Consider the following 57472-nt stretch of genomic DNA (forward strand, 5'->3'; position numbering starts at 1 on the left):
CCGGCGTGGACAAACTCAGCGCCGACGATTCACTGACGGAAGCCGACAAGGCCCGTTTGCTGGAACACCTGCGCCGCGCCCACGGCGCGGGCGACGGCGACAAAAAGAAGATTACTCTGACGCGTCGCCAGACTTCGGAAATCAAGCAAGCCGACGCAACCGGCAAGGCACGCACGATTCAGGTGGAAGTGCGCAAGAAGCGCACTTTCGTCAAGCGTGACGACGTGGCCGAAGGCGTGGACAGCGCAGCCGCCGCGGCGGAAGACGAAGCGCTGCGTCAGCGCGAGGAAGACGCACGCCGTGAGGCGGAGCGCCTGGCGGCCGAGGCTGCCGAGCTCAAGCGTCGCCAGGAGCAACTGGAGCGCGAGGAAGCCGAGCGCCGCGAGCGCGAAGAGAAGGAAGCTGCCGAGCGCCGTGCGCGCGAGGAAGCGGACCGCGCAGCCGCAGCCAAGGCGGCCGAAGAGCAAAAGGCGAAGGCGGCGGAGGCCAAGGCCGATGCCGAAGCCGAGAAGGCGGCCACTGTCGATGCCGAAAAGGCGGCCAAGGCCGAAGCGGAAAAGGCCGATGCCGACAAGGCCGCTGCCGCCAAGGCCGAGGCCGAGCGCGAGCAGGCACGAAAGGCCAGCGAGGAAGCGCGCGCGGCCGCCGAGAAGGCCAGTGCGGCTGCCGACAAGGCGCGTGCCGAAGAAGAGGCCATTCGCAAGCGTCGTGCCGCGGCGGAAGCCGAAGCGCGTGCGATTCGCGAAATGATGAATGCTCCGCGCCGTGTGCTCAAGGCACCGGAGCCGGCACCGGCGGCTGCCGCGGCGGCCAAGCCGGAGGCGAAGGGTACGCTGCACAAGCCGGCCAAGCCGGAGGGTGCCGCCGCCAAGCCGGCGGACAAGAAGCCGGCCGCTGCTGCCCCGGCAACGACGACGGCCGGTGCGGCCGACAAGAAGGACAAGAAGGGCGGTGCCTGGCAGAAGGACGCCGATAACCGCAACAAGCGCGGCGGCATGAAGACGCGTGGCGACACCAGCGGTGGTTCGGACGGCTGGCGCGGCGGTGGTCGTGGCGGGCGTCGTGGCGACCGTCATGCGCAGGACGACCGTCAGGCATTCCAGGCGCCGACCGAGCCGGTGGTGCGCGATGTGCACGTGCCGGAGACGATCAGCGTTGCCGATCTCGCGCACAAGATGTCCGTCAAGGCTGCGGAAGTCATCAAGCTCATGATGAAGATGGGCCAGATGGTGACCATCAACCAGGTGCTGGACCAGGAAACGGCCATGATCGTGGTCGAGGAACTGGGCCACCGCGCCATTGCCGCGAAGCTCGACGATCCGGAAACGTTGCTGGATCTCGGCAACGAGGCGACCGAAGCGGAGGCGCTGCCGCGTCCGCCGGTGGTGACCGTGATGGGTCACGTCGACCACGGCAAGACCTCGCTGCTGGACTACATCCGGCGCGCCAAGGTGGCGGCAGGCGAAGCCGGCGGGATCACGCAGCACATCGGTGCGTATCACGTCGATACGCCGCGTGGCACGGTGACGTTCCTCGACACCCCGGGTCACGAGGCCTTTACGGCCATGCGTGCGCGCGGTGCCCAGGCAACGGACATCGTGATTCTGGTGGTGGCGGCCGACGACGGTGTGATGCCGCAGACGAAGGAAGCGATTGCCCACGCGAAGTCGGCCGGTGTGCCGATCGTGGTGGCGATCAACAAGATCGACAAGCCGGAAGCCAACCCGGACCGCGTGAAGCAGGAACTTGTGGCCGAAGGTGTGGTGCCGGAAGAGTACGGTGGCGATTCGCCGTTCGTGCCGGTGTCGGCCAAGACGGGTACGGGTATCGACGATCTGCTCGAGAACGTGTTGCTGCAAGCCGAAGTGCTGGAGTTGAAGGCACCGGTGGACGCGCCGGCCAAGGGCATCGTGATCGAAGCGAAGCTCGACAAGGGCAAGGGTCCGGTCGCCACGATTCTGGTGCAGTCGGGCACGCTCAACCGCGGTGACATGGTACTGGCGGGTCAGGCCTACGGCCGCGTGCGCGCCATGCTCGACGAGACTGGCAAGAACGCGAAGGAAGCGGGCCCGTCGATCCCGGTGGAAATCCAGGGTCTGTCGGAAGTGCCGGGCGCGGGTGAAGAAGTGCTGGTGGTGCAGGACGAGCGCAAGGCGCGCGAAATCGCGCTGTTCCGTCAGGGCAAGTTCCGCGACGTGAAGCTGGCCAAGCAACAGGCCGCCAAGCTCGAGAACATGTTCGAGCAGATGGCCGAGGGCGAAGTCAAGACGCTGCCGCTCATCATCAAGGCAGACGTTCAGGGTTCGCAGGAAGCGCTCGCGCAGTCGCTCAACAAGCTCTCGACGCCGGAAGTGCGCGTGCAGATCGTTCACGCGGCGGTGGGTGGCATCAGCGAAAGCGACGTCAACCTGGCCACGGCTTCGAAGGCCGTCATCATCGGCTTCAATACGCGTGCCGATGCGCTGGCGCGCAAGCTGGCCGAGTCGAACGGCATCGACATTCGCTACTACAACATCATCTACGACGCCGTGGATGAGGTGAAGGCGGCGATGTCGGGCATGCTGGCGCCCGAGAAGAAGGAAGAGATCACGGGTCTCATCGAAGTGCGTCAGACGTTCCGTGTGCCGAAGGTCGGTACGGTGGCCGGCTGTATGGTGCTCGACGGCTTCGTCAAGCGTTCGTCGCACGTGCGTGTGCTGCGCGACAACGTGGTCATCTTCACGGGCGAGCTCGATTCGCTCAAGCGCTTCAAGGATGACGTGAAGGAAGTCAAGTCCGGCTTCGAGTGTGGTCTGTCGGTGAAGAACTTCAACGACATCACGGAAGGCGACCAACTGGAAGCGTTTGAAATCACGGAAGTTGCGCGCTCGCTGTAACGCGGTCGACACAACGGATGTGGAGTGGCCCACCGAGCCGGGAAACCGGCGGCGTGGGCCATTGCATTATTAGCGAGTTTGTTATGGCAAAGAAACGTGGCGTTCCGGGTCGCAATCTTCGTATCAACGACCAGATCCAGCGCGATCTGTCGGAGTTGATTCAGCGCGAAGTGAAAGACCCGCGCATTGGTCTGGTCACGCTGCAAAGCGTGGAAGTCACGCCTGACTATGCGCATGCGAAAGTGTTTTATACGACGCTGACCGGCGATCCCAAGGCCACCGGTGAGGCGCTCAACGAGGCGGCAGGCTACCTGCGCAATCTGCTGTTCAAGCGTTTGCACATTCATACCGTGCCGACGTTGCATTTCCACTTCGACCAGTCGATCGAACGCGCGATCGAGATGTCGCGCCTGATCGATACGGCCAACGCCACGCGCGCGAGGGACGAGGCGGGCGAAGGCAGTGACGAAGGCAGCAAGGACGGCGACGAGAAGTAAGCCGTCGATCGACATGCGCAACCTGCCGGGCTGGCCCATGCCAAGCCCGGTGGCGTTGCGATGCCCGTGCGCCGCGCTGCTGACAGCGTGACGGGGCAGGCATTGACTCCCACCCGAATTTCTCAGGCAATCTCCGCACCATGACGGACCCGCGTTCGCAGGCACCCCGCCAAAAGCTCCCCCGTTTCGCACTCGACGGCGTGTTGTTGCTGGACAAGCCGCTCGGCCTGTCGTCCAACGATGCCCTGATCAAGGCCAAGCGCTTGCTTCAGGCGCTCAAGGCAGGTCACACGGGTACGCTCGACCCATTGGCGACCGGGTTGCTGCCGCTGTGTTTTGGTGAGGCGACGAAGTTCTCGCAGGACTTGCTCGAGGCCGACAAGACCTACGAAGCGCACGTGCGCCTGGGGGAGACGACCACGACGGGCGACGCCGAAGGCGAGGTGCTGCAAATCCGCCCGGTGACGGTGGACGATGCGGCGATTCGCGCCATATTGCCGCGCTTCACTGGTGTGATTTCGCAAGTCCCGCCGATGTACTCGGCGCTCAAGCGCGACGGCAAGCCATTGTACGAATACGCACGCGCGGGACAAACGCTCGAGCGAGAGGCGCGCGAGGTCACCATTCATGCGCTGGAGATGACGCAAAGCGCACTGTCGCAAGCGAACGAATTCACGTTCCGCGTGACGTGCAGCAAAGGCACGTACGTGCGCACGCTAGCGGAAGACATCGGGGAAGCGTTGGGGTGCGGCGCTCACCTGCGCGGTTTGCGTCGCACGGCGGTGGGGCCGCTGACGCTCGATGGTGCCGTCACGCTCGAAGCCTTGAGCGCGCTGGATCACGCGCAACGCGTGGCGAAGCTCGCTCCGGTCGATGCGTTGCTCAAGACGCTGCCCGCGATCATGCTCGACGAAACGCTGGCGCGGCGCTTCAGTCACGGCCAGCGCCTGCGACTCGACGAAACCCGCTGCCCGACGCCGTTGCGTGCTTGCGCAGCCGCGCACGGCGAGATCGAAGTCAAGGTCTACACAGAGGCCACGAGCGAAGCCGCTTCAAGCTTGCTGGGTGTTGCGCGGCTTGATGGCGAAGCGTTGCTCACACCGCAGCGACTGCTCAAGACCCAGTCATCGTGACCGTGCCGGGCGGCGAGCGGACGACGCCAGTCACCCGTCGTCAATGTCGCGTGGCCATGTCGGGCCGTTTGCGGTGCCCCCATGCACCGCGGCCCGCATCAGCGCGCCGCGGGCGCACGCGCCGATGCCGGACGAGGCCCGTGCCGCTCGCCTTCAGCTTGCAACATTCTCCGGCTTGAGCTCGACGATGGCGTCGAGCGCTGCCTTCACGTCCATGGCGTACTTCGCCAATGCCTTCTGTTCTTCGGTCTTCGGCTCGAACGACGGCACGCTTACCGGGTGGTTGCTCTCGTCGACCGCGACGAACACCATCAGGCAGTCCGTCGTCTGGCGCAATTCGCCCCACTTCGGATCGCCGGCGTGAACCGACACGTGGATGTGCATGCTGGTGCGGCCCGTGGCAACGATGCGCGCACGCAGCTCCACCAGATTACCCACCAGAATCGGACGACGAAAACGAATGTTGCCCACGCTTACCGTGACGCAATAACGTCCTGACCACGTTGCGGCGCAGGCGTAGGCCACCTCGTCGATCCATTTCATCAGGGAGCCGCCGTGCACCTTGCCGCCGAAGTTGACGGCGGCCGGTTCGGCCAGGAAACGGAAGGTGATCTCGGAGCGGTCGTTCGGGTTCTGCGGGACGGTCATGGTGCGTGTTGTCGGGGACTGATGGATCGTGTCCGGGCGCGGCAAAATGTCGCGTCGGCGGGGATGCGCAATGATACTGCGATTGGTCGCGTCCTGCCCGTGCCCGTCAGGGCTTGGATCGTCCGTTCGTTCCCGGCGCATGACTGCCGATCGCATGGCGGCCCTTTGCGACATGCCTCGGACCGGCGGGCGCGCTATCTGCAAGCGCGCCGGCGTCGATGTGGCGCACAGTGGACGCGACGTCGCGTGGCGGGCGTGGGCCATGCGTCCCGACGGCCCGACGGGACGCATGGCGACGGGAGGTGCTTCATGATCACGTGTGCCGGCAGCGCGTGCCGCGTCGCGCCGGAGACGCCGCCGTTTCCCTTGGCGGATCGAGCGCGGGTCGACGTGTGCCCATCGGATTCTAACGTTCATACCGATACGGCCGTCGATGCCCGAGCGCGCCCCGCAGCGTCCGCGCAAGCGGGGGCGTCCATCGAGCGGCTCGATGAAGACACGCATGCACAGTTGCGCGCATTCCGCCTGCGTGGGCGGGACGCCCGCGAGGCGGCGAGCACTCACGACGAGATGCGCGTGCTTGTCGACGGCGAATCGACGGAAGGGGCAAACGACCGTTCGAGCGGTGACGCGGCCCGTGAGGCCGGGGGCTTACCGCCCACCGCCGCCGTGTCGTGCTTGATGCCGGATGGCGCCATGCCGCGGGCGGTTAATCGGCCCGGTCATGCCTGTCCGGTGCGCTGTGCCGTGTTGCTCACCCACGCCGCCAGCGTTGGCGTCCAATTGGTCAGCGTTGCATCGCCGTACGTGGCGCCCGACATTTTTGCGAGACTTGGGGGCGCGCAGGTGTGCGAGCGAGTGCGTTCGTCCGCGACGCTCGAGGCCCGGGGCGGGCGATGCCAGGTGCTGCGCATCGGCAGCGCGATATTCACCCCGGGCATGATGGTGGCGCCGTACTTTGCGCTGCTTGCGCTGGGCGATCTCGTTTGCTGGGCTGTCGAGTTTCACCGCCCGGGCTCGTTGCCGTTTCAGGGGGACAGCCTTGCCAACCTGGTGCACTGGCTCAACGCGCGGGGCGTGTTCGAGCGTGCGTGCGCCGTCCTCGGGACAAATGACGCCGCAATACCCGCCGCCGTCAAGCGAGTGCGCTTGCTGGAACGTAGTGTTGCGAAACTGCGCGCCGCACTTGACGCGCATGACGATCCTCTCTGGCAAAAGACGCTTGCGACCCGAATTCGTCTCGTGTCTACCGGGGTCTTCGTCTGGCTGATCGCCCGCCTGCCGTTCAGCGACGAGGTGAGCGGTTTGCCGAAAGGCTTGCCCGAGTTTTACCAGTGGCTCGAGAAGGTTGGCGGTGGAACGAAGCTGGCCGCGGCCGCGTGCGAGTCGCTCGTGTCGTCGCACCCGAGCGCGGAGGCTGACGCCACCATGGAGGACGAACTGGTGTGCGTCCGCGTCGACCCGCGCGGCGTTGCGCCGACGGTCGAGGCGGATTCCCCATAAAAAAACCCCGCCAGCTTCAGCGGGGTTCAAGAAGTGCCCGGTCGTACAGAGCAGGTCCGGGCACTCGGGGGGAAGTCGGGGAATCAATGCGCGCCTGCCGCGGCGTCGGCGCCACCGCCACCACGGATCGGGCGCGTGATCCAGACCATCGCGATCATCAGCACGAACAGCGCGGCCGAGATCCAGAAGATGTCATTGGCACCGAGCATGGCCGATTGTTGCGTAACCATCCGGTCAATGAAACCATTGGCCTGCGGCGTCGTCATGCCAAGCTGATTGAGCGTTTGCACCGAGCTGTTGAATGTCGGATCGTACGGCGTGAGATGCTCGGTCAACTGCGCGTGATGCAGGGTGATCCGGTTGTCCCAGACCGTCGTGGCGATCGACGTGCCGACGGCCCCGCACGTAATGCGTACGAAGTTCGACAGACCGGCGGCGGCCGGAATCCGATGCGGCGGCAGGCCGGACAGGATGATGGCCGTGAGCGGGATGAAGAACATCGACATCGGCACGCCCTGCAGGAAGGTCGGAATCATCAGCGTGCGCGTGTCGACCAGCGTGTTGAAGTGTGAGCGCATCAGGAACACGAGCGCGAACAGCAGGAACGAGACGGTCACGACCCAGCGCGCGTCGAGCTTGGGCAGGAACTTGCCGATCACCGGCGACAGGATGATGGCGAACAGACCCACCGGGGCCATCACCAGGCCGGCTTCGGTGGCGGTGTAACCGAGGTAGATCTGCAGCCATTGAGGCAGGATCACCAGATTGCCGAAGAACAGTCCGTAGCCCACCGAGATCGCCACCACGCCGCCCGTGAAGTTGATGCGCTTGAAGAGCGTGAGATCGACCACCGGATGCTGCTCCGTAATCTCCCAGATGACGAAGAAGCAGAACGACACGAGGGCCACCAGCGCGAGGATCACGATGGTTGACGAATTGAACCAGTCGAGTTCCTTGCCCTTGTCGAGCATCACCTGCAGCGAGCCCACCCACAGCACGAGCAGGGCCAGTCCGACGGTGTCGATCGGTTTGCGCTGTGTCGGCGTTTCCCGCTTGGCGTAGATCATCCACGTGACATACGCCGCGGCGATGCCGACCGGGATGTTGATGTAGAAGATCCAGGGCCAGTGGTAATTGTCGGAAATCCAACCGCCGAGAATCGGCCCCATGACCGGAGCGACGAGTGTCGTCATACCCCATAGGGCGAGCGCCATCGAACTCTTCGCCGGCGGATAGCTCGAGAGCAGCAGCGATTGCGAGAGTGGAATCATCGGTCCTGCCACGGCGCCTTGCAGCACGCGCGCCGCAAGCAGGAATTCGAGCGTGGGCGCCATGCCGCACAACCACGACGCCAGCACGAACAACAGGATCGAGGTGATGAACAGCCGCACCGCGCCAAAGCGTTCCGTCAGCCAGCCCGTGAGCGGCACCGAAATGGCGTTGGCAACGGCGAACGATGTAATCACCCAGGTGCCCTGGCTCGACGAGACACCGAGGTCGCCGGAGATGGCGGGGATCGATACGTTGGCAATCGAGGTGTCGAGCACGTTCATGAACGTGGCGAGCGACAACGCAATGGTGCCGAGTACCAGCTGGCCGCCCGTGAGCGGGACAGGAGCGTTTTGATTTGCCATGAGATGTCAAAGGGGGTGGGGGCACCCCCCTCCCGATTTACAGGGGGCGTGCGCGGGCCGGCTGATTGCGCGTGTCGCTGGCGCCACCGGGGGCCGATCCTGCCGGACCTGCGTTCTCGGTGATGATCTTGGCGACGATATCGTCGGCGTCGTGGCCGACCTTGTCATACACATCGGTCGAATAGACCGGCAGGGCGGGAGCTTCGCCCAGTTCCTTGCCGTCGGTATTGCGCACGTTCACCTTGACCTGCATCGACAGGCCGACGCGCAGCGGGTGCGCCTGCAACTGCTTCGGATCGAGCGCGATGCGCACCGGCAGACGCTGGACGACCTTGATCCAGTTGCCCGTGGCGTTCTGCGCCGGCAGCAGCGAGAACGCACTGCCGGTACCCGCCGAGAAGCCGGCGACCGTGCCCTTGTATTCCACCGACGAGCCATACACGTCCGCCGTGAGCGTGACCGGCTGACCCACGCGCATGTGCGCGATCTGCACTTCCTTGAAGTTGGCGTCGACCCACACCTGGTTGAGCGGCACCAGCGCCATGAGCGGCGCGCCGGTGGCCACACGCTGGCCGACCTGCACGGAGCGCTTGGCCACATAGCCGTCGACCGGCGCCGGAATCGAGGTGCGGGCGTAGTCGAGGTAGGCGGCGCGCACCTTCGCGGCGGCCTGCTGCACGTTCGGGTGCGTCGTGACCGACGTCTTGTCGGTGAGTGCCTTGTTCGACACCAGTTGGGCGCGGGCCTGCTCGAGGGCGGCGCGCGCGGACTTTACGGCGTCCTGGGCGTGGGCGAGTTCTTCGCGCGACACGGCACCCGTGGCGATCGCCATTTCGCGGCGCTTCACGTCAGCCTGAGCCTTGGCCAGCTCCGACTCGCGCATGGCCACCGTCGCCGCGTACGCATCGTTGTTCACGAAGTACGTGCGCACCTGACGCACCGTCTGGGCGAGGTTGGCCTCGGCTTGCAGCAGCGCCACGCGGGCGTCGGTCTGGTCGAGCGTGACGAGCGGCTGTCCGGCCTTGACCATCTGGGTGTCGTCGACCTTCACCCCGGTCACGGTGCCGGCCACCTGCGGCGTGATCTGCACCACGTTGCCCGCGACGTAAGCGTCGTCGGTGTCTTCATAGTAACGCGCATACAGCGCGTAATAGGCGCCGTAGCCGATCGCGGCAATCGCGATCACGGCCGTCAGCGTCAGCATCATGCGGCGGCGCTTGCCGTTGCCCTGTGCCGGCTGGGCAGGCGCTTGTTGTTGGTTCTCGCTCATCATTTGCTCCGTACGAATCTCTTAATGTGCTTTGACGTTGTCTGTTCTGTGTGACGGGGGCCGTTCAGTGCGTTTGCGCGGCGCCACCCTCGGCCTTGGCCGGGGGCTCCTGCCCCACAACGAGGCCTGCGGCCTGTGCATCGAATCCGCCGCCGAGTGCCTTGATCAGGCCGATCTGCTGGTCGCGCCGGGCGCTGTCGATATTCACCCGGGCCTGTTCCTGCGCGAGCAGCGACGATTCGGCGGCGAGCACGGTCAACTGCGGCGTCAGGCCGGCCTTGTAGCGATCGACGGCGAGATCGTAGGCGCGCTGCGCGGCTTCCTGCGCCACGCGCTGCGAGACCATCTGCTTGTCGGCCGAACGAATCGACGACACGCGGTCCGCGATGTCGCCGAGCGCCTTGTTGAGCGTCGAGTCGTAGTTCGCCACGGCGCTTTCATATGCCGCGTACTGGCCCTTCAGGTTGGCGCGCAGCCGGCCGCCGTCGAAGATCGGCAGCGAAATGACCGGACCGGCCTGAATGTTCTGGCTGCTGGCGTTGAGCAGCTTGCCCAGTCCGAACGTCGAGAACGAGAAGGCGGCATTGAGATTGACGTCGGGATAGAAGCGGGCCTTGGCCACGTCCACGCCCTTGAGCTGTGCTTCCACGCCCCAGCGCGCGGAGACGATGTCCGGGCGGCGGCCGAGCAGCGCAAGCGGCAGGTTGTCCGGCAGGGCGGGCGTGGGCAGATTGGCAAGCGTCGGTCGCGCAATTTCCAGGCCGCGATCCGGCCCCTTGCCGAGCAGCACGCCCAACTGGTGACGCGTGAGCAGGATCTGGCCGTCGAGTTGCGCGATCTGGGTCTGGATGTCTGCCGTGTTGCTGTCGGCCTGCTTCTGCTCGACCTGCGTGTCGAGGCCCGCGCGTACACGATCAGCCGTGAGCTTGCCGAGATTCTCACGCTGTTTGGCAACGCGCTCGAGGACGTCGTGCAGGGCGTATTGCTGTGCCAGCTGGTTATACGAACGCGCCACGGCGGTGGCCAGCGCGAGCCGCACCTCCTGATCTTCGGCCTCTTCCGCGCGCTCGGCCGACGTGGCCTGGGCTCGGGCCGCCCGATTCTTGCCCCAGAGGTCGAGCTCCCACGATAGCGAAGCGGTCAGGTCGCCCTGGGTGAACCACGTGCCGCCATAACCCGGCGGATAAATGGTGTTCTCCGTGAACTTCTCGCGGTAGACGTCGCCCTGGAAGCCCACCGAGGGCAGCAGGGCCGCGGCGGCGCCTTCGGCCTGGGCCTGCGCGGCCTTCAGACGGGCGGCAGCCATGGCCAAGTCGGGGTTGCCGGCAAGCGCCTCGTCGATCAGGGACACGAGTTGCGGATCGCCAAAACGGTTAGCCCAATCGGTGCCCGGCCATTGTCCGCCTTCGGACGGCAGGCTGCGCTGGGTCTGATACTGATCGGGGGTGCTGATCTGCTTGTCGCTATGGATGCCGGCGAAGTTCGCACAACCGGCAAAGCCCAGCGTGACGACCGCCAGGCAGAGGGCGGAAATTGCTGAGCGGACCCGCGGACGCGGGAGGAAAAGTGAGGCCGCTTTCATCGCAAAACCTTTACGAGTGAAGTCTTCTACTGACATTAATCGGGAATTCTGGCTTGCTCGAGCGCGTGAAATCGTGGACTCGGCATGCTTTTCTTGAGCCGTTGGCGGGGACGCGTCGTCATCCGGCTTCGCCGTTGACGATCACACGTCGCAGCAAGCTCTTCAGAAATCCCACTTCTTCCGGGGTAAAGCCCTGCAAGAGATGATCGGCGGCGCGTACGAAGATGTCCGGCATGCGGTCGGCCATCACATGGCCGGCCTCGGTGGCGCTCAGGTTCACCGTGCGGCGATCCATCTTGCTGCGCTCGCGCTCGAGCAGGCCGTGCGCCTCGAGCCTGTCGAGCAGCCGGGTCACGGCGCTCGCGTCGATGCAGTAATCGCGCGCCAGATCGGCCGCTGTCTTGCTCTTGCCGGTCGCGACCTTGTACAGCATGGTCGCCTGGGTACTCGTCAACCCGTACTGCGACGTCTCCTTGGTCAATTCCGCGAGGATCAACTGACGCACGCGGGCGACCAGATACCCGAGGGAATCGTCGATGTCGTAGGCGTTGCGCGGGGGATCGCCGTGCGGCGCGTCGGGCTGCGACGTCGGCGCGGTCGGGGAAATGGAGACTGGCGGTTCGGACATGTTTCGTGTTGCTGCAATAGTTGACTAGTCACGATTATAGCGCTCACTTAATAAATTGCAAGGCAATGCAATAGTTGACTAGGCAAATACTTGGCGGGAATGGGGTGGGGAGGCGCCGGATGCTGCATGGCGGCAGCCGGGGCGCCGTTCGGGAGGTTGGCCGCCGGCCCAAATGACCGCATGGATTTCGGGACGCGGCACCCGTCGGCGACGCCGCGCGTTGTTGCATCGCAGAAAGGCCATGACGCCAGACATGCGCAAGTGGTAGAATCGCGGATTCTCCAAAGGCTTTTTCGAGCACCTTCTTCATGACCCGCGCTCTCCGTAATATCGCCATCATCGCGCACGTCGACCACGGCAAAACCACGCTCGTCGACCAGTTGCTGCGCCAGTCGGGCACCTTCCGCGAAAACCAGCAAATTGCTGAACGCGTGATGGACTCGAACGACATTGAAAAAGAGCGCGGCATCACGATCCTCGCCAAGAACTGTGCCGTCGAATATGAAGGCACCCACATCAACATCGTCGATACGCCGGGACACGCCGACTTCGGCGGTGAAGTCGAGCGCGTGCTCTCGATGGTCGACAGCGTGCTGCTGGTGGTCGATGCCGTCGAAGGCCCGATGCCGCAAACGCGCTTCGTCACGCGCAAGGCCCTGGGCCTTGGCCTGAAGCCGATCGTCGTGGTCAACAAGATCGACCGTCCGGGCGCACGTCCGGACTGGGTCATCGACCAGACCTTCGACCTGATGGACAAGCTCGGCGCGACGAACGAGCAGCTCGATTTCCCGGTGGTGTACGCCTCGGCCCTGAACGGCTTCGCGAGCCTCGATTCGAATGTGCGCGAGGGCACGATGAAGCCGCTGTTCGACGCGATCCTCGAGCATGTGCCCGTGCGCGACGCCGATCCGGACGCGCCGCTGCAACTGCAGATCAGCTCGCTCGACTACTCGACGTTCGTTGGCCGTATCGGTATCGGTCGTATCACGCGCGGCCGCATCAAGCCGGGCCAGCAAGTGGTGATGCGCTCGGGCCCGGACGGCGAAATTCTCAAGCGCAAGATCAACCAGGTGCTGACCTTCAAGGGGCTGGAGCGCGTGATGTCGGAAGACGGCGCGGAAGCGGGCGACATCGTGCTGATCAACGGTATCGAAGACGTGGGCATCGGCGCCACGATCTGCGATGTGGATACGCCCGAAGCACTGCCGCTGCTGACTGTCGACGAGCCGACGCTCACGATGAACTTCTGCGTGAACACGTCGCCGCTGGCCGGCCGCGAAGGCAAGTTCGTGACGAGCCGTCAGATTCGCGATCGTCTGGACAAGGAACTGAACCACAACGTGGCGCTGCGTGTGAAGGACACGGACGAGGATTCCGTCTTCGAAGTGTCGGGCCGTGGCGAGCTGCACCTGACGATTCTGATCGAGAACATGCGCCGCGAGGGCTATGAACTGGCCGTGTCGCGTCCGCGCGTGGTGCTCAAGGAAATCGACGGCGTGAAGCACGAGCCGTACGAAATGCTGACCATCGATGTGGAAGACGAACATCAGGGCGCGGTCATGGAAGAAATCGGCCGTCGCAAGGGGGAAATGCTGGACATGGTGTCGGACGGCCGTGGCCGTACCCGCCTCGAATATCGCATCCCGGCGCGTGGCCTGATCGGCTTCCAGGGCGACTTCCTGTCGATGACCCGTGGCACGGGCCTGATGAGCCACATTTTCGACGCCTACGCACCGCTCAAGGATGGCTCGCTGGGCGAGCGTCGCAACGGCGTTCTGATCTCGCAGGACGATGGCGCTGCCGTGGCCTATGCGCTGTGGAAGCTGCAGGACCGCGGTCGTATGTTCGTGTCGCCGGGCGATGCCCTGTACGAGGGCATGATCATCGGTATCCATAGTCGCGACAACGACCTCGTGGTCAACCCGATCAAGGGCAAGCAGCTCACGAACGTGCGCGCGTCGGGTACCGACGAAGCCGTGCGTCTGGTGCCGCCGATCGCCATGAGCCTCGAATACGCCGTCGAGTTCATCGACGACGACGAGCTGGTCGAAGTCACGCCGCAAACGATCCGTCTGCGCAAGCGCTTCCTCAAGGAGCACGAGCGTAAGCGTGCGTCGCGCGAAGAGAAGTAAAAGCCGGCGATGGTTTCGGTGTGCGACGGACCCGGGGCCGCCGCGTATCGACGCCAGTCAGTTGGAAAGAAAGCCGGTGCCTAGCACCGGCTTTTTTTTCGCATCCCACTTTGCCATTTCTAAAGCCCCCGTTTCCGATATGACCGAATTCATTCGCACCGAAATCCGTGGCCGCATCGGCTTCATTACCCTGACTCGCCCGAAGGCGCTCAACGCGTTGTCGCACGACATGATTCGGGCGATGGCGTCGGCACTCGACGCCTGGCGCGACGACCCGCAGGTGCTGGGTGTGGTCCTGCAGGGGGAGGGCGAAAAGGGTTTGTGCGCGGGCGGCGACATTCGCTACTTCCACGAGGCCGTGAGCGTGGGTCGCACCGACATCATGGATTTCTTTACCGACGAATACCGGCTGAACTACGCGATCGCCACCTATCCCAAACCGTATATCGCGCTGATGGACGGTGTGGTGATGGGCGGTGGCATGGGGATCTCGCAAGGGGCCGCACTGCGTATCGTGACCGAGGCCACGCGCATGGCAATGCCGGAAACGGCGATCGGCCTGTTTCCCGATGTCGGCGGCGGCTACTTCCTCGCGAATCTCGCCGGCCATCTCGGGGAGTATCTCGGTACCACGGGTATCGTATTCGGTGCCGTCGATGCCTGCGAAATCGGTCTGGCCGATGTCGTGCTGCCGCGCGCGTTGCTGCCAGTGTTGTGTGACCGGTTGGCGAACGGGGCGTGGGACGACAGCGACGCCGTACTTGATGCGGCACGCACGTTCGTGCGCGAAAGCCTGCCGCCCGCAGGGCTCGCACCGGGCAAGCTCGCACCGCTGCGCGATGTCATCGACAGCCACTTCGGTCTGGCCGACATGCCGACAATACTGAAATCGCTCCAGCGCGAGGCGCGCTGCGAGTATTCTGGCTGGGCGCAGGAAACCGAAGACCTGTTGCGCGCCAAACGTTCGCCGCTGATGGTATGTGTGACGCTCGAGCAAGTTCGCCGCGCACGACACATGTCGCTGGCGGACGATTTGCGAGAAGAGTGGTTGATGATGCGTAGTGTCTTCAACCTCGATGGCCGCAGCGGGGCCGAGGGTGTGGAAGGGATCCGTGCGATGGTCGTCGACAAGGATCACAAGCCGCGTTGGCAGCATGAGCGCATCGAGGACGTGAAGCCCGCGGACATCGCGCGATTTTTCGACGGCGAGCGTCGAGGTGCGGACCATCCGTTGCGCGACCTCGGGCAATAGCCGGCAGCACCGCGCTCGCCGGGGTGACGCGTCACACGGCGGCCTGACAGAATTGCTCGCCCACGGCCTGATCGAGCTTGCGGCAGACATCGGCGATGCTGCCGACCATCACGATATGCGACACGTCGCGATACACACGGACATCGTGGGCGCCTGCCGATGCGGCGAGATCGCGTCGCGGCAGTTCGCGCACATCGCGCGACGCCTTGACGGCCTTGCCCGCGGGACACACGCGACGCGATGCCGATGCGGCCGCAGCCACGAGCGTGCGGGGCAGGGCGGTGGTGCGCGTGCGGGCAGGCACAGTGTAGGAGCGGGCGATGGCGGGCGCCGAAGCGTAGGGTCCGGAAAGCGCGGAGAGGCCGTAGACCGCCGACAGCCGGGTCTGCGACGTCGCATGAACGCGCGGTTGACCAAACGACGTACGCAGCAAACCAAAGAGTCGAGCCATGATGCAATCCTTCTTCGAATGTGGGTCTGAGGGAGCGCGTCCCGCCGCGTTCTTACGAATCGCGAGCGCAGCAGGGCACGGGCGCCGGACCCAGCCCGGCGCAGTCGGAAAAGCAAAGTCTTCTGGGAGTCGGGGGCGGCGCCAGGTAACGCCGATCCCGTGATCGCGCTTAGAGGTCGTTGTTGCGAATCAGGCCGACCGCAATTCCTTCCAGCGCAAAGTCGCCGCTGCCCTCGTCGACGTTGATATTCTCGAAGTCGGGGTTCTCGGCAATCAACTCGACCCCGCCAGGCACGCGATGGAAACGCTTGACGGTGACGTCGTCGCCGATACGCGCCACCACGATCTGGCCCTCACGGGCGTCGGCCGCCTTCTGCACGGCCAGCAGGTCGCCGTCGAGAATGCCGGCGTCGCGCATCGACATCCCGCGCACCTTCAGCAGGTAGTCGGGCTGGCGCGCGAACATGTTCGGGTCGCACTGGAAATTGCGTTCGATGTGCTCCTGCGCAAGGATCGGGCTGCCCGCCGCGACTCGGCCGACGAGCGGCAGCGACAATTGCATCAGGCCCATGTGTGGCAACGTGAACTGATGCGAACCGCCGGCTTCGTCCAGACGCTTGAGGCGGATGCCGCGCGATTGCCCGGCGGCCAGTTCGATCACACCTTTGCGCGCCAGTGCCCGCAGATGCTCCTCCGCGGCGTTGGCGGAAGAGAAGCCGAGTTCGGCGGCAATCTCCGCACGCGTTGGCGGAAAGCCGGTGCGTTCGATGGCTTGCTGAACCAGTTCGTAGACCTGCTGTTGACGGGCGGTAAGTTTGATCATGGCATCACTGTATGGAAGCACAGGTGGCTGTATTTTTGTACAGTGTTTGCAAAAAGGCAAGGGAAAACTTCATGTAGTGCATGAGGTTCATGCGCTTTTGCCGCCTCTTGCGCCGTTTGCAACGTTGCCGCCCGGCATGCGTTCCGCGCGGCGATCGTCTTCAGCCCCCAATCTCTAATCCATATTCCGGCATAAACAAAAGCAAAAATATTATTTTTAATTATTTAGATGCCCTCATAGACTGGCCTCCTACACACGCGAAGCAAACCAGGAGTGCAAGTCATGAGCAACGCAGCACGGGGATGGAAAGCAAACAAGCTGGCAGTCGCGCTGGGCGCACTGGCGCTTGCCGCGACGATGACGGTGCAGGCGCATGCGGCGAGTCTCTCGCTGCTCAACGTATCGTATGACCCGACGCGCGAGCTTTACGCGGACTACAACAAGGCATTCGAAGCCTATTACAAGCAGGTCGCCGGCGACACGGTCACGGTCAAGGCGTCGCACGGGGGCTCGGGCAAGCAGGCCCGCACCGTGCTCGACGGGGCACCGGCCGACGTGGTCACGCTCGGCATCTCGGCCGACATCGATGAACTGGCGCAGGCCGGACTGGTGGGCAAGGACTGGCAGAAGCGCTTGCCCGACAACGCCACGCCCTACACGTCAACCATCGTGCTGCTCGTGCGCAAGGGCAATCCCAAGCAGATCAAGGATTGGGGCGATCTCGTCAAGCCGGGCATCAGCGTGGTCACGCCGAACCCCAAGACGTCGGCCGGCGCGCGCTGGAACTACCTCGCTGCGTGGCTCTACGCCCTCAAGCAGCCCGGCGGCAACGAGCAGAAGGCGCGGGACTTCGTCAAGGCGCTCTACAAGAATGTCGGCGTGCTCGATTCGGGCGCGCGCGGCGCCACGACCACCTTCGTCGAGCGCGGCATCGGCGACGTGCTGATCGCGTGGGAGAACGAGGCACTGCTCTCGGTGAAGGATCTTGGCCCGGACAAGTTCGACATCGTCGTGCCGTCCTCGTCGATTCTGACCGAACCGCCGGTCGCCGTGGTCGACAGGAACGTGGACAAGCATGGTACCCGCAAGGTCGCCGAGGCGTATCTGCAGTGGCTCTACTCTGCGCAGGGGCAGGAGATTGCCGCCAGACACTTCTATCGTCCGCGTTCGCCGGAAATTGCAAGGAAGTACGAGGCGCAGTATCCGAAGCTGCGGCTCTACACCGTCGACGCCGACCTGGGCGGCTGGACGAAGACGCAGGCGAAGCATTTTGCCGACGGCGGCATCTTCGACCAGATCTACACCAGGAAGTGAGCGACGCGCGCTTGAGGATCCTCGCATGAGTACCGCATGGTTTCCGGTTTGGCGAAAGCCCAGCGCCTTGCCCGGCTTCGGCCTGACGATGGGCTACACCGTGGCATATCTGAGCCTCGTGGTGCTGGTGCCGCTGCTGATGATCTTCGTCAAGGCGAGTTCGCTCGACGCGGCGAGTTTCGTGGCCGCCGTGAGCTCGCCGCGCGTGCTGGCGTCGTACCGCCTCACGTTCGGCATCTCGCTCGCGGCCGCCGTGCTCAACGCCGTGTTCGGCCTCGTCCTGGCATGGGTATTGGTGCGTTACACCTTTCCCGGCAAGCGCTTCGTCGATGCATTGGTCGACCTGCCGTTCGCGCTGCCGACGTCGGTGGCCGGTATCGTACTGGCCGCAATTTATGCCCCCAACGGCTGGATCGGACGCTGGTTCGAGCCGCTCGGCATCAGGATTGCGTTCACGCCGCTGGGCATCTTCGTGGCGCTCACGTTCATCGGGCTGCCGTTCGTGGTGCGTACGCTCCAACCGGTGCTCGAAGCGTTCGAGCGCGAACAGGAGGAGGCGGCCGCGTGCCTGGGCGCCACGCGTTGGCAAACGTTGCGTCGCGTGATCCTGCCGGCGGTGCTGCCCGCCCTGCTGACCGGTTTCGCGCTGGCCTTCGCGCGTGCCGTTGGCGAGTATGGCTCGGTGATCTTCATCGCGGGCAACATCCCGATGGTTTCGGAAATCACGTCGCTGCTCATCGTCACCAAGCTAGAGCAATTCGACTATGCGGGCGCTGCCGCGCTGGCCGTGGTGATGCTGGCGATCTCGTTCGTATTGCTGCTTCTGATCAATACCCTGCAATGGTGGCTGCAACGCCGCCATTCGGGACGCCGCGTCGGCGGCGCATGACTTCGGAGAACGTCCAGAGCATGTCCGATTCCCTCGCAATTTCGCGCGCCATGCCGCAGTCGGTACACACGCGCAAGGCCGATCCGACCGACGAGCCCGCGCTCGTCAAGGTGTTGCTCATCGCGGTGGCGCTCGTGTTCTTCGCGCTGTTTCTGGTGTTGCCGCTCGCGTCGGTCTTCGTGACCGCGCTGGGCAAGGGCGTGACGGCGTACCGGGCAGGGCTGACGAACGACGATGCGCTTGGCGCCATGCGCCTGACGCTGTCGATCGCGGCGATCGCCGTGCCCCTGAACCTGGCGTTCGGCGTGGCGGCCTCCTGGGCGATCGCGCGTTTCGAATTCAAGGGCAAGAGCGTGCTGACCACGCTCATCGACTTGCCGTTCTCGGTCTCGCCCGTGATCGCCGGCATGACGTTTCTGCTGATCTTCGGTCGTCAGGGGCCGCTGTGGAATTTCCTTGAGGCGCACGACCTGAAGATCGTCTTCGCGCTCCCGGGACTGGTGCTGGCGACGGTGTTCGTCACGTTCCCGTTCGTTGCGCGCGAGCTGATTCCGCTGATGCAGGCGCAGGGCGGCGAGGAGGAGGAGGCCGCCCGCGTGCTGGGGGCGAGCGGATGGCAGGTGTTCACACGCGTGACGCTGCCCAAGATCAAATGGGGCTTGCTGTACGGCGTGATCCTTTGCAACGCGCGCGCCATGGGCGAGTTCGGTGCGGTGTCGGTGGTCTCCGGCCACATTCGCGGCGAGACCAACACGCTGCCACTGCACGTGGAGATCGAATACAACGACTATCACACGGTCGGGGCGTTCGCGGCCGCCTCGGTGCTCGCGCTGCTAGCCCTGGCCACGCTGGCATTGAAACTGTGGGCTGAGCGCAAGCTGGCGCAGGACAAGGCGGCGCGTCGCGAAGACGCCTTGCCGGCCTGATCGGCAACGCCCCGACATTGGATTGAGGAGCAGGACAGATGAGCATTCAGGTACAGCAGGTTTCGAAGCGCTTCGGCGAATTCGCGGCGCTGGACGACGTCAGTCTCGAATTCCCCACCGGCGAGCTGGTCGCGCTGCTCGGGCCGTCGGGATGCGGCAAGACCACCTTGCTGCGCATCGTGGCGGGCCTAGAATTTGCCGACGCGGGGCGCGTGGTGCTCAACGGCGAGGACGTGGCGTCAGTCGGCACCCGCGAGCGCGAAGTTGGTTTCGTGTTCCAGCACTACGCGTTGTTTCGCCACATGACGGTGTTCGAGAACGTGGCATTCGGCCTGCGTGTGAAGTCACGCCGCGAGCGGCTGTCGGACACGCAGATTCGCCGCAAGGTGCATGAGTTGCTCGGCCTCGTGCAACTCGACTGGCTGGCCGATCACTACCCGGCGGAACTCTCGGGAGGGCAGCGTCAGCGCATCGCACTCGCGCGCGCGCTGGCCGTCGAGCCGAAGGTGTTGCTGCTCGACGAGCCGTTCGGCGCGCTCGACGCCAAGGTTCGCAAGGAATTGCGCAGCTGGCTGCGCCGGCTGCATGACGAGCTGCACATCACCACGATCTTCGTCACGCACGATCAGGAAGAAGCGCTCGACGTGGCCGACCGCATCGTGCTGATGAATCGCGGCGCGATCGCGCAGATCGGCGCGCCGCAGAACGTCTACGACACGCCGCGAAGTGCCTTCGTCTACGAGTTTCTCGGTTCGGCGAATCGTCTGCCGGGCGAACTGCGCACGAGCGATTTCATCGCGGACGCCGGGGCGTATCGCGTAACGGTGCCCGTGCAGGATTTGCCTGTGACCGCGCGCGACGGACGAGCGATCGCCTATGTGCGCCCCCATGACCTCGCGCTGCTGCCGTCGAGCGACCGCGGCCCGGGCATCGATGTCGCGGTGCGCCGCGCGATCCCGCTCGGAGGCACTGTGCGCGTCGAGCTTGCCGCGCCCGGCAACGTCGTTTGGGAGGCCGAGCTGACGCGGGCAGGCTGGCAGGCGCTTGGCGCGCACGACGGCGCGGCGCTCAGGGCCGTGCCCCGTCATCTGCGGGTGTTCTGCGCACAGCCGTGAAGCGTGTGGTGGGGGGGGCATCGCGACGACGGGCGCAAGGCGTGAAGCCAGCGGAACACGCCGGACACGCGGAACAAGCGGAACAAGCGGAACAAGCGGAACAAGCGGAACAAGCGGAACAAGCGGAACAAGCGGAACAAGCGGAAGCGACTCCGCGACGCATCGCGAACAAGACAGGATACGTCGTGCGCCGGGCGTTGCCCGGCGCCGGGACAGGAAAGCCACAGGGCGGAGTGACATCATGAATTTTCAGCAATTGCGCTACGTGCGTGAAGCGGTGCGCCAGAACCTCAACCTGACGGAAGCGGCGAGCGCGCTTTACACGTCGCAGTCGGGGGTGAGCAAGCAGATCAAGGACCTGGAGGACGAACTCGGGGTCGACGTGTTCGTACGCCGCGGCAAGCGTCTCACGGGACTGACGGAGCCGGGCAAGGCAGTGCTGCAGGTCATCGAGCGCATGCTGCTCGACGCGGAGAACCTGCGCCGTGTGGCGCGGCAATTCGCCGAGCAGGACAGCGGTCACCTGGTCGTCGCGACCACGCACACGCAGGCGCGTTACGCGCTGCCGCAGGTCATCAAGCAATTCACGAGTGTGTACCCGAAGGTGCACCTCGCGCTGCGGCAGGGCAGCCCGCGGCAGATCGCGCAGATGGTCATCGACGGCGAGGCCGACATCGGCATCACCACCGAGGCGCTCGACCGCTTTCCTGACATCGTCACGTTCCCGTGCTACTCGTGGCATCACGTGGCGGTCGTGCCGAAGGGGCATCCGCTGGTTGGCCGCGAGAATGTCACGCTTGCCGACATTGCCGAATATCCCATCATCACCTATGACGGCGACTTCACGGGGCGTTCGCACGTGGACAAGGCGTTTTCCGAGCTGGGCTTGGTGCCGGATATCGTGCTGACCGCGCTCGATACGGACGTGATCAAGACGTACGTCGAACTCGGGCTGGGGGTGGGCATCGTGGCGGCAATGGCCGTCGATCCCCGCAAGGACCAGGATCTGGCGGTGCTGGCGCTCGATAACGCCTTCGAGCCGAGCACCACGCGCATCGGCCTGCGCCGCGGCGCGTTCCTTCGGTCCTACGCCTACCGATTCATCGAGATGCTCGCACCCGCACTCAAGGAGCGGGAAATTTCGACGCAACTGCGCGAAGCGCTGGAATTCGCCGCCTGATGGGCGCGTGACGCGTGATTGGCTCGCGCCGGGGGGGGCTGGCACCGGCGCGGCTGCATCTCGCTGCGGTGCAATATCGATCCGGCGCGGCCGCGAGATCGATATTTTCAGCGATTGGGCAGCGCCGCAGTATTGGATACAATCGCTGACATGACCCTGACCTCATTCAACCCCATTCCTCATTACACCGTGACGTCGGGCGACCTGCCGCGCATTGCCGTGCTCGCCACCGGCGGCACGATCGCGGGCAGCGCGCCCGATGCCACGCGCACGGCCGGCTATCAGGCGGGCGCGCTCGGTGTTCAGGACCTGCTCGCGGCGGTGCCGGCGTTGGGCAGTGTGGCGCACATCCATGCGGAACAGGTTGCGCAGATCGACAGCAAGGACATGAGCGTGGCGCTCTGGCAGAAGCTTGCCGCACGCGTGAACGCATTGCTCTCGCAGCCGGACGTCGCCGGTGCGGTCATCACGCACGGGACCGACACGCTCGAGGAAACCGCGTATTACCTGCATCTGACGGTCAACAGCCGCAAGCCCGTGGTGCTCACGGCGGCCATGCGACCCGCCACGGCACTGTCGGCGGACGGCCCGCTCAATCTGCTCAACGCCGTGCGCGTGGCGACCGATCCGATTTCCGCCGGACGCGGCGTGATGGTCGCCATCAACAATCAGATCCACTGCGCGCGCGACGTCATCAAGACGAGCACTTACAAGGTCGATGCGTTCCAATCGCCGGAGATCGGCGTGCTGGGCTGGGTTCAGGACGAACGCGTGGCCTTTCAGCGCGCGCCGTTGCAGTACCACACGGTGGAGAGCGAGTTCGTGGGCCTCTCGGGCGAGTTGCCGGCGGTGGAGGTGGTGTCGAGCTATGCCGGCGTCTCACGCATTGCCGTGGATGCGCTCGTCGAGGCAGGCGTGCAGGGCATCGTGGTCGCGGGCACGGGCAACGGATCGCTGCACTCGCTGTTGCAGCAGGCGCTGGCCGAGGCCGTGCAGCGCGGTGTGACCGTGGTGCGCTCGGCGAGAGTGGGCAGCGGACACGTCATGCGCAACGGCGCGGCGCCCGACGATCAGTACGGTTTCGTGAGCGCCGGGAATCTGCACCCTTTCAAGGCGCGGGTACTGCTCATGCTGGCGTTGCAGGCGGGCGTGCCGAGCGAGCGCATGCAGAGCGTGTTCGACGAGTATTGAGTCGCCGTCGGCGGCGCCGCGCGCACCTGCCCGGGGCTGTGCGTTTCGCGCGCTGCGCGCAAAAAAATACGGCGCCGTCGGGCGTTCGCCGACCTGCGCCGTGATGCTTGGCAGGGTGCCGGTCGGCACCGCTGCCAGTCCACTCCGGTACGTCTTCAGACATCCTGCACACGGCTCTGACAGCAGCTTCTTTCGTTTTCTCGCTAACGCCCCGGTTACGCGACGGTATGGTTGGCGAGCATTTCCAGCGCGCGCACCATGCCCGAGTGATCCCACGCAGCGCCACCATTGGCGGCGCATGCGTTGAACAGTTCCTGCGCCGTGGCCGTGTTCGGCAGCGACACGCCCAGGGTCTTCGCCGTTTGCAGCGCCAGGTTCAGATCCTTCTGGTGCAGCGCGATGCGGAAGCCCGGTTCGAAGTTGCGCTTGACCATGCGCTCGCCATGCACTTCGAGAATGCGCGACGACGCGAAGCCGCCCATGAGCGCGGCGCGCACCTTGGCGGGATCGGCGCCGGCCTTCGAAGCGAACAGCAGGGCCTCGCCCACGGCTTCGATGGTCAGCGCGACCACGATCTGGTTAGCGACCTTGCAGGTCTGACCGGCACCGTTCTCGCCCACGAGGGTGATGTTCTTGCCCATCAGTTCGAAGAACGGCTTCACGTCGTCGAACGCGGCTTGCGAGCCGCCGACCATGATCGACAGCGTCGCGGCCTTCGCGCCCACTTCCCCGCCCGAGACCGGGGCGTCGAGGTATTCGCAACCGAGTGCCTTGATCTTCTTGGCGTATTCCTTCGTTTCGATCGGCGAGATCGAGCTCATGTCGACCACGATCTTGCCGGCCGACAGGCCTTCGGCCAAACCGTCCTGACCGAACAGCACGGCGCCAACGTCAGGGGTATCCGGCACCATCACGAACACGATGTCGGCACGTTTGGCGACTTCCTTGGCCGACGTGCAGACCGTTGCCTGACCGTCGATCAGGTCTTGCGGGGGCGTGCGGCGCTCGTACAGGAACAGCTTGTGACCGGCGTTTTGCAGATGCTTCGCCATCGGCGCGCCCATGATGCCCAGACCAATGAAACCGAGTTGTGCCATTTCGAGACTCCTTGTTGCCAAAGTTTGAAGTGTTGTCGCTGATACCGGAACGTGTGAGGCCGTCGCGCGCGTCGTGATGGGCGTGCGCGCCCCGGACTCCGGCCGCATGCCCCCTGCATGCGGCCGGCGGGGCCCTTCCTCGTCGAAACCCGGTCAGCCGGAGCGCCCTCGCCAAATGGGACGGGCGCACCGTCGTTCGTCTGCGCGCCGCCGGGGGAGGCGACGCGCTGTCACGGGGGATTGCCGGCGATGTCGCGTCGCGGTCTATCCGACGTGCGGCGCGACCATGCCCCGTTCGATCACGCCGCTTCGCGAAGACCCGCTGCCTTGAACCAGCCGAGGCCTTCGGCGGTCGTCGTGGCGGGCTTGTACTCGCAGCCGATCCAGCCGTTGTAGCCAATGCGGTCGAGGAATGCGAACAGGTACGCGTAGTTGATTTCGCCCGTGCCCGGCTCGTTGCGTCCCGGGTTGTCGGCCAGTTGCACGTGAGCGATGCGCGCCAGGTTCGTTTCGATGGTCTTGGCGAGCTCGCCTTCCATGCGCTGCATGTGATAGATGTCGTACTGCAGGAACAGGTTGTCCGAGCCGACGGCATCAAAAATTTCCAGCGCCTGCTTCGTGCGGTTCACAAAGAAGCCGGGGATGTCGAACGTGTTGATCGGCTCGACCAGCAGGCGAATGCCCTCGGCCTTCAGGGCGTCGGCCGCGAAGCGCAGGTTGCCTACGAGTGTCTCCTGGGCGGCTTGCGTCGACAGATCCGCGCCTTGCTTGCCCACGAGGCAGTTCAGTTGCTTCACACCCAGCGCCTTGGCGTAGGTGATCGCTTCGCCCACACCGTCGCGGAATTCGGCAACGCGATCGGGGAAGATGGCGATGCCACGCTCGCCGGCGTCCCAGTTGCCCGCAGGCAGGTTGTGCAGCACGAGGTCGAGCTGATACTGGTTGAGCCTGTCGGCGATCTGGTCGCGATGAAACGCGTACGGGAACAGGAACTCCACGCCGCGAAAGCCCGCTGCGGCGGCCGCCTTGAAGCGGTCGAGGAACGGCACCTCGTTGAACAGCATGGTCAGGTTGGCGGCAAATTTCGGCATTGCGCTGACTCCTCTCTTTCTCTTTTCAGGGGGTGGTTTCGACGATTTCGATGCAAGGGTGATGCCGGGTTGCGGAGCGCGCGCCTGGGCCGTTCACGGGGTCTAGCCGAAAGCGGAGGGGACGCGCGCGCCCCGCAATTCCGTTCACGTGTCCGGCTTATGCCGTGACCGTGTTGTCTTCCTCCACGACGTCGATGATTTCTTCGAATTCATTGACGTTGTTGATTTCCGTGCCCATGGCGATGTTGGTCACGCGCTCGAGAATCACTTCCACGACGACCGGCACCGAGAACTCGGCCATCAGCTTGCGGGCCTGTTCGAACGCGGGCTGGATGTCGTTCGGCTGGAACACGCGGATCGCCTTCACGCCGAGGCCTTCGGCCACCTTCACGTGATCGACGCCATAGCCGTTCACTTCCGGTGAGTTCACGTTCTCGAACGCCAGCTGCACGCAGTAGTCCATGTCGAAGTTGCGCTGCGCCTGACGGATCAGGCCCAGATACGAGTTGTTCACCACTACGTGGATGTAGGGCACCTTAAACTGCGCGGCCACCGCCAGTTCCTCGATCATGAACTGGAAGTCGTAGTCGCCCGAGATCGCCACGACGTCCGACGACGGCGATGCGACCTTTGCGCCGATGGCGGCCGGCACGGTCCAGCCGAGCGGGCCCGCCTGGCCGCAGTTGATCCAGTGGCGCGGCTTGTTCACGTGCAGGAACTGGGCGGCCGCAATCTGCGACAGGCCGATGGTCGAGACGTAGCGCACGTCGCGGCCGAAGAAGGCGTTCATTTCCTGATACACGCGCTGCGGCTTGATCGGCACCTGATCGAAGTCGGTGCGTCGCAGCATGGTGCGCTTGCGCTTCTGGCAGTCCGCCACCCATTGCGAGCGATCCGGCAGGCGACCGGCGGCTTTGAGCTCGCGGGCCACTTCGACGAACAGCTTGAGCGCGGCCTTGGCGTCGGAGACGATGCCGTAATCCGGGCCGAACACGCGGCCGATTTGCGTCGGCTCGATATCGACGTGGACGAACTTGCGGCCCTTGGTGAAGACATCGACGCTGCCCGTGTGGCGGTTGGCCCAACGGTTGCCGATGCCCATCACGAAGTCCGATGCGAGCATCGTGGCGTTGCCGAAGCGATGCGACGTCTGCAGGCCGACCATGCCCGCCATGAGCGGGTGATCGTCGGCGATGGTGCCCCAGCCCATGAGCGTGGGCACGACCGGCACATTGACGGTTTCGGCGAACTCGACGAGCAGGTCTGCCGCGTCGGCATTGATCACGCCCCCGCCCGAGACGATCAGCGGGCGCTCGGAGGCGACCAGCATCTGGATCGCTTTCTCGATCTGCGCGCGCGTGGCCGCGGGCTTGTACACCGGCAGCGGCTCATACGTTTCCGGATCGAAATCGATCTCGGCGACCTGCACATCGAACGGCAGATCGATGAGCACCGGGCCCGGACGACCCGAGCGCATCAGGTGGAACGCTTGCTGGAACACGCGCGGCACGAGGGCCGGTTCGCGCACCGTCACGGCCCACTTGGTGACCGGCTTGGCGATCGACTCGATGTCGACGGCCTGGAAGTCTTCCTTGTACAGACGGGCGCGCGGCGCCTGACCCGTGATGCACAGGATGGGGATCGAGTCGGCCCACGCCGAATACAGGCCCGTGATCATGTCGGTGCCCGCCGGGCCCGAGGTGCCGATGCACACGCCGATGTTGCCGGCCTCGGCACGGGTATAGCCTTCGGCCATGTGCGACGCGCCCTCGACGTGGCGTGCGAGCACGTGCTCCACGCTGCCGGCCTTGCGCAGCGCCGAATAGAACGGGTTGATGGCGGCACCGGGCACACCGAACGCGGTGGTGATGCCTTCCTTCTCCAGCACGCGGACGGCGGCCTCTACGGCGGTCATCTTGGCCATGTGACTCCTCCAATGGGTAATGAGTATTGAGCTTGGAGGTCACTTTAAGCCGGTACGATTTGTTTGATAAGATCACAAAAGATCGTTTTTTTAAGAACAAAAAGTATCGAATGGAGACGTGATGGATCGCTACAAACAGATCGAAACCTTTGTGCAGGTGGCCGAGGCCGGCAGTCTGGCCGCCGCCGCACTGAAGGAGGGCGTCTCGCCGGTGATTCTCGGGCGGCGCATCGATGCGCTCGAGAAGCGCCTCGGGATCAAGCTCATGTATCGCTCGACGCGGCGGCTCGCGCTCTCGGAAGAGGGCGGCGCGTTCCTGGAGCGCTGCAAGCAGTTGCTGGGCGACTGGGAGATGGCAGAGAACGAGATCAGCGCGGGGCGCCACGCGGTCTCGGGACACCTGATCGTCTCGGCCCCGGCGGCCTTCGGTCGCAAACACGTGGCGCCGCACGCGCCGGCGTTTTTGCGCCAGCATCCCGAGGTCCAGATTTCGTTCAACCTGACCGATCGTGTGGTCGACATCGTGCGCGAGGGCTACGACATGGGCATCCGCATCGGCGGATCGGTCGACCCGAACTTTGTGGCGGTCAAGCTCGCCCAGAACCGGCGCGTCGTTTGCGGCACCCCGGCGTATTTCGCACGTCACGGCCGCCCGAAGACGCTCGAAGACCTGTCGAAGCACAATTGCCTCGCTTTCAACCTTCAGGGGGGACAGCAGCGAGGCTGGTACTTCAAGCGCCAGGGCAAGCTGGTGACGATTCGCGTGGCGGGCAGCCTGGACTGCAACGACGGGGAGTTGCTGCACCGCTGGGCGCTGGAGGGCCTGGGCCTCGGCTGGCGCTCGACCTGGGAAATCCAGCGCGAGCTGCTCTCCGGCGAGCTCGAAACGGTGCTCGACGAATATGCGCTGCCCGACTACGACATTCTCGCGGTCTATCCCCAGCAGCGATTTCAACCGGCTCGGGTGCGGCTTTTCATCGACCAGTTGCGCCAGATCTATTCACGCCCGAACTATTGGCTGGAAAACGTCTGAGGCGGGCGCCGCGATCCGGGCGATGCAGGGCTGGACAGGGAGGGAAGGTCCGTCCCACGGCGCGTCGGCGGTACCCGGCAGGGCGGCCGCGGGGTGGCCCGATGAACCCGATAGGGCGGGAGTTGATGATCGACATGAAATCCGATAGAATCGCGGGTTCTGCAACCTTGCTGCACTGGTTCTGACGCCCAGGCGGCTTTGTCCATAAGGAGCTCATATGCGTCATTATGAAATCGTATTTATCGTTCACCCCGATCAAAGCGAGCAAGTGCCTGCGATGATCGAACGCTACCGCAGCACGGTCGAAGGCCGTCAGGGCACGATTCACCGCGTCGAAGACTGGGGCCGTCGTCAACTGGCCTACATGATCGAGAAGCTGGCGAAGGCTCACTACGTGTGCATGAACATCGAGTGCGACCAGGAAACCCTGGACGAGCTGGAACACGCATTCAAGTTCAACGACGCCGTTCTGCGCCACCTCGTGGTCCGCATGAAGAAGGCCGAGACGGCGCCGTCGCCGATGATGAAGGAAGTGGCCCGCGAAGAAGCCAAGAAGGCTGCCGCGACGCCCGCTACCGAAGCCGCCGCTTCGTAATTAGCGCACCGGAACGCATCAGGGCGCCAACGGAACCGTCGACCGCGTGAATCGCTTACGGCTCGAGGCCAGCATCGTCGAAATCGGCACGCTGCGCCATACCCCGGCCGGGCTCCCCGTGATCGATGTGACATTGGCCCATGCGGGAACCACCGAAGAGGCGGGCGTGGCCCGTCAGGTGGAATTCTCGATACCGGCAGTTGCGATCGGTCCCATCAGCGCCAACGTCATGGCGCTGGGACTCGAGAAACCGGCTCAGTGGGCAGGGTTCCTCGCCAAGAAGCATCGCAATAGCCGCACCCTGGTGTTTCACATCACTGCATTGCAAGCATTTGAAAAGGATTGTTGAACATGCCGCGTCCTAACGGTAAAAACAAGAAGTTTGATCGCCGCCGCCAACAGCAAAACCCGCTGTTCAAGCGCAAGAAGTTCTGCCGCTTCACCGTCGCCGGTGTCGAGCAGATCGATTACAAGGATGTCGAAACGCTGAAGGACTTCATCGGCGACAACGGCAAGATCACCCCGGCTCGCCTGACGGGCACCAAGGCGCACTACCAGCGCCAACTCGATACGGCCATCAAGCGCGCGCGTTTCCTGGCGCTGCTGCCGTACACCGATCTGCACGGTGCTTAATCGCCAGTCGACGAAGGAGAATAGATAATGCAAGTGATTCTGCTGGAAAAGGTCGTCAACCTGGGTAACCTGGGCGACATCGTGAAGGTCAAGGACGGTTTCGCACGTAACTTCCTGATCCCGAGCAAGATGGCTCGCCGCGCCACCAAGGACGCGATCGCCGAATTCGAAGTTCGCCGCGCCGAACTGGAAAAGGCCGCCGCCGAGAAGCTGGCCGCCGCACAAGCCGAAGGCGAAAAGCTGGCTGGCCTGACCGTGCAAATCTCGCAGAAGGCCGGCGTTGACGGTCGTCTGTTCGGCTCGGTCACCAACTTCGACATCGCCGAAGCCCTGGGCGCCCAAGGTTTCAAGGTCGAGAAGATGCAAGTGCGTCTGCCGAACGGCCCGCTCAAGACTGTGGGTGATTTCCCGGTCCAGGTGGCATTGCACACGGACGTCCTCGTCGACGTGAACGTGTCGGTGCTCGGCGAGCACGCCTAAGTCGTACCCGCGTCAGCTTCCGACGCGAACAAAAGACGGAAGTCGGTCCCGCCGGCTTCCGTTTTTTTATGTCTGTCCGTTCTGTCGTGCAGGCTGCCGGAACGCCCGGTTGCCGGTCATGCGCTCTGTCTCTGCCGACCGACCCCCGGCCGCGCCTTCCCCTTGCACGTTTGTCACCGCTCGATAGCCTCGTCTTATGCTGCCTCCAGGGAAACTGCTGAACAAACCCCGCTCGGAAAAGTCGTCGCGCAAGCGGGATTTCGCCGGGTCGGATCGGGATCGCGGGAACGGTATAATGCCCGGCATGAACGCGCCCGATCCCCAGCTCGATTCACTCAAGGTGCCGCCGCACTCCATCGAGGCGGAGCAATCCGTGCTCGGCGGGTTGCTGCTCGATAACAGCGCGTGGGATCGTATCGGCGACTTCGTCGCCGAATCCGACTTCTATCGCTACGATCACCGGATCATCTACCAGCACATCGGCCGCCTGATTGCCAGCGACCGTCCCGCCGACGTCATCACCGTCTTCGAGTCGCTCAGTTCCGCCGGCAAGGGCGACGAGGTGGGCGGTCTCGCCTACCTGAACGCCCTCGCACAGAACACGCCGAGCGCGGCGAACATCCGTCGCTACGCGGAGATCGTGCGTGACCGGGCCGTGCTGCGCAAGCTCGTGACGGTGGCCGACGAGATTGCGTCCGACGCCTTCAACCCGCAGGGCAAGGAAGTGCGCCAGATGCTCGACGAGGCCGAGGCGAAGGTCTTCGCCATCGCCGAAGAGGGTTCGCGAAGCACGAGCGGGTTTCTCGAGCTGCAGCCGCTGCTCACCCAGGTGGTTGAGCGCATCGACGAGTTGTACCACCGCGAGGGCGGCAGCGACATTACGGGCATTCCGACGGGCTTCGTAGATCTGGATCGCATGACGTCGGGATTCAATGGCGGCGACCTGATCATCGTGGCCGGTCGCCCGTCGATGGGCAAGACGACCTTCTCGATGAACATCGGCGAGCACATCGCCGTGGAGGAGGGGCTGCCCGTCGCGGTGTTCTCGATGGAAATGCCGGGCACGCAGCTCGCCATGCGTATGCTGGGTTCGGTCGGCCGCCTCGACCAGCATCGGTTGCGCACCGGCAAGCTGGTCGACGAGGACTGGCCCAAGCTAACGCATGCGATGCAGAAGATGAACGAGACACAATTGTTCGTCGATGAAACGCCGGCGTTGAACCCGATGGAACTGCGGGCGCGGGCGCGCCGCCTGGCGCGTCAGTGCGGCAAGCTCGGCCTGATCATCATCGATTACCTGCAGCTCATGAGCGGCTCGGGCGGCGGCGAAAACCGGGCGACCGAGATTTCCGAAATCTCGCGCTCGCTCAAGGGGCTCGCCAAAGAGCTCAACGTGCCGGTGATTGCACTCTCGCAGCTCAACCGAAGCCTCGAACAACGCCCGAACAAGCGTCCGGTCATGTCGGATTTGCGTGAATCGGGCGCCATCGAACAGGATGCCGACATCATCCTGTTCATCTATCGCGACGAAGTTTACAACCCTGACACGCCCGACAAGGGCACCGCCGAGATCATCATCGCGAAGCAGCGTAACGGTCCGATCGGCCATGTGCGTCTGGCGTTCATCGGTGCCTATACCAAGTTCGACAATCTGGCAGGGCCGCAGTACTGACGCATCGATTTCCCCTCGTGTGCAAGGGCGTGCGGTGAAGCACGCCCGCGACGAGGTAGAATGTGACGTTTTTGTGTCGCCCCGTCCCCAATCAATACCCGGAGTTTTCCAATAATGTTCGGTCGCTTCATGCCCACCGAGGGCAAGTTCTTTGACCTGTTCAACCAGCACGCCGAGTGCATGGTTGCCGGCAGCCGCGAGCTGTCCGCCATGCTCAACGACCTGCCCAATGCCGAGGCACGCACCGTTGCCGTGCAGAACAACGAGAAGAAAGCGGATCGCATCACGCACGAGACGATCGATCTGATGCACAAGACGTTCATCACGCCTTTCGACCGCGATGAGATCCACAAGCTGATCAGCACCATGGACGACATCCTGGATCTGATGGAAGACGTGGCGACGGCAGTGTGGATGTATGACGTCAAGAGCGTGCCGGCCGAGGCACGTACGCTGGGCGAAATCTGCGTGAAATGCTGCGAGCGTGTGCAAAGCACCGTGGCGCTGCTCAGCGACATGGATCGCGCGAGCGAGATTCTCAAGCTGTGCGAGGAAATCGACGGCCTGGAATCAGAGGCCGACCGGCTGCTGCGCGCGTCGCTGTCGAAGCTGTTCCGCGAAGAGTCCGACGTGAAGGAGCTCATCAAGCAGAAGGCCGTGTCGGAACTGCTCGAGTCGGTGACCGACAAGTGCGAAGACGTTGCCAACATCATCGAAGGCATTGTGCTGGAAAACGCCTGAGCGGAGACTGTCGATGGCAACGCTGCACATCAGCCTCTGGCTGGTCGGACTACTGATCGCACTCGCGCTCCTGTTCGATTTCATGAATGGCTTTCACGATGCCGCCAACTCTATCGCCACGGTGGTGTCGACGGGCGTGCTCAAGCCGCATCAGGCGGTGGCCTTTGCCGCCATGTTCAACATCATCGCGCTGTTCATCTTCCACCTGAAGGTGGCGGCGACGGTGGGCAAGGGCACGGTGCACCCCGAGATCGTCGATCACTACGTGATCTTCGGCGCGCTCGTCGGAGCGATCGCCTGGAATATCATCACCTGGTACTACGGCATCCCGTCGAGTTCGTCGCACGCGCTGATCGGCGGTCTGGTCGGCGCCGCGGTGGCCAAGGCGGGCACGGGTTCGCTCGTGGCAAGCGGTCTGCTCCAGACCGTGGCCTTCATCTTTCTCTCGCCGCTGCTCGGCTTCGTGCTCGGCTCGTTCTTCATGCTGCTGGTGTCGTGGCTGTTCTTCCGCACGCCTCCGGCGCGCGTGGACCGCTGGTTCCGTCGCCTGCAACTGGTCTCGGCCGGCATGTACAGTCTGGGCCACGGCGGGAACGACGCCCAGAAGACCATTGGCATTATCTGGATGCTGCTGATTGCGGCGGGCTTGTGGCCGCAGGAAGCGGCGGAACCCCCGCTGTGGGTGATCGTCGGCTGCTACCTCGCCATTGGTCTGGGGACGATGTTCGGCGGTTGGCGCATCGTGCGAACGATGGGCCAGAAGATCACCAAGCTCAAGCCGGTGGGTGGCTTCTGCGCGGAAACGGGCGGCGCTTTCACGCTGTTCTTCGCGTCGTGGCTGGGCGTGCCGGTTTCGACCACGCACACGATCACCGGCGCCATCGTCGGCGTGGGCGCCACGCGCAAGCTCTCCGCCGTGCGTTGGGGTGTCGCGGGCAACATCGTTTGGGCCTGGGTCCTGACGATCCCGGCATCGGCATTCATCGCCGCCATTGCCTGGTGGGTCGGCAAGCAGATCCTGTAATCCCTGGGCGGGGTATGCGCGCCGCCGCGATCGCGGAGCGCCCCCCGCCGGACGGCGAGAAAAGCGGCTCCGGCCGCTTTTTTTGCGTCGGCCTGTCGCGCAACGCGCCATGCCGGGATTGATGTCACGTATCGCCTCGATCGGGATAATCAATTTCTATAGTTTTTGGCGATTGATTATTATTTTCCCATAGTATTTTTTCTTTCCCGAGGAGGCTACCATGGCTGCATTGATCCACCGCTCGCTGCGCAACCGCCCGCTGAGCATGCTCATGGGCGTAGCGATCAACATGGGTGGCGCGGCAACCTTGCTCGCACATCTGCGTTGACCCACTCGCCTGCGCCGCAAGGAGGCATTGATGCAACGAGACGTATTTGAACGAGAGCTGGACCGCGAGGGCTTCACGCAACGGGTGACGGTAACGCGCGACGCCGGCGATCTGGATGTGCATGTGCATCCCTTCGAGGCAAAGGCGCTGATTCTGTCGGGTGAGATCGCAATCCGCGTCGGCGCGGAAGAGCGCGTCTACCGCGAGGGCGACGTCTTTCACTTGCGCGCCAACGAACCGCACGCCGAGCGCTACGGACCGACAGGGGTGATGTACCTCGTCGGCCGCAAGTGATCTACATCGAACTGTTGGCGAATCGGGCGATCGGGTCGTCGTCCTGCGACGGCGGGGTCGAGAGATTGGCGGTGCTGCTCGGCGGCAACACCCGAGAGGTGTCCATCGGCGAGGGTGTCGAGGCCGTGAGCGGCCTGTCATTGGGCGCGGCACTCGCTGGCGGTTCGGTGGTGCCGGCGGTGTGGTTGGTATAGGCGTTATACGCGGCGATCGCCGGTGTCGGGCTCGGCGCCACGTTTGGCTTCTGCGCTTCGACGGGCGCGGGCGATGGCGTCCGGTTCACGTATGTCGTGTTCCCCGCAGGCGCCTTGTTGGCTGCTACGCGGCGCACACCGTCGATCCGTCGCGCCCAATACGGGATGTAGAGACTCTCCAGACGCACCGTGCCGCCAGAGTTCGGTGCGTGCACGAATTTGCCCTGTCCGACGTAAATGCCGACGTGCGAGTGTGCGCGTCCGGTCGTATTGAAAAAGATGAGATCGCCCGAGGCGAGCTCGTCGCGCTCGAGCACGGTGCCGACGCCGCTCATGTCAGCCGTGGTGCGCGGCAGGTTCACGCCGGCGGCGCGCGCCACGACATAACGCACGAGTCCGCTGCAATCGAATCCGGAATCCGGTGTGTTGCCGCCATAGCGGTAAGGAATGCCGACGAGACTCATCGCTTCGAGCGTGATTTCCTCCTGGCCGGCGCTGCGCTCGGGACCCATCGTGCGGTTGCCATAGTTGGCACTGCTGCCCGATCTGACCGACGGACCGGACGAGCAAGCCGCAACCAGTAGTGTGAGCGCCAACACGGCGATGCTTCGCCAGGGCGCGTTCAGCACTGTCGCCGACGACGGTGCGTGGCGAGCCGCAAAGCGAGATGTGCTGAGTGAACGCTGGTTTCGCATGGGCCGAGTTTACGACGCTTGCCGCACGAATGCATCGCAGAAGTGCCAAATCACACGCATTCTGTGGCATCGATGTCACAAATTCACCAATTCCGGGGCGGTTTCGTCATCCGCGCGCCGTATCGACGGCAAGCCCGTGTCGGGCCGGCGACGCTCATGAGGTACAAAAAAACGGCGCCCGAAGGCGCCGTCGACTTGAGCATGGCGGCTCGCGAATCGCGTGACGTCGTCAGAGAATCTCGGCGGCGTAGTCGGCCAGGCGCGAGCGTTCGCCGCGAGCAAGCGTGACATGTCCGCTGTGTCCCCAGCCCTTGAAGCGATCCACCACATAGGTGAGGCCCGAGCTGCCTTCGGTGAGGTACGGCGTATCGATCTGCGCGATGTTGCCCAGACAGATCAGCTTGGTGCCGGGCCCGGCGCGCGTGACGAGCGTTTTCATCTGCTTTGGCGTGAGGTTCTGCGCCTCGTCGATGATAACGAATTTGTTCACGAACGTGCGACCGCGCATGAAGTTCATGCTCTTGACCTTGAGTCGCGAGCGAATCAGCTCCTGCGTGGCCGCGCGACCCCATTCACCGGCAGAGTCGTCGGTCTTCTGCAGCACTTCGAGGTTGTCGTCGAATGCACCCATCCACGGTTGCATCTTCTCTTCCTCGGTGCCGGGCAGGAAGCCGATGTCTTCACCGACCGGTACGGTGGCGCGCGTGATGATGATCTCGTTGTAGCGCTTCTCGTCGAGTGTCTGCGCCAGACCGGCGGCCAGGGCGAGCAACGTCTTGCCCGTGCCTGCCTGGCCGAGCAGCGTGATGAAGTCGACTTCGGGATTCATCAACAGGTTCAGCGCGAAGTTCTGCTCGCGGTTGCGTGCCGTGATACCCCACACGTTGTTCTTGTGGTGCCCATAGTCGCGCAGCGTCTGGAGCAGCGCCGTCTTGCCGTTGATTTCCCTGACTTGCGCGTAGAAGGGCGCCTCGCCGTTGTTCGTCTCCAGGTAGACGAACTGGTTGATGAGGAAATTGGCGCACAGCGGCCCGGTAATGCGGTAGAAGGTGGTGCCGGTCCGGTTGTCCTGCCAGCTCTCCATGCCCTTGCCGTGCTTGGTCCAGAAATCCGGCGGCAGGGCCATCACCCCCGAGTACAGCAGATCGCTGTCTTCGAGCACCTTGTCGTTGAAGTAATCTTCCGCGGGCAGGCCGAGCGCGTGCGCCTTGACGCGCATGTTGATGTCTTTCGACACCAGCACGACCTGACGATCGTGGAACTTGTCCTGCAAGGCACGCACGACGCCCAGAATCTGGTTGTCGGCTTTGCCCTGCGGCAGTCCTTCGAGCGGCGGTACCTCGGGCAGGTCGGTCTGGAAGTACAGGCGCCCGGTGGCGTCCTTGTTGCCGAGGCGTGAAAGCGGAATGCCTTCGGACATCGACTTCGTGCCGCTTTCCGCGACCAGTCCGTCGAGCGTACGGCTCACCTGGCGCGCGTTGCGCGCCACTTCGGACATTCCCTTCTTGTGGTTGTCGAGCTCTTCCAGCGTCATCATCGGAAGATAGACGTCGTGCTCTTCGAAACGGAACAGGCTGCTCGGATCGTGCATGAGCACGTTCGTGTCCAGCACGAAGAGCTTGGCCGGTTCCATATCCTTGTTGCGAGCACGCTTCGAGCCCGCCGCCGACGGCTTCACCGCCTTGAGCGAGGTGGACGCACCGGCGGAGTCCGGCGACGACGGCGACTGGGGCGAGCGTGCGACAGGCGACGGCTGTGAGGCAGTCTGCGTCGCCGGGGGTGTCTTGGGGACAACCTTCAATTCGGCCGTGCCGGGGGATCCGGCGGTACCCGCTGCACCGGACGTCTCGCCCAGTGCATGTTGTTCAGACGAGGGGATCGGTTTCTTGGCCTCCGTGCGCGAAGGTTTGAGGCGAGTGGGGAATTGTTCCGGGGCAAGCAGCGAGCCCGGTTTGGTCGGCGCCGATGGCAATGGCATAGATTTCCCGTTCAAGAAAACACAACACAACTCGGCCGGGACACACGGCGGTGCAACACGTCCCGGCAACAAAAAAGCCGCCTGCCCGGACGCACCGGAGAGGCGGCTTGGCTGAAGGCGCCGCCGTGGCGACGCCTGCAATAGTCTCGTTCAATGCGCTTGATCATTACGGCTGACTATATCGTCTCTGGCCGTGCTTGTATAGCGTTGAATGCCGTTGCCGGCGGGCGTCATCGGCCTGGTTGCAACACGGCCCGGGACAGCGCCATCGCCGGACGCTGCCGATCAGAGCGCCTGAACGGCAGCCAGGACTTCCGCGACGTGATCGGGTACTCGCACGCCACGCCATTCCTGGCGCAATACCCCTTTTTCGTCGATCAGGAATGTGCTGCGCTCGATACCCATGTGTTCCTTGCCATACAGTTTTTTCAACTTGATGACACCGAACAACTGGCACACCGCTTCGTCCGCGTCGGAAATCAGCGGGAAGGGCAGCCCGAGCTTCTTCTGGAAGTTCTCGTGCGAGCGCAGGCTGTCGCGAGAGACACCGACGACCTGCGCGCCCGCCACCTGAAACTGGTCGTACATGTCGCGGAAGTTCATGCCCTCCGTGGTACAGCCGGGTGTATTGTCCTTCGGGTAGAAATAGATCACGACTTTCTGGCCGCGAAGCGCGTTGAGCGAAAAATCGCCGCCGGTGGCCGGTGCGGTGAAATCGGGCACGAGGGTGTCGATGGCTACCGTCACTATGGTCTCCTTGGGTGGCCTTGCGAGGCCGGAACGGGAAGTGGATCGGGGCTCAGGCGCTCGCCGCCTGGCCTTCGAGAATCAGATCGCCGGAGCGGCCCGGGATTTCACCCCAGACGACCGGATGCGCGGGCAGCGCGGCGAGGTCGAGCGTCTCGTAATACTGGCCCATGGTCACCAGATCGTGCCCCTGGCGACGCCATCCGGCCAGCACCTGGCGGAACAGCGGGGCCAGCTTCTGGCCTTCGAGTTCCGCGTGCAACGTGAACACATGATCTTGCGCCGGATCGCGAGTCAGGGCAAGCAGGTGCTCGGCCACACCGTTGATGTCACGACCGTCGACGCCCAGCAGCTCGTCGACGGTGGGCAGCGTCGTCGGCATTTGCACGTGATTCAGGCGCACGCCGTCGACGACGGGATAGTGCGGCGCACGGCCACGACCGTCCGACGCATACTTCATGCCCCACGCATCGATCTGACGAAAGGCATCGTTGTTCATCTGCCAGCCGGCGGCACCATGCGTAAGTGGCGGCGTGCCAAAGATCTGCATGAAGCGCGCGTATGCCTGCGACATCTGTCGCTGGGTCCAGGCGGCGTCTCGGGTGCGTACGTTATCCTGCCAATAGGTGTGGTCCCACGTGTGGATGCCGGTCTCGTGGCCGGCGCCTTGCACCGTGCGCATCACATCCGCCGCACGGCGGCCGATGTCCGGGCCGGGCAGGAGCGTGCCGTACATCAGCGTCTTGAATCCATAGTGTTCGACAACCGACGTACGCGAGACTTTCTTCAGGAAGCCGGGGCGGAAGACGCGCTTGAGCGCCCAGCCGGTGTGATCCGGTCCGAGGCTGAACAGGAACGTCGCCCGTGCATGGTGCTCGGCCAGTGCGGCGAGCAGGTTGGGCACGCCTTCACGCGTGCCGCGCAGCGTGTCGACGTCGATCTTCAGAACAATCTTGGCCATAGCCGACCTTGTGTGGGGCATCGCGGGCATGCGGTGCGATGCCGGGAATGTCGAATTCCGTTGCCGATGGAAAAACGCCCGATGCGCCAAGGGCGCACCGGGCGTGCAGTGCGTATGCCGCCGCCGTGGCCCGCGACACCGGAGTGGCGGGCCGGACGGGTGCCGCGGTCATCCCCGCGAGATATCGGGGAATGGCGCGCAATAGCGCGTTATTCGCCCTCGACCAGACGGCGGGCTTCGGCGACGTGACCGCGATACGCTTCGAAAATCTTGCGCAGCGCGTCGTCCATCGACGTAGTCGGCGCCCAGCCAAGTTCCTGCATCGTGTTGTCGATCTTCGGCACGCGGTTCTGCACGTCCTGGTAGCCGTTGCCGTAGTACGCGCCCGACGACGTTTCGACGAGCTGCACCTTCTTGGCGGTCTCGGCGTATTCCGGGAATTCGGCGGCGAGCTTGAGCATCATGTGGGCCAGCTCGCGCACCGAGAAGTTGTTCTTCGGGTTGCCGATGTTGTAGATCTTGCCGCTGGCAACGTTGTCCTTGTTGTCGATGATGCGCACCAGGGCGTCGATACCGTCGTCGATGTCGGTAAAGGCGCGCTTCTGATGACCGCCGTCGACCAGGCTGATGTTCTCACCGCGTGCGATGTGGCCGAGGAACTGCGTGACCACGCGCGAGGAACCTTCCTTCGGCGTGTAGATCGAGTCCAGGCCGGCGCCGATCCAGTTGAACGGACGGAACAGCGAGAAGTTCAGGCCTTCCTGCATGCCATAGCCCCAGATCACGCGGTCCATGAGTTGCTTCGAACAGGCGTAGATCCAGCGCGGCTTGTTGATGGGGCCGTAGATCAGCGGCGAGTTTTCCGGATCGAACTCGCCGTCGGTGCACATGCCGTAGACCTCGGAGGTCGACGGGAACACGAGGTGCTTGCCGTACTTGACGGCCGAGCGCACGATCGGCAGGTTCGCCTCGAAGTCGAGTTCGAACACACGCAGCGGCGCCTTCACATACGTTGCCGGCGTGGCGATGGCCACGAGCGGGAGGATCACGTCGCACTTGCGGATGTGGTACTCGACCCACTCCTTGTTGATCGTGATGTCGCCTTCGAAGAAGTGCATGCGCTCGTGGTTGACCAGATCGCCGAGGCGATCGGTGAGCATGTCCATGCCATAAACTTCCCAGTCGGTCGTCTCCAGGATGCGCTTCGACAGATGGTGGCCGATGAACCCGTTGACACCGAGAATCAGGACTTTTTTCATATTGCGGTCAGTGATTGAGCTGGGAAAACTGTTCCGGCGTGACAGGCTTGCCGTCCAGCGTTAGTTCATGAATGGCGATGGCATTTCCGTCGCCGCAAATGCCGAGGAGCGCATTATCCACTACTTGCAGTCCGCAGGGCAAACCGGCCGGCGTCGGGACGCGTGACAGGCGTGCCCGTGCGACCACCCAGCGGCGGCCCGCCAGATCGGTGAATGCGCCCGGATAGGGCGGGGCGACGGCGCGAATCAGGTTGTAGACGTGCTGCGCGGGTTGCGACCAGTCGATCCGGCCGTCCTCCGGCTTGCGTCCCCCAAAGTAGCTGCCCGACGCGAGCGCGTTGACGCGACGCGGCGCCGTGCCTGCGATCAGTCCCGGCAGGCATCGCCAGAGGGTTTGCTCGGCGGCCACGGTGACCTTCTCGAACACCATGCCTGCCGTATCGTCCGGCAGGATGGGCACGGCCGTCTGGTCGATAATCGCGCCGGCATCGGGTTTTGCGGCCATTTCATGCAACGTGGCGCCGGTTTCCGTTTCGCCACTCAAAACCGCCCAGTTCACCGGCACGCGCCCGCGGTACTTCGGCAGCAGCGAACCATGCATGTTGAAGGCGCCGCGTGGGGCGATCTCCAGCACCGCCACCGGGATCATGTGGCGGTAATAGAACGAGAAGATGAAATCCGGGGCCGCCTCGCGGATGCGCGCGGCGAGCGCGGGATCGGCGGGGTCGTCGGGGGTGACGACCGGGATGCCATGCTCGGCGGCGACGCCGGCAACGCTGCCGAACCAGATGTTCTCGTTCGGATTGTCCTGATGCGTGACCACGAGCGCGACATCGACGCCGCGCGCGAGCAGCACTTGCAGGCAGCGGACGCCCACGTTGTGATACGCGAAGACGACCGCGCGGGCGGTGTTGGGGGCCTGAGCGCTCATGAGGTGTGCGATCCCAGCTCGGCGGCGCCGGTGGCGCCAGAGGCGGTTGCGGGGGCGACGCCCGGCTCGGCCGCGTTCGCGCCGCTGCCCACACGACCGGCCGGCGGGGCTTCCAGCACGGCCTGCACCAGATAGCGCGGACGCTGGCGGACTTGCTGGTAGATGCGTCCGATGTACTCGCCGAGCAGGCCCATGCCAAACAGAATCACGCCGAGCAGGCAGAACGTGACGGCGAACAGCGTAAATACGCCCTGGACTTCGGAGCCGAAAATGAAGCGTCGTGCGATGAGGACGACGAACAGCAGGCCCGAGGCCACCGACAACGTGATGCCCACGCCCGACAGCCATTGCAGCGGCACGACCGAGAAGCCCGTTACGAGGTCGAAATTCAGGCGGATCAGACTGTAGAGCGAGTACTTCGACTCGCCTGCGAAGCGCTCCTCGTGGGCCACGTCCACTTCCGTGGGGTTCTGCGCGAAGGTGTACGCGAGCGCCGGAATGAACGTATTGATTTCTCGACACTGATTGACGGTGTCGACGATGTGGCGGCTGTAGCCGCGCAGCATGCAACCCTGGTCGGTCATGCGAATGCGGGTAATGCGCTCGCGAAGACGGTTCATGGCGCGTGAGGCATTGCGGCGGAACCAGGTGTCCTGACGATTCATGCGCACCGTGCCGACGTAATCGTGACCCGCCGCCAGTTGGGCGACGAGTTTGCCGATTTCCTCGGGCGGGTTCTGCAGGTCGGCATCGAGCGTGACGACCCATTCGCCGCGTGTATGTTCGAAGCCGGCCAGAATGGCCATGTGCTGGCCGTAGTTGCCGTTGAACAGCACGACGCGCGTGACGTCGGGGCGCGCGCGATATTGTTCGGCAAGCAGCGCGGCCGAGCGGTCGCGGCTGCCGTCGTTGACGAACACCACTTCGTAAGTCACACCCAGCTGGTCGAGTGCCGGGTACAGCCGGGCGAACAGGGCGGCGAGGCCGGCCTCTTCGTTATAAACCGGGATGACGACGGAGAGTTGTGGACAATTCATTTTTGGTGATCAGCGCAAATGGCGTTAACGGCTTCGCAGACGCGAGCGACGTCGGCATTCGTCATGGCGGGGAAGAGCGGCAGTGTGAGAATGGCTCGGCCGAGACGTTCCGCGATCGGGAACTGCCCCTCATGGAAGCCGAGCGCCCGATACATTGTAAACAGGTGGATCGCGGGGTAATGGACGCCGCTGCCGATGCCGCGCGATTTGAGCTTTTCCATGAAGCCTGCGCGGTCGATCGTGAGCTTGTCGAGCGGCAGTTCGATCTGGAACATGTGCCAGTTCGAATTCGTGAAATCGGTCGGTGGCAGGCCGAGCCCCAGCGCCACGGCCGGTCCGCCCGCGAGCGTGTCGAAATAGCACCGCGCCAGCTCCGTGCGGCGGCGGTTGAACTGTGCCAGATGTGGCATCTGGCCGAGCCCCACGCGTGCGGCAACGTCCGTCAGGTTGTACTTGCCGCCAAGCACGTCCACGTCCATGCCGTCGAAGCCCGTGCGGGTCACGCCCTGCAGGCGGTACTTTTCCGCCAGGCGTGCTTCGTCTTCGTTGTTGAACACGAGTGCGCCGCCCTCGATCGAGGTCAGGTTCTTGTTGGCGTGAAAGCTGAACGACACCAGATCGCCGATGGCGCCAATGCGCTCGCCGCGCCACGTCGAGCCCATGGCCTGCGCGGCGTCCTCGACCACGCGCAGCTTGTGCCGGCGTGCGATGTCGTACAGGCGATCCATGTCAAGGGGCAGTCCCGCCAGATAGACGGGGATGATCGCGCGCGTGCGGGGCGTGATCGCTTTTTCGAGCAGATCGAGATTCAGATTGCGCGTGACGGGGTCCACGTCGACGAATACGGGCGTGGCGCCCACTTCGAGGATGACGTTGGACGTGGCAACCCACGACAGCGGCGTGGTGATGACTTCGTCGCCGGCCTTCACGCCTGCGATGCGCAGTCCGATTTCAAGCGTTGCGGTGCCCGAATTGAACACGCGCACGGGGCGATTGCCGAAATATTCGGACAGTGCCTTCTCGAAGGCCTGCACCTGCGGGCCCGAAGTGATCCAGCCCGAGCGCAGCACTTCGGTCACGCCGGCGATGGTGGCGTCGTCGATGCTCGGCCGGGTGAACGGCAGGAACGGTTGATTCGATTGAGGGGTTGCCGAGTCGCTCATGATGTAAGACGAAGCCTCAGGTAAGCGGGGAGCAACGCGCGCGCCCGGGGGGGCAGGCGATGGCGTCGAACCCACGAAGCCGCGCAGCGTCAGCTGCGGGCCAGAATATAAACACCGACCAGAATGATGCCGATGGCCACGATCCGCTGCATCGACAGCGTCTCGCCAAACAGGTACCAGGCGGCGATCGCGTTGACGACGTACCCGAGCGAGAGCATGGGATAGGCGATCGAGACCTCAACGCGCGAGAGTGCCAGAATCCAGACGACCACACTGATCGCGTAGCAGACGAGGCCGCCCATGATCGGCACCTGCGTTGCGAGCTTGATGCCGATGGGCACGATGTTCGCGCGCGTGAATTCCATGGCACCGATAGCGTTCGCGCCCGCCTTGAGCAACAACTGTGCGCACGCATTGAGCAGCACGCCCGTGAGAATAAGTGAAAACGTAGCGAGGTTCATGGAACGTTTGTGAACGTTTGTGAATAATTTTGGACGCTGCGACTTGGCCAGTCCCGGCACCGTCGTGCGGCGTCAGGCGCTTTCCCCGTTCTTGCCATTGCCGGCGGTATCCACGCGTGTGGCGCCGGTTGAAACAATTAGCGCGCTATTTTACGTCGTCTTCCGGCTGAGGTTTCGAGATCACGACCCGCCGCGTGTCGCGCGCGATGATGCGCATGGGCAGGCGTTCGGCCTCCAGCTTGTCGAACGTACCCGGATCGACCAGCGCGAGGGCCTTCGGATCGGCCCGCCACCGCGAATAGAAGTCGGCGAGCGTGGGCAGCCATTTCTGCGGTTCCTGCTTCACGCCGAACTCGAGTTCATCCGGATGCTGCACCATGATCATCGTGTGCCCGAGGTAGTAAGGCAGGGTGTGATCGAGCACGTTCACGGAATAGAAGGGGACATTCGGCCCGAGGCGGGCCATCTCGGCCTTGATGGCCGGCACGAGCAGCACGCCCGAACTCTGGCGGCCGAACACCTCGTGTCCCATGCCGCCCACCGTCACGAGCAGCAGCATGGCGCCCGAGAAGGCGAGCAGGGCGCGCCGCGCGCTGTGGCGCGCGAGCCGCCACGCCACGAACGTTCCCGCCAGGCCAAGTCCCACGGCCACGTACAGCCAGATCTGGAATGCCTTGTAGAGCTCGTTCGGATTGCGCACGCTGCCGGCGCGGCCGACGAAGATTGCCACCATCACAAGCGCCGCGATCAGGAATATCGCATAGCCGGCCATGTGCATGCGAACGGTGTCGCGCCGCAACTGCGCGAGATACAGCCCGAAAAGCAGCGCCATGGCCGGCGCAATGGGCAGCAGGTAAGAAATCAGCTTGGAGTGCGACGCGCTGAAGAACAGGAAAATGAATGCCGACCAGACCCAGAGCATCAGCGCCGGCGCGAAGCCGTTCGGCTGTCGGGGCATGCGCAGCGTGGCTCGCACGGTGCCCGGCAGTACGGACAGCCACGGCAGGAAGCCGACGATGAACACCGGCACGAAGTACCAGGGGGCGCCGTCGCGGTTGTGGCCTTCCATCGCGAAGCGGCGGAAATGCTCGTGGATGAAGAAGAAATCGAAGAACTCGGGGTTGCGCGACTGCACGAGCACGAACCACGGCGCGGCGATCGCGAAAAAGACGATCAGGCCGCTGCCCAGATAGAGTCGCCGCCACAAGGCCCAGTCCCGCGCCACGAGCGTGTAGATCACCAGCACGGCGCCAGGCAGCACGACGCCGACGAGGCCCTTGCTCAGCACGGCAAGCGCCATGGCCGCCCAGCACAGCCACATCCAGCCGCGCACCGCGCCGCGATCGAGCCCGGGGCGCTGGGCCTGCAGCAGCGCGCACAACGACAGCCCCATGAAGAACGACAGGCCCATGTCGAGCACGTTGAAGTGTCCGAGCAGCGACCACAGCGGCGCGCTGGCCAGCGCGGCGGCGGCGAACAGGCCGACGCGGGCGTTGAACACGCGGCGACCGGTGTAGCCCACCATCAGCACGCCGGCAAAGCCGGTCAGCGCCGTCCATAGTCGTGCCTGCCACTCGCCGAGGCCGAAGGCGGCAAACGTGAGCGCGTTCATCCACGTTTGCAGCGGTGGTTTCTCGAAATACTTGTAGCCGTTGTAGCGCGGCGTGATCCAGTCGCCGGTCGCCCACATCTCGCGCGCCATTTCCGCATAGCGGCCCTCGTCGCTCGCGATCAGGTGGCGGTAGTCGAGTACGCCGAACCAGACCAGGGCGAAGCTCAGGAGCAGCAGCCAGAAGGCGACGGGCGACAGGGGGTAGGCGGACGGCGTCGCGTCGCGGGGGGGCGCGGGCGTCAGGGCAGGCGCAGCGAGAGGGTCCGTGCCCGGCAGGCCGGAGGCGAGCGGACGGCGGCTCACTCAGTCGCCTCGGGCTCGATGAGCAGGGCGAGCACGACGCGGCGCCCCTCGCTCATCAGGATGTTATAGGTGCGGCAGGCCGCTTGCGTGTCCATGGAGTCCACGCCGATGCGTGCGCTCGTCAACGACGTCGTCAGCCGGGGATGGGCGAAGCGCAGGCGCGAGCCGCTGCCGAAGATGACGACCTCGGGGTCGAGGTCGCGCAACAGATCGAAGTCGCCGGGCGTGAGTGCGTCGAAGCGCGACACCGGCCAGTGCTGGATCTCGCCCTCGGGCGCAATGATCACGCTCTGGTCGTGGCGAATCTTGTTGACTTCGACATAGCCGCGGCCGTAGCCGGTCACCGTGTTCAAGGCTTGCGACGGGTCTTGATGCAGTTTCACTTTCGAAAGATTCCCTACCAGGGGTTGCCCAGTGGTGGATGAGCGTCGGCGCGGTGTACGACGGCCGGGCATCTTGCCTCGCGTCTTGCAAACCGTCAATGATGCATTGCCGAACTCTGTCATAATTGGCTAAATTATAGCTTTTTGCCGTACGCAGCACGGCAAAACCGTTGCAGTGCGGCATTTGCCACGCCAAAACCGGGGAAAAGCGGTGTCCCGAGCGCTTTGCGCACCGGTCCGCGCCGTCGCCGGTGTGTCGTGCGTCCCGCCTGCTGCCGGCCCGACCGGCCCCCTGCGTCGCCCGCCAAGACCACAACCGCCGTGAAACCGATCCTCAAATCGCAGAAATTGCAGAATGTCTGCTATGACATTCGTGGGCCCGTGCTCGAACATGCCAAGCGCATGGAAGACGAAGGTCATCGCATCATCAAGCTGAACATCGGCAATCTGGCGCCGTTCGGTTTCGAGCCGCCCGACGAGATCGTGCAGGACATGATCCGCAACCTGCCGAATTCGGCCGGCTATTCGGACTCGCGGGGCGTGTTCGCGGCGCGCAAGGCGATCATGCATTACTGTCAGCAAAAGCGCATCAAGGACGTGCAGCTCGACGACATCTACCTTGGCAACGGGGCGTCGGAGCTGATCGTGATGGCGATGCAGGCCCTGCTCAACGACGGCGACGAGGTCCTCGTCCCCGCGCCCGACTATCCGCTGTGGACGGCGGCGGTAAGCCTCTCGGGCGGCACCCCGGTCCACTACCTCTGCGACGAGCAGGCGGACTGGCAGCCCGACCTCGCCGACATTCGGAAAAAGATTACGCCGAACACGCGCGCGATCGTCATCATCAACCCGAACAATCCGACCGGCGCGCTGTATTCCGACGAACTGCTCAGGGAGATTGTCGCGCTCGCGCGCGAGCACAAGCTCATCATTTACGCCGACGAGATCTACGACAAGATCATCTACGACGGCGCCGAGCATACGTCAATCGCCTCGCTGTCCGAGGACGTCCTCACGATCACGTTCAATGGCCTGTCCAAAAGCTATCGCGCGTGCGGTTACCGCGCGGGCTGGATGATCGTGTCCGGCGACAAGCGCCCGGCGCGCGACTATATCGAAGGGCTGAACATTCTGGCCTCGATGCGTCTGTGCCCCAACGTGCCCGGGCAGTACGCCATTCAGACGGCGCTGGGCGGTTACCAGAGCATTCAGGACCTGATCGTGCCGGGCGGGCGGCTGTACGAGCAGCGCGAAATCGCGCACCGCATGCTCACCGATATTCCCGGCGTGACCTGCGTGAAGCCGAAGGCGGCGCTGTACCTGTTCCCGCGTCTCGATCCGGCGGTGTACCCCATCGCCAACGACCAGGAATTCATCCTCCAGTTGCTGCTCGAAGAAAAGGTCCTGCTGGTGCAGGGCAGCGGCTTCAACTGGATGCACCCCGACCATTTCCGTGTCGTGTTCCTGCCTCACGAGGGCGACCTGGAAGACGCCATCAGTCGCATTGCCCGCTTCCTTGACGGTTATCGCCGTCGCCACGGCAAGTGATGCGCGCCAACCGATTTCGACTTTTGAGTAAAACTGCATGAATCCGATCAAATTGGGCCTCCTCGGCCTTGGCACGGTAGGCTATGGCGCCTTCCAGGTACTGGCTCGCAACCAGGAAGAAATTCAACGTCGTGCCGGCCGGGGTATCGAGATCACGAAGGTCGCGGTGCGCAACGTCGAACGCGCGCGCGGCCTCGTCGGCCAGGCGGCCGTCGTGACGGGCGACCCGTTCGAGGTGGTCAACGATCCGGACATCGATGTCGTGGTCGAGACCATCGGCGGCTATGACCTCACGAAGGAACTGGTCCTCAAGGCGATCGAGAACGGCAAGCATGTGGTCACCGCCAACAAGGCGCTGCTGGCCGTGTATGGCAACGAAATCTTCGCCGCGGCGCGCAAGGCCAACGTCATGGTGGCCTTCGAGGCCGCGGTGGCCGGCGGCATTCCCATCATCAAGGCCCTGCGCGAAGGGCTCACCGCCAACCGCATCCAGTGGATCGCCGGCATCATCAACGGCACCACGAACTTCATTCTCTCGGAGATGCGCGACAAGGGCATCGACTTCGACGTGGCGCTTGCCGACGCACAGCGTCTGGGCTATGCCGAGGCCGACCCGACGTTCGACATCGAAGGCGTCGACGCCGCCCACAAGCTCACGCTCATGAGCGCCATCGCGTTCGGCGTGCCGGTGCAGTTCGATCGCGCCTACGTCGAAGGCATCACAAAGCTCTCCGCGCTCGACATCAAGTACGCCGAAGAGCTGGGCTACCGCATCAAGCTGCTGGGCATCACGCGTCGTGCCGAGGCCGGCATCGAACTGCGCGTGCATCCGACGCTCATCCCGGCCAAGCGCCTCATCGCCAACGTGGAAGGCGCCATGAACGCCGTGCTGGTGCAGGGCGACGCCGTGGGCGCCACGCTTTACTACGGCAAGGGCGCGGGCGCCGAGCCGACGGCCTCGGCCGTGGTGGCCGACATCGTGGACGTCACGCGTCTGCAGACGGCCGACCCGGAGCACCGCGTGCCGCATCTGGCGTTCCAGCACGACGCGCTGTCGAACACGCCGGTACTGCCGATCGACGAAGTCACCACCAGCTATTACCTGCGCCTGCGCGTGGTGGATCGTGCCGGTGTGATGGCCGAACTCACGCGTATTCTCGCGGACCTGGACATCTCGATCGACGCGTTGCTGCAGAAGGAATCGCGCGAAGGCGAGCACCAGACCGACATCATCATCCTGACGCACCAGACCCAGGAAAAGCACATCAACTCGGCCATCGCGAAGATCGAGGCCATGGAGACGGTGCTCTCGAAGGTCACGCGCATCCGCATGGAGGCGCTGAGCTGAGTCGATCGCGCGCGCCCGCAGGCGGACGCGCCGACGACCCGCTGCACGAACCCATTCGACAGGACACGACCCACATGAAATACATTTCCACGCGCGGCGCGGGCCTGAACGCCGGCGAGCCGCAATCGTTCTCGAGCATTCTCCTCGGTGGCCTCGCCCCCGACGGCGGCCTGTACCTGCCGACCGAGTATCCGCAGGTGACGGCTGACGAACTGCGCGCCTGGCGCCAGTTGTCCTACGCCGAGCTCGCTGCGAAAGTGCTGACCAAGTTCGCCGGCGATATCCCCGCCGAGATTTTGGCGGACCTCACGCAGCGCACGTACACCGCAGAGGTTTATCGCAATGTGCGTCCCGGCGAAGACGCCGCCGAGATCACGCCGTTGCTGCCGCTCGGTGTCGAGAACGGCACGCCGCTCTCGCTGCTGGCGCTCTCGAACGGTCCGACGCTCGCGTTCAAGGACATGGCCATGCAGTTGCTCGGCAACCTGTTCGAGTACGCGCTGGCGCAGCACGGCGATGCATTGAACATTCTGGGTGCCACGTCCGGTGACACGGGTAGCGCGGCCGAGTATGCCATGCGGGGCAAGGAAGGCATTCGGGTCTTCATGCTCTCGCCCGCCGGCAAGATGAGTGCGTTCCAGACGGCGCAGATGTACAGCCTGCAGGACCCGAACATCTTCAATCTCGCGGTCGAGGGCGTGTTCGACGACGCGCAGGATATCGTCAAGGCGGTATCGAACGATCACGCGTTCAAGGCGCGCTACAAGATCGGCACGGTCAACTCGATCAACTGGGCGCGCGTCGTGGCGCAGGTGGTGTACTACTTCAAGGGCTACTTCGCGGCCACGGGCGGCAAGTCGGGCCAGGACGGCGAAGTGTCGTTTACCGTGCCGTCGGGCAACTTCGGCAACGTCTGCGCCGGTCACATCGCGCGCATGATGGGCTTGCCGATCCGCAAGCTGGTGGTGGCCACCAACGAGAATGACGTGCTCGACGAGTTTTTCCGCACCGGTCGCTATCGCGTGCGCAAGTCCGCCGAAACGTTCCATACCAGCAGTCCGAGCATGGACATCTCCAAGGCGTCGAACTTCGAGCGCTTCCTGTTCGACCTGCTGGGGCGCGACGCCCAGGCAACGGCCGAGCTGCTGTCTAAGGTCGAGCGCGAGGGCGGTTTCGATCTCTCCGGCACCGAGGCGTTTGCGCGTGTGGCGCAGTTCGGGTTTGTCTCGGGCCGCAGCACGCACGACGACCGCGTGGCCACGATTCAGGACGTGGCCACGCGCTACGGCGTGGTCATCGACACGCATACGGCCGATGGCGTGAAGGTCGCGCGCGAAGCGCTCGAGCCGGGGGTGCCGATGGTGGTGCTCGAGACGGCGCAGCCGGCGAAGTTCGCCGAGACGATTCGCGAGGCGCTGCATCGCGAGCCGCCACGTCCGGCGGGCTTCGAGCGGCTCGAGTCGCTGCCGCAGCGTTTCGAGACCGTGCCGAACGACGTTGCGCGCGTGAAGGCGTACATTGCGGAGCACACCGGCCTGTAAGCCGGCGTGCGCTGTTCTCAGACTCCCGGGCCCACCCTCATGCTGAGTACTCAAGAAGCTCTCGATGCCGTGCTGGGCGCCGCGCGTGCGCTCGGCCGTCAAGAGACGGTCGACACGCTCGCGGCGAACGGTCGCGTGCTGGCCGCCGACGTGATCGCCACGCTCGATGTGCCGCCGATGGACACGAGCGCCATGGACGGCTACGCCGTCCGGTTGTCGGATCTGCGTGGCGCCGAGACGGTCTTGCCCGTCTCGCAGCGCATTCCCGCCGGTCACGCACCGGCGCCGCTGGCCGAGGGCACGGCGGCGCGCATCTTCACCGGCGCGCCGGTGCCGCCGGGCGCCGACGCCATCGTGATGCAGGAGCAATGCGAGGTGCGCGGGGACGGCACGGTGGTGATTCGTCATGTGCCCGCGGCCGGCGAGTTCATCAACCGGCAGGGCGCCGACATCCGTCGCGGCAGCGTGATCCTCGCGGCGGGCACGCGCCTGCGCGCCCAGTCGCTCGGACTGGCGGCGTCGGTGGGCATCGCGAAGTTGCAGGTGGCGCGCCGCCTGCGCGTGGCGGTGTTCTTCACCGGCGACGAACTGACGATGCCGGGCGAGCCGCTGCGCGAGGGCAGCATCTACAACTCGAATCGCTTCGTGCTGCGCAGCCTGCTGGAGAACCTGGGCTGCGAGATGACCGATTACGGCATCGTGCCGGACAATCTTGCGGCCACGCGGGCGATTCTGCGCGACGCCGCGCGCGGCAATGATCTGATCATTACGTCGGGCGGTGTGTCGGTGGGCGAGGAAGATCACGTCAAGCCGGCGGTGGAGGCCGAAGGGCGGCTGAATCTGTGGCAGATCGCACTCAAGCCCGGCAAGCCGCTGGCGTACGGCGAGGTGAATCGTCCGCGCGGCACGGGGGATGCGAACGAAGCGTCTCACGCGAATCGCGAGCACGGTGCGGGGGGCGATACGGCGCACTTCATCGGCTTGCCGGGCAATCCGGTGTCGAGTTTCGTGACGTTCCTGCTGTTCGTGCGACCGTTCATTCTGCGCTTGCAGGGTGTGACGGACGTGGCGCCGCGCCGCATCGCGATGCGAGCCGACTTCACGCAGAAGAAGGCGGACCGTCGCAATGAGTTCGTGCGCGCCCGAGTCAACGATCAGGGCGGTCTGGAGGCGTTTCCGAACCAGAGTTCCGCGGTGCTCACCTCGACTGTCTGGGGCGACGGCCTCATCGACAACCCGCCCGGACATCGCATCGAAGCAGGGCAAACGGTGGCATTCCTGCCGTTTTCCGACCTTCTATATTGAGAGACAGGGGCGCCGCCCTTGCGGCGCGCCGGGAAAGCATCCATGCAGATCAATCTTCGCTTTTTTGCCAGTGTGCGCGAGGCGCTGAACGTTGCCGAGGAGCCCAACGTGGAAGTCCCCGAGGGGGTTGCCACGGTGGGAGACGTGCGTCGGTGGTTGTGCGCTCGCAGCCCTGTCTGGGCCGAGACGCTCGGCGAACAGCGCGCGCTGCGCATGGCGCTGAATCACGAGATGGTGCCGGCCGGCACGCGGCTCACGCCGGGCTGTGAGGTCGCGTTTTTCCCGCCGGTCACCGGCGGCTGACCCATTCGGGATCGCCGCCGCCCGCGCGGCCGCGCCGGGGCGCGCCAGCGGGGCTCGGATGAGCGGCAACCCCCGGCCCGCCACCCCTAGACAGGAAACGTCGACACCATGCCGATTCGCGTACAGACCGAGGATTTCGACCTGTCGGAGGAGATCCGCCAACTCCGTGCCAACGACCTGCGCGTGGGCGCCGTGGCGAGTTTTGTCGGCACCGTGCGTGACCTGAACGACGGCAAGGATGTCTCCCGCATGACGCTGGAGCACTACCCCGGCATGACGGAGAAGGCGCTCGCGACGATCGTCGCCCAGGCGCATGAGCGCTGGCGCCTGTTCGATGCCCTGGTCATTCATCGTTACGGCGATCTGGGGCCGGGCGACCAGATCGTGCTGGTGGCGGTGACGTCGGCCCACCGGGGGGATGCGTTCGCGGCGTGCGAGTTCATCATGGACTACCTGAAGACCGAGGCGCCGTTCTGGAAGAAGGAATCCACGCCGCAGGGTGAGCGCTGGGTCGACGCGCGGGAGACCGACACCGTGGCTCGGGAGCGCTGGACGAAGGACGGCGGTCGGTGACCGGTCGAGACGACCTGAGCGCGCTCGCGCCAGCGGGCGTCGAAAATACGCTTTTCTGCAAATAAAATTGGCGAATTTCAGTCAAATTCGCCGATCGATTCATTCTTGAGGTCGAGGCGGTCGGGCTTGCTTCACGCTATCGAGCAACAGACGTTGCGCCGGTGGCAGCGAATACTCCCACCCGAAGAGATTCAATTGAAGGCTCTCCGCGATCCGGATGGCCGGCTCCGCAAAAGCGAACGCGGCCTGCGGTTCGAAGACGTTGTCCAACGTGTCGAAGAACAGGGCGAGCCAGCGGCTGAAATGCTCGCCGCTCAGATGCGCGAAAGGCTGATGCGCCTGCGTCACATTGCCGCGGTACCGCTTGGCACCGAGCACGATGCTGGCCCAGAACGACACCATTTTCTCCAGATGCATATCCCAGCGGCCTTCGAGCGCCTCGCGAAAGACGGGGCCGAGCATGTCGTCGTCGCGGATGCGTCCGTAGAACGTATGCACGAGCAGCCTTACGGCGTCTTCGTCGATGACCGCCAGCCGCGCGGTCGGCCATTCTGCCGTGGCTTGTGGCGCAACGCCGGCGAAGGCGTCTGACGCCGTTCCGGGCCGCGCGTGCGGCGCTGCACGGTCGGACGGCGGGTTGCCGGGCAGCGTCTGTGTGTCAGGATGACTCATGGTGCGGCGTGCTTAAAATGACTATTATGAGCTTCAAACCCGGGCGTGTCCCACGCATTCCCGTGCGTGGTTTCGAGGCGTTCCCGGCGAGCGCCGCGCCCCCCGATTCCGGCGTGCCTCGGGCGACATGAGAAAGGTCGGTCTCGCGCCTTAATGCCCCTTGAAACCACAGGGGATTGTCCGCACATCCGATGCAGAAATGATTTCTTACCGGAGCACGAGATGCGACAAGACAAATTCACCACGCAGTTCCTGGAAGCGCTGGCTGATGCCCAAAGCATGGCAGTCGGTCGCGACCAGCAATATATCGAGCCGCTGCACCTTCTCGCCGCGCTGATCGCCCAACCCGAAGGCGCGGCGCGTTCGCTGCTGCAGCGTGCGGGTGTTCAGGTCCAGCCGCTGGCGCACGATCTCGAGACGGCCATTGCAAAGCTGCCGCAGGTACAGGGCACCGACGGCAACGTCCAGGTCGGCCGTGAACTCGCGGGCCTGCTCAACCAGGCGGACAAGGAAGCGCAAAAGCACGGCGATACCTACATCGCCAGCGAAATGTTCCTGCTCGCGCTGGCCGACGACAAGGGCGAGACGGGCAAGCTCGCCCGCGCACGGGGCCTCACGCGCAAGTCCCTCGAGGCGGCCATCGAGGGCGTGCGCGGCGGTCAGTCCGTCGACAGCCAGGATGCCGAGGGCCAGCGCGAGGCCCTCAAGAAGTACACGCTCGACCTGACCGAGCGCGCGGCGCAGGGCAAGCTCGATCCGGTGATCGGGCGCGACGACGAAATTCGCCGCACGATCCAGATTCTTCAGCGTCGCACCAAGAACAACCCGGTGCTCATTGGCGAGCCGGGCGTGGGCAAGACCGCGATCGTGGAGGGCCTCGCGCAGCGTATCGTCAACGGCGAAGTGCCGGAGTCGTTGAAGAACAAGCGCGTGCTCGCGCTCGACATGGCGGGGCTGCTCGCCGGCGCCAAGTTCCGCGGCGAGTTCGAGGAGCGCCTGAAAGCCGTGCTCAATGACATTGCCAAGGACGAAGGCCGCACGATCCTGTTCATCGACGAAATTCACACGATGGTTGGCGCGGGCAAGGCCGAGGGCGCGATGGATGCGGGCAACATGCTCAAGCCGGCGCTCGCACGCGGCGAGCTGCACTGCATTGGCGCGACCACGCTCGACGAATATCGGAAGTACATCGAAAAGGATGCCGCGCTCGAGCGTCGCTTCCAGAAGGTGCTCGTCGACGAGCCGAGCGTCGAGGCGACGATCGCCATTCTGCGCGGCTTGCAGGAAAAGTACGAACTGCACCATGGCGTGGAGATCACCGACCCGGCCATCGTGGCGGCGGCGGAACTCAGCCAGCGCTACATCACGGACCGCTTCCTGCCGGACAAGGCCATCGACCTGATCGATGAGGCGGCGTCGAAGATCAAGATGGAAATCGACTCGAAGCCGGAAGTGATGGACAAGCTCGACCGTCGTCTCATCCAGTTGAAGATCGAGCGCGAAGCGGTCAAGAAGGAAACCGACGAGGCGTCGCAGAAGCGTCTGGCACTCATCGAGGAGGAGATTGCGCGCCTGGAGCGCGAGTACGCCGACCTCGAGGAAGTCTGGACCGCGGAGAAGGCGGCCGTGCAGGGTAGTGCACAGGTCAAGGAAGAGATCGACCGCGTGCGTGCCGAGATCGCGAAGTTGCAGCGCGAGGGCAAGCTCGACAAGGTGGCGGAGCTGCAATACGGCAAACTCCCGCAACTCGAGGCGCAACTCAAGGATGCCGATGCGGCCGAGGCTGCGGGCCAGCAGGCGCATCCGCGACTGCTGCGCACGCAGGTGGGTACCGAGGAGATCGCGGAAGTGGTCTCGCGCGCCACGGGTATCCCGGTGTCGAAAATGATGCAGGGCGAGCGCGAGAAGCTGCTCAACATGGAAGCCAAACTGCACGAGCGCGTGGTAGGTCAGGACGAGGCGATTACCGCCGTGGCCGACGCCATCCGCCGTTCGCGTGCGGGGCTGGCCGATCCGAACCGCCCATACGGGTCGTTCCTGTTCCTCGGGCCGACCGGTGTGGGCAAGACCGAGCTGTGCAAGGCATTGGCGATGTTCCTGTTCGATTCGGAGGATCATCTCATCCGCATCGACATGAGCGAGTTCATGGAGAAGCATAGCGTGGCGCGCCTGATCGGTGCGCCCCCAGGCTATGTCGGCTATGAAGAGGGCGGCTATCTGACCGAGGCCGTGCGTCGCAAGCCGTACAGCGTGATCCTGCTCGACGAAGTCGAAAAAGCGCACCCGGACGTGTTCAACGTGTTGTTGCAGGTGCTCGACGACGGTCGCATGACCGACGGTCAGGGCCGTACCGTGGACTTCAAGAACACGGTGATCGTGATGACGTCGAACCTCGGATCGTCAATGATCCAGTCGATGGTCGGCGAGCCGCAAGACCGGATCAAGGACGCCGTGTGGACGGAGATCAAGGATCACTTCCGCCCGGAATTCCTGAACCGGATCGACGAAGTCGTGGTATTCCACGGACTCGACCAGAAGCACATCGAGTCGATCGCCACGATTCAGATCGAGATCCTGCGTCAGCGCCTGGCCAAGCTCGACATGCATCTGGAGGTCAGCAAGTCTGCGCTCGCCCACGTGGCACGCGAGGGCTTCGACCCGGTGTACGGCGCGCGTCCGCTCAAGCGAGCCATTCAGCAGGAGATCGAGAATCCGGTCGCCAAGCTGGTGCTTGCCGGCAAGTTCGGGCCGAAGGACACCATCCCGGTCGACTGGCGCAACGGACGCTTCACCTTCGAGGGGGAGACGGCCGCGCAGGTCAGCCGCGAGACGGAGGCGGCGGCCGAATAAGCCGTCGGCCCGAGAGGCCGGCTCACCCGGCGGTCACGACCGCCGGGTGCCCGCTTCAACGTCGATCGTCCGCGTGTTCCGAGCGTGGTGACGCCCAATGGGGCAGACATCGTCAGTGTTATCGGGACCATTCGTCCCAAACACCCCTCTCGCAGGGGTGTTTTCATTTGCCCCGAGCCCCTAGAGTTCGTGCGCTCGACGGATTCAGCATCCTCAGTGTGATGCTGTGTCCGGAATTGCCGCGCCAACGCCACCGATACTGTCAAGCGCAGCCACCGCTTCGGGCGACAAATGCAATCCTGAGGCAGCGATGTTCTGCCGCAGATGGGCAACCGAAGCGGTTCCTGGAATCAGCAGGATATTGGGAGAGCGTTGCAGAAGCCACGCCAGCGCCGTTTGCAATGGCGTCGCCCCGCAGTCGGCCGCGACCCGCTCAAGCGTGGCCGACTGCAGCGGCGAGAATCCGCCCAGCGGGAAGAAGGGCACGTAGGCAATTCCTGCTTTCGCCAGTTGCTCGACCAGCCGGTCGTCGTCCCGGCGGACAAGGTTGTACTGGTTTTGCACGCAGACGATATCGGTCATCGTCCGTGCCTGAGCGATCTGATTGGCCGTGGCGTTGCTCAGGCCAATGTGCCGAACGATGCCCTTGCGTTTCAACTCCGCCAGCGCTGTCAGGGGGGCTTCCAGATCTCCCTCCGCCGGGGCCGCCACGTCGAACATCAGGCGCAGGTTCACCACATCCAGCACCTCCACGCCCAGATTCCGCAAATTGTCGTACACCGCCGATTCCAGTTCGGCGGGAGACATCGCCTTCTGCCACGAGCCATCTGCACCGCGGCGTGCGCCGATCTTGGTCACGATCACCAGGTCATCCCGGTAAGGATGCAGCGCCTCGCGAATGATCTGGTTGGTGATGTGCGGACCGTAGAAATCGCTGGTGTCGATGTGGTTGACGCCCATCTCCAATGCCGAACGCAACACAGCGATGGCCTGCTGCCGGTCCTTCGGTGGACCGAATACATGCGGGCCCGCCAACTGCATGGCGCCATAACCCATGCGGATGACTTCGAGATCGCCGAGCATGTAGCTGCCGGCTTGATTGGCCTGATTCATCTTTTCTCCCTGGTCGCGGACAGCGGTAACGTCAGCGCAGTCTAGGAGCTTGCCGGTTGTGCGACAATCTCGCGCAATAAGACAGCTTGTGCGGAATTCCAGACAATCTGACAGTCATGGCCGATTTGCAAGACATTGCCGCCTTCGTGGCCGTCGCCACGCAGGGGGGCTTTCGCAGCGCCGCACGTATCTCGGGTTCCAGCGCGTCGCAACTGAGCGAGGCGGTGCGCCGACTTGAGTCGCGTCTTGGTGTGCGTCTGCTCAATCGCACAACACGCAGCGTGGCGACTACCGATGCCGGCCAGCGCCTGCTGGAACAACTGACGCCTGCGCTGAGCGCCGTCGAGTCGGCGCTGGACGTGGTCAATGGCTTTCGTGACCGTCCCGCTGGCCGCTTGCGGCTGAATGTTCCGCTGGCTGCCTCCAAGCTGGTATTGCCGCGCATCGTTCCGCAGTTCCTCGCCGAGTACCCCGAAATCTGCCTGGAGGTGATCGTGGAAGATCGCTTCGTGGACTTGCTGCAGTCAGGCTGCGACGCC

At 64.3% G+C, this 57472-nt stretch carries 52 protein-coding genes (2 of these 52 only partly in view); 29 read left to right on the forward strand and 23 right to left on the reverse strand.

What is annotated here, in order from left to right; translation table 11 throughout:
- From infB to truB, 3 genes are all read left to right on the forward strand, one after another.
- Positions 1-2876, forward strand: partial view of a translation initiation factor IF-2 gene (infB, locus tag PMO31116_RS16660; RefSeq protein ID WP_063599251.1) — the 3' portion only. 79 nt of this gene lie to the left of the window's left edge; 2876 of the gene's 2955 nt are visible here — the last part of the coding sequence; its start codon lies beyond the left edge, outside the window; it ends in the stop codon at positions 2874-2876.
- A gap of 83 nt (positions 2877-2959) precedes the next feature.
- A complete protein-coding gene (gene rbfA / locus PMO31116_RS16665) occupies positions 2960-3373 on the forward strand; it encodes a 30S ribosome-binding factor RbfA (RefSeq protein ID WP_025249283.1) in 414 nt (137 codons plus the stop codon).
- Between the two features lie 140 nt (positions 3374-3513).
- Entirely contained in the window at positions 3514-4506 is a 993-nt protein-coding gene (gene truB, locus PMO31116_RS16670) for a tRNA pseudouridine(55) synthase TruB (RefSeq protein ID WP_150567719.1), read from the forward strand.
- A gap of 153 nt (positions 4507-4659) precedes the next feature.
- Here truB and PMO31116_RS16675 read toward each other — a convergent pair whose 3' ends face one another.
- Positions 4660-5154, reverse strand: coding sequence for an acyl-CoA thioesterase (locus PMO31116_RS16675; protein ID WP_023596333.1), 495 nt, complete (start codon positions 5152-5154; stop codon positions 4660-4662).
- A 309-nt stretch (positions 5155-5463) separates the two neighbouring features.
- Between PMO31116_RS16675 and PMO31116_RS16680 the strand changes: the two genes are divergently transcribed.
- Positions 5464-6657 (forward strand): hypothetical protein, encoded by a 1194-nt coding sequence (locus PMO31116_RS16680; protein WP_150567720.1) that lies wholly within the window; start codon positions 5464-5466, stop codon positions 6655-6657.
- Positions 6658-6740: 83 nt separating this feature from the next.
- On the opposite strand, the gene PMO31116_RS16685 is transcribed toward PMO31116_RS16680, so the two are convergent.
- The 4 genes from PMO31116_RS16685 to PMO31116_RS16700 all read right to left on the reverse strand — a co-directional run bounded on the left by PMO31116_RS16685 (position 6741) and on the right by PMO31116_RS16700 (position 11771).
- Positions 6741-8291, reverse strand: a complete 1551-nt coding sequence (locus PMO31116_RS16685) for a DHA2 family efflux MFS transporter permease subunit (RefSeq protein ID WP_150567721.1) — start codon at positions 8289-8291, stop codon at positions 6741-6743.
- 37 nt (positions 8292-8328) lie between these two features.
- A complete protein-coding gene (locus tag PMO31116_RS16690; protein WP_150567722.1) occupies positions 8329-9561 on the reverse strand; it encodes an HlyD/EmrA/EmrK family protein in 1233 nt (410 codons plus the stop codon).
- 64 nt (positions 9562-9625) lie between these two features.
- On the reverse strand, positions 9626-11143 hold the full coding sequence (locus PMO31116_RS16695; protein WP_150567723.1) for an efflux transporter outer membrane subunit: 1518 nt from the start codon (positions 11141-11143) through the stop codon (positions 9626-9628).
- 118 nt (positions 11144-11261) lie between these two features.
- Positions 11262-11771, reverse strand: coding sequence for a MarR family winged helix-turn-helix transcriptional regulator (locus PMO31116_RS16700; RefSeq protein ID WP_150567724.1), 510 nt, complete (start codon positions 11769-11771; stop codon positions 11262-11264).
- Positions 11772-12079: 308 nt separating this feature from the next.
- Here PMO31116_RS16700 and typA point away from each other — a divergent pair, with 308 nt between their 5' ends.
- Together typA and PMO31116_RS16710 are read left to right on the forward strand one after the other, a co-directional pair.
- Complete coding sequence (gene typA, locus PMO31116_RS16705; RefSeq protein ID WP_150567725.1) at positions 12080-13903, forward strand: translational GTPase TypA; 1824 nt, start codon at positions 12080-12082, stop codon at positions 13901-13903.
- A 139-nt stretch (positions 13904-14042) separates the two neighbouring features.
- Complete coding sequence (locus PMO31116_RS16710; RefSeq protein ID WP_150567726.1) at positions 14043-15155, forward strand: enoyl-CoA hydratase/isomerase family protein; 1113 nt, start codon at positions 14043-14045, stop codon at positions 15153-15155.
- A gap of 31 nt (positions 15156-15186) precedes the next feature.
- Here PMO31116_RS16710 and PMO31116_RS16715 read toward each other — a convergent pair whose 3' ends face one another.
- Positions 15187-15606, reverse strand: coding sequence for a hypothetical protein (locus PMO31116_RS16715; RefSeq protein WP_150567727.1), 420 nt, complete (start codon positions 15604-15606; stop codon positions 15187-15189).
- A 169-nt stretch (positions 15607-15775) separates the two neighbouring features.
- Positions 15776-16429 (reverse strand): transcriptional repressor LexA, encoded by a 654-nt coding sequence (lexA, locus tag PMO31116_RS16720; RefSeq protein ID WP_024788530.1) that lies wholly within the window; start codon positions 16427-16429, stop codon positions 15776-15778.
- 282 nt (positions 16430-16711) lie between these two features.
- Here lexA and PMO31116_RS16725 point away from each other — a divergent pair, with 282 nt between their 5' ends.
- From PMO31116_RS16725 to PMO31116_RS16755, 6 genes are all read left to right on the forward strand, one after another.
- Positions 16712-17743: a sulfate ABC transporter substrate-binding protein gene (locus PMO31116_RS16725; RefSeq protein ID WP_150567728.1), complete on the forward strand. Its 1032-nt coding sequence runs from the start codon at positions 16712-16714 to the stop codon at positions 17741-17743.
- Positions 17744-17768: 25 nt separating this feature from the next.
- Complete coding sequence (gene cysT / locus PMO31116_RS16730; RefSeq protein ID WP_150567729.1) at positions 17769-18632, forward strand: sulfate ABC transporter permease subunit CysT; 864 nt, start codon at positions 17769-17771, stop codon at positions 18630-18632.
- Positions 18629-19558, forward strand: coding sequence for a sulfate ABC transporter permease subunit CysW (gene cysW / locus PMO31116_RS16735; protein ID WP_425494802.1), 930 nt, complete (start codon positions 18629-18631; stop codon positions 19556-19558). Before cysT ends, cysW begins: the two co-directional genes overlap by 4 nt.
- A gap of 38 nt (positions 19559-19596) precedes the next feature.
- Positions 19597-20673: a sulfate/molybdate ABC transporter ATP-binding protein gene (locus PMO31116_RS16740; RefSeq protein ID WP_150567731.1), complete on the forward strand. Its 1077-nt coding sequence runs from the start codon at positions 19597-19599 to the stop codon at positions 20671-20673.
- Positions 20674-20914: 241 nt separating this feature from the next.
- Positions 20915-21853, forward strand: a complete 939-nt coding sequence (locus PMO31116_RS16750) for a CysB family HTH-type transcriptional regulator (RefSeq protein WP_150567733.1) — start codon at positions 20915-20917, stop codon at positions 21851-21853.
- Between the two features lie 150 nt (positions 21854-22003).
- Entirely contained in the window at positions 22004-23044 is a 1041-nt protein-coding gene (locus PMO31116_RS16755) for an asparaginase (RefSeq protein WP_150567734.1), read from the forward strand.
- Between the two features lie 215 nt (positions 23045-23259).
- Here the strand turns inward: PMO31116_RS16755 and glxR are convergent, their stop codons facing one another.
- The 3 genes from glxR to gcl all read right to left on the reverse strand — a co-directional run bounded on the left by glxR (position 23260) and on the right by gcl (position 27156).
- Positions 23260-24249, reverse strand: a complete 990-nt coding sequence (glxR, locus tag PMO31116_RS16760; protein ID WP_425494803.1) for a 2-hydroxy-3-oxopropionate reductase — start codon at positions 24247-24249, stop codon at positions 23260-23262.
- 191 nt (positions 24250-24440) lie between these two features.
- The gene (gene hyi / locus PMO31116_RS16765) at positions 24441-25232 is read right to left on the reverse strand and encodes a hydroxypyruvate isomerase (RefSeq protein WP_150567735.1); all 792 of its coding nucleotides are present in this window, start codon (positions 25230-25232) and stop codon (positions 24441-24443) included.
- Positions 25233-25389: 157 nt separating this feature from the next.
- Positions 25390-27156: a glyoxylate carboligase gene (gene gcl, locus PMO31116_RS16770; protein WP_150567736.1), complete on the reverse strand. Its 1767-nt coding sequence runs from the start codon at positions 27154-27156 to the stop codon at positions 25390-25392.
- A 121-nt stretch (positions 27157-27277) separates the two neighbouring features.
- On the opposite strand from gcl, the gene PMO31116_RS16775 reads away from it, so the two are divergent.
- The 9 genes from PMO31116_RS16775 (at position 27278) to PMO31116_RS16815 (ending at position 33956) form a co-directional block, all read left to right on the forward strand.
- Entirely contained in the window at positions 27278-28189 is a 912-nt protein-coding gene (locus PMO31116_RS16775) for a LysR family transcriptional regulator (protein WP_150567737.1), read from the forward strand.
- 217 nt (positions 28190-28406) lie between these two features.
- A complete protein-coding gene (rpsF, locus tag PMO31116_RS16780) occupies positions 28407-28784 on the forward strand; it encodes a 30S ribosomal protein S6 (protein WP_150567738.1) in 378 nt (125 codons plus the stop codon).
- A gap of 46 nt (positions 28785-28830) precedes the next feature.
- Positions 28831-29133, forward strand: a complete 303-nt coding sequence (gene priB / locus PMO31116_RS16785) for a primosomal replication protein N (RefSeq protein WP_023596313.1) — start codon at positions 28831-28833, stop codon at positions 29131-29133.
- A 2-nt stretch (positions 29134-29135) separates the two neighbouring features.
- Positions 29136-29417, forward strand: a complete 282-nt coding sequence (gene rpsR / locus PMO31116_RS16790; protein WP_010803800.1) for a 30S ribosomal protein S18 — start codon at positions 29136-29138, stop codon at positions 29415-29417.
- A 27-nt stretch (positions 29418-29444) separates the two neighbouring features.
- The gene (gene rplI, locus PMO31116_RS16795; protein WP_150567739.1) at positions 29445-29897 is read left to right on the forward strand and encodes a 50S ribosomal protein L9; all 453 of its coding nucleotides are present in this window, start codon (positions 29445-29447) and stop codon (positions 29895-29897) included.
- Positions 29898-30201: 304 nt separating this feature from the next.
- A complete protein-coding gene (locus tag PMO31116_RS16800; protein ID WP_150567819.1) occupies positions 30202-31569 on the forward strand; it encodes a replicative DNA helicase in 1368 nt (455 codons plus the stop codon).
- Positions 31570-31683: 114 nt separating this feature from the next.
- On the forward strand, positions 31684-32310 hold the full coding sequence (locus PMO31116_RS16805; RefSeq protein ID WP_150567740.1) for a DUF47 domain-containing protein: 627 nt from the start codon (positions 31684-31686) through the stop codon (positions 32308-32310).
- Positions 32311-32323: 13 nt separating this feature from the next.
- The gene (locus tag PMO31116_RS16810; protein ID WP_023596308.1) at positions 32324-33334 is read left to right on the forward strand and encodes an inorganic phosphate transporter; all 1011 of its coding nucleotides are present in this window, start codon (positions 32324-32326) and stop codon (positions 33332-33334) included.
- A 358-nt stretch (positions 33335-33692) separates the two neighbouring features.
- On the forward strand, positions 33693-33956 hold the full coding sequence (locus PMO31116_RS16815; RefSeq protein WP_150567741.1) for a cupin domain-containing protein: 264 nt from the start codon (positions 33693-33695) through the stop codon (positions 33954-33956).
- Between the two features lies 1 nt (position 33957).
- Here the strand turns inward: PMO31116_RS16815 and PMO31116_RS16820 are convergent, their stop codons facing one another.
- From PMO31116_RS16820 to PMO31116_RS16870, 11 genes are all read right to left on the reverse strand, one after another.
- Positions 33958-34779 (reverse strand): C40 family peptidase, encoded by an 822-nt coding sequence (locus PMO31116_RS16820; protein WP_246185341.1) that lies wholly within the window; start codon positions 34777-34779, stop codon positions 33958-33960.
- Positions 34780-35074: 295 nt separating this feature from the next.
- Positions 35075-36823 carry a PhoH family protein gene (locus PMO31116_RS16825; protein WP_150567743.1) on the reverse strand — a complete coding sequence of 583 codons (1749 nt, stop codon included), beginning with the start codon at positions 36821-36823 and terminating at the stop codon, positions 35075-35077.
- A gap of 285 nt (positions 36824-37108) precedes the next feature.
- Positions 37109-37570, reverse strand: a complete 462-nt coding sequence (locus PMO31116_RS16830; protein WP_150567744.1) for a peroxiredoxin — start codon at positions 37568-37570, stop codon at positions 37109-37111.
- A 52-nt stretch (positions 37571-37622) separates the two neighbouring features.
- A complete protein-coding gene (locus tag PMO31116_RS16835) occupies positions 37623-38531 on the reverse strand; it encodes a polysaccharide deacetylase family protein (protein ID WP_150567745.1) in 909 nt (302 codons plus the stop codon).
- 209 nt (positions 38532-38740) lie between these two features.
- Positions 38741-39790: a bifunctional UDP-4-keto-pentose/UDP-xylose synthase gene (locus tag PMO31116_RS16840; protein WP_150567746.1), complete on the reverse strand. Its 1050-nt coding sequence runs from the start codon at positions 39788-39790 to the stop codon at positions 38741-38743.
- Positions 39791-39797: 7 nt separating this feature from the next.
- The gene (locus tag PMO31116_RS16845) at positions 39798-40721 is read right to left on the reverse strand and encodes a formyltransferase (protein WP_150567747.1); all 924 of its coding nucleotides are present in this window, start codon (positions 40719-40721) and stop codon (positions 39798-39800) included.
- Positions 40718-41758, reverse strand: coding sequence for a glycosyltransferase (locus PMO31116_RS16850; RefSeq protein WP_246185342.1), 1041 nt, complete (start codon positions 41756-41758; stop codon positions 40718-40720). The genes PMO31116_RS16845 and PMO31116_RS16850 overlap by 4 nt, the downstream gene beginning before the upstream one ends.
- Positions 41755-42921 (reverse strand): DegT/DnrJ/EryC1/StrS family aminotransferase, encoded by a 1167-nt coding sequence (locus tag PMO31116_RS16855; protein WP_150567748.1) that lies wholly within the window; start codon positions 42919-42921, stop codon positions 41755-41757. Before PMO31116_RS16855 ends, PMO31116_RS16850 begins: the two co-directional genes overlap by 4 nt.
- An 89-nt stretch (positions 42922-43010) precedes the next feature.
- On the reverse strand, positions 43011-43382 hold the full coding sequence (locus PMO31116_RS16860) for an SMR family transporter (RefSeq protein WP_150567749.1): 372 nt from the start codon (positions 43380-43382) through the stop codon (positions 43011-43013).
- Between the two features lie 145 nt (positions 43383-43527).
- Positions 43528-45237: a glycosyltransferase family 39 protein gene (locus tag PMO31116_RS16865; protein ID WP_425494806.1), complete on the reverse strand. Its 1710-nt coding sequence runs from the start codon at positions 45235-45237 to the stop codon at positions 43528-43530.
- A 56-nt stretch (positions 45238-45293) separates the two neighbouring features.
- Complete coding sequence (locus PMO31116_RS16870; RefSeq protein ID WP_150567751.1) at positions 45294-45680, reverse strand: Mth938-like domain-containing protein; 387 nt, start codon at positions 45678-45680, stop codon at positions 45294-45296.
- A gap of 321 nt (positions 45681-46001) precedes the next feature.
- On the opposite strand from PMO31116_RS16870, the gene PMO31116_RS16875 reads away from it, so the two are divergent.
- From PMO31116_RS16875 to moaE, 6 genes are all read left to right on the forward strand, one after another.
- Positions 46002-47228, forward strand: coding sequence for a pyridoxal phosphate-dependent aminotransferase (locus tag PMO31116_RS16875; protein WP_174971404.1), 1227 nt, complete (start codon positions 46002-46004; stop codon positions 47226-47228).
- A 37-nt stretch (positions 47229-47265) separates the two neighbouring features.
- Positions 47266-48576 carry a homoserine dehydrogenase gene (locus tag PMO31116_RS16880; RefSeq protein ID WP_150567753.1) on the forward strand — a complete coding sequence of 437 codons (1311 nt, stop codon included), beginning with the start codon at positions 47266-47268 and terminating at the stop codon, positions 48574-48576.
- A 74-nt stretch (positions 48577-48650) separates the two neighbouring features.
- The gene (gene thrC, locus PMO31116_RS16885) at positions 48651-50117 is read left to right on the forward strand and encodes a threonine synthase (RefSeq protein WP_150567754.1); all 1467 of its coding nucleotides are present in this window, start codon (positions 48651-48653) and stop codon (positions 50115-50117) included.
- 39 nt (positions 50118-50156) lie between these two features.
- Complete coding sequence (locus PMO31116_RS16890) at positions 50157-51422, forward strand: molybdopterin molybdotransferase MoeA (RefSeq protein WP_150567755.1); 1266 nt, start codon at positions 50157-50159, stop codon at positions 51420-51422.
- 42 nt (positions 51423-51464) lie between these two features.
- Entirely contained in the window at positions 51465-51725 is a 261-nt protein-coding gene (gene moaD, locus PMO31116_RS16895) for a molybdopterin converting factor subunit 1 (protein WP_150567756.1), read from the forward strand.
- Positions 51726-51833: 108 nt separating this feature from the next.
- A complete protein-coding gene (gene moaE, locus PMO31116_RS16900) occupies positions 51834-52298 on the forward strand; it encodes a molybdopterin synthase catalytic subunit MoaE (protein ID WP_150567757.1) in 465 nt (154 codons plus the stop codon).
- Positions 52299-52397: 99 nt separating this feature from the next.
- On the opposite strand, the gene PMO31116_RS16905 is transcribed toward moaE, so the two are convergent.
- Positions 52398-52970: a group III truncated hemoglobin gene (locus tag PMO31116_RS16905; protein ID WP_246185343.1), complete on the reverse strand. Its 573-nt coding sequence runs from the start codon at positions 52968-52970 to the stop codon at positions 52398-52400.
- A gap of 222 nt (positions 52971-53192) precedes the next feature.
- Between PMO31116_RS16905 and clpB the strand changes: the two genes are divergently transcribed.
- Positions 53193-55820, forward strand: coding sequence for an ATP-dependent chaperone ClpB (gene clpB, locus PMO31116_RS16910; protein ID WP_150567758.1), 2628 nt, complete (start codon positions 53193-53195; stop codon positions 55818-55820).
- A 213-nt stretch (positions 55821-56033) separates the two neighbouring features.
- Here clpB and PMO31116_RS16915 read toward each other — a convergent pair whose 3' ends face one another.
- Entirely contained in the window at positions 56034-56933 is a 900-nt protein-coding gene (locus tag PMO31116_RS16915) for an aldo/keto reductase family oxidoreductase (RefSeq protein WP_150567759.1), read from the reverse strand.
- Positions 56934-57049: 116 nt separating this feature from the next.
- On the opposite strand from PMO31116_RS16915, the gene PMO31116_RS16920 reads away from it, so the two are divergent.
- On the forward strand, positions 57050-57472 hold the 5' end (the start) of the coding sequence (locus PMO31116_RS16920; protein ID WP_150567760.1) for a LysR family transcriptional regulator. It continues 477 nt past the right edge of the window; only the first 423 of its 900 coding nucleotides appear in the window; the start codon lies at positions 57050-57052; its stop codon lies off the right edge, out of view.

It is taken from the genome of Pandoraea morbifera (assembly GCF_902459575.1).
Lineage (GTDB): Bacteria > Pseudomonadota > Gammaproteobacteria > Burkholderiales > Burkholderiaceae > Pandoraea > Pandoraea morbifera.

Coding starts and splice junctions, on each gene's coding strand:
- PMO31116_RS16695 (WP_150567723.1), bottom strand. CDS start 11,143: ATGAAAGCGGCCTCACTTTTCCTCCCGCGTCCGCGGGTCCGCTCAGCA.
- PMO31116_RS16850 (WP_246185342.1), bottom strand. CDS start 41,758: ATGAATTGTCCACAACTCTCCGTCGTCATCCCGGTTTATAACGAAGAG.
- PMO31116_RS16835 (WP_150567745.1), bottom strand. CDS start 38,531: ATGGCCAAGATTGTTCTGAAGATCGACGTCGACACGCTGCGCGGCACG.
- cysT (WP_150567729.1), top strand. CDS start 17,769: ATGAGTACCGCATGGTTTCCGGTTTGGCGAAAGCCCAGCGCCTTGCCC.
- PMO31116_RS16775 (WP_150567737.1), top strand. CDS start 27,278: ATGGATCGCTACAAACAGATCGAAACCTTTGTGCAGGTGGCCGAGGCC.
- PMO31116_RS16740 (WP_150567731.1), top strand. CDS start 19,597: ATGAGCATTCAGGTACAGCAGGTTTCGAAGCGCTTCGGCGAATTCGCG.
- PMO31116_RS16840 (WP_150567746.1), bottom strand. CDS start 39,790: ATGAAAAAAGTCCTGATTCTCGGTGTCAACGGGTTCATCGGCCACCAT.
- thrC (WP_150567754.1), top strand. CDS start 48,651: ATGAAATACATTTCCACGCGCGGCGCGGGCCTGAACGCCGGCGAGCCG.
- truB (WP_150567719.1), top strand. CDS start 3,514: ATGACGGACCCGCGTTCGCAGGCACCCCGCCAAAAGCTCCCCCGTTTC.
- PMO31116_RS16725 (WP_150567728.1), top strand. CDS start 16,712: ATGAGCAACGCAGCACGGGGATGGAAAGCAAACAAGCTGGCAGTCGCG.
- PMO31116_RS16685 (WP_150567721.1), bottom strand. CDS start 8,291: ATGGCAAATCAAAACGCTCCTGTCCCGCTCACGGGCGGCCAGCTGGTA.
- moaE (WP_150567757.1), top strand. CDS start 51,834: ATGCCGATTCGCGTACAGACCGAGGATTTCGACCTGTCGGAGGAGATC.
- PMO31116_RS16860 (WP_150567749.1), bottom strand. CDS start 43,382: ATGAACCTCGCTACGTTTTCACTTATTCTCACGGGCGTGCTGCTCAAT.
- rbfA (WP_025249283.1), top strand. CDS start 2,960: ATGGCAAAGAAACGTGGCGTTCCGGGTCGCAATCTTCGTATCAACGAC.
- moaD (WP_150567756.1), top strand. CDS start 51,465: ATGCAGATCAATCTTCGCTTTTTTGCCAGTGTGCGCGAGGCGCTGAAC.
- clpB (WP_150567758.1), top strand. CDS start 53,193: ATGCGACAAGACAAATTCACCACGCAGTTCCTGGAAGCGCTGGCTGAT.
- lexA (WP_024788530.1), bottom strand. CDS start 16,429: ATGATCAAACTTACCGCCCGTCAACAGCAGGTCTACGAACTGGTTCAG.
- rplI (WP_150567739.1), top strand. CDS start 29,445: ATGCAAGTGATTCTGCTGGAAAAGGTCGTCAACCTGGGTAACCTGGGC.
- PMO31116_RS16845 (WP_150567747.1), bottom strand. CDS start 40,721: ATGAGCGCTCAGGCCCCCAACACCGCCCGCGCGGTCGTCTTCGCGTAT.
- PMO31116_RS16855 (WP_150567748.1), bottom strand. CDS start 42,921: ATGAGCGACTCGGCAACCCCTCAATCGAATCAACCGTTCCTGCCGTTC.
- PMO31116_RS16810 (WP_023596308.1), top strand. CDS start 32,324: ATGGCAACGCTGCACATCAGCCTCTGGCTGGTCGGACTACTGATCGCA.
- glxR (WP_425494803.1), bottom strand. CDS start 24,249: ATGCGGCCGGAGTCCGGGGCGCGCACGCCCATCACGACGCGCGCGACG.
- PMO31116_RS16805 (WP_150567740.1), top strand. CDS start 31,684: ATGTTCGGTCGCTTCATGCCCACCGAGGGCAAGTTCTTTGACCTGTTC.
- PMO31116_RS16890 (WP_150567755.1), top strand. CDS start 50,157: ATGCTGAGTACTCAAGAAGCTCTCGATGCCGTGCTGGGCGCCGCGCGT.
- PMO31116_RS16915 (WP_150567759.1), bottom strand. CDS start 56,933: ATGAATCAGGCCAATCAAGCCGGCAGCTACATGCTCGGCGATCTCGAA.
- PMO31116_RS16750 (WP_150567733.1), top strand. CDS start 20,915: ATGAATTTTCAGCAATTGCGCTACGTGCGTGAAGCGGTGCGCCAGAAC.
- PMO31116_RS16800 (WP_150567819.1), top strand. CDS start 30,202: ATGAACGCGCCCGATCCCCAGCTCGATTCACTCAAGGTGCCGCCGCAC.
- PMO31116_RS16815 (WP_150567741.1), top strand. CDS start 33,693: ATGCAACGAGACGTATTTGAACGAGAGCTGGACCGCGAGGGCTTCACG.
- PMO31116_RS16710 (WP_150567726.1), top strand. CDS start 14,043: ATGACCGAATTCATTCGCACCGAAATCCGTGGCCGCATCGGCTTCATT.
- cysW (WP_425494802.1), top strand. CDS start 18,629: ATGACTTCGGAGAACGTCCAGAGCATGTCCGATTCCCTCGCAATTTCG.
- PMO31116_RS16690 (WP_150567722.1), bottom strand. CDS start 9,561: ATGAGCGAGAACCAACAACAAGCGCCTGCCCAGCCGGCACAGGGCAAC.
- gcl (WP_150567736.1), bottom strand. CDS start 27,156: ATGGCCAAGATGACCGCCGTAGAGGCCGCCGTCCGCGTGCTGGAGAAG.
- typA (WP_150567725.1), top strand. CDS start 12,080: ATGACCCGCGCTCTCCGTAATATCGCCATCATCGCGCACGTCGACCAC.
- PMO31116_RS16905 (WP_246185343.1), bottom strand. CDS start 52,970: ATGAGTCATCCTGACACACAGACGCTGCCCGGCAACCCGCCGTCCGAC.
- PMO31116_RS16755 (WP_150567734.1), top strand. CDS start 22,004: ATGACCCTGACCTCATTCAACCCCATTCCTCATTACACCGTGACGTCG.
- PMO31116_RS16680 (WP_150567720.1), top strand. CDS start 5,464: ATGATCACGTGTGCCGGCAGCGCGTGCCGCGTCGCGCCGGAGACGCCG.
- PMO31116_RS16880 (WP_150567753.1), top strand. CDS start 47,266: ATGAATCCGATCAAATTGGGCCTCCTCGGCCTTGGCACGGTAGGCTAT.
- rpsF (WP_150567738.1), top strand. CDS start 28,407: ATGCGTCATTATGAAATCGTATTTATCGTTCACCCCGATCAAAGCGAG.
- PMO31116_RS16700 (WP_150567724.1), bottom strand. CDS start 11,771: ATGTCCGAACCGCCAGTCTCCATTTCCCCGACCGCGCCGACGTCGCAG.
- hyi (WP_150567735.1), bottom strand. CDS start 25,232: ATGCCGAAATTTGCCGCCAACCTGACCATGCTGTTCAACGAGGTGCCG.
- PMO31116_RS16675 (WP_023596333.1), bottom strand. CDS start 5,154: ATGACCGTCCCGCAGAACCCGAACGACCGCTCCGAGATCACCTTCCGT.
- PMO31116_RS16825 (WP_150567743.1), bottom strand. CDS start 36,823: ATGCCATTGCCATCGGCGCCGACCAAACCGGGCTCGCTGCTTGCCCCG.
- PMO31116_RS16715 (WP_150567727.1), bottom strand. CDS start 15,606: ATGGCTCGACTCTTTGGTTTGCTGCGTACGTCGTTTGGTCAACCGCGC.
- rpsR (WP_010803800.1), top strand. CDS start 29,136: ATGCCGCGTCCTAACGGTAAAAACAAGAAGTTTGATCGCCGCCGCCAA.